The following is a 56995-nucleotide window of genomic DNA, read 5'->3' on the forward strand; positions in this document are numbered from 1 at the left end:
CAGCCGCCTGTCCCTGTTGCGTGAAGGCGCGCCATCAGAGGCCCTGTTTCCGGCAGACCCTATCCTGTTTTCAATCTGGGCCGACGGGTATCTGACAGCCTGGGAAGCCCACAAACCTCAATGGTCCGCAAAATCTCTCGGAAAAGACAGCAAAGCCATGCGTACGCTCCTCGAAGAGGCGGCGGATTGCAAAACCAAAACCGACCAAGCGCCAAAGCTACGCAAATGGTTGATCGCGAGCGCCGAAAAACAGAAATGATGCTGCTTATCTGTTGACTGTCAGGATAAGTCGCCGAGATCGGCGCGTGCTTTCTGGGCGTGCAGCTTGGTGTTGCACCACAATTTGATCAAAGCGCGGCCTATATCGAAGGCTGGCTAAACGCCTTGAAAGCCGACAAAGACGTGATTTTCAAGGCCGCTGCAGAGGCGCAAAAGGCCGTCGATTACATCAACAATCGAACGACACAGGAAAAGGCCGCATAGGCTCATACACTTTGCTTCTGGTGTTCCACGCGTCAAAGCGTGGGACTTCATAGAATGGCTTAAATTGACGCCTGGCCGAGACAGGCTGGCGCCTATCGCCGCCACCCGCCCGGCGCTTCGCGCCGAGGCCCATCGGGGCCGGTTAGGTGCATGAGAACATCATTGGGTCACCAAGAGTGACGTCGTAGCTGCCCGATGCGTCTTCAATCACAACCGCTCCAGACGCGCGGAACCCATCAAGCAGAGATTGCCAGACGACGGTTTCGATCAGCGCCTTTGCAACCCGGCCCTTTTCCAATTTTGTTTGGACCGCCATGCCGTCGCCGAAACGAAAGGTCATATCCTTTGTTTCAAACGGGTCAGATCCGACCTGTACCAAAAGTGCACTCTCGGACGAGCCGTAGACGCTGTTTGGGTCGCAAACCAATGAAAGGGACACGATCTGATTGGGTGCTGTGTATAGATCGAGACCCCTCAGCATCTGGTGTTCCCAGGCGAACGTTGCTGATCCAATAGCCGACACGAAAGCGGCGAAAGCGAGTGTTCGACGAGGTTGCATGCTCTGCCTCCAAATTTGGGGCGATCTTAGGAAATTCTACCTGCCGATGGAAGTTCAGCCGATGTTTCCGTCGGCATCTTTCCATTCGTCGGTCCAGACATCAAAGGATGCCACCACATTGCCGCGTGGATCGCACAAGGTTGCCATGCCTGTAGTTGTCTTGTCGCGTGTGAAGGCCGCACCAACTATGCGCAGCAATGTTTCGCTCGTCGCAAAAATCGATCCAAGGGTGCGACTGCCATCCATTATTCGTAGCTCGGACATGCACGCCTCAGGCATGATCACATTCGATCTTGGGCCGTCTTTCCAGCATGGCATCTGGGTGCCGTCATTCCATTCATAGAGCCACCCCACAAGTTCTCTGGTTTCGGCGTCGAGGATGCGGTTAATGGCCCTAGCGTGTTCTCGTGTTGACGGTTGCATATCTTGATCCTCTGACTTTACCGAACGCAAAGCTCAATTGGCCTGATCCACGACATTGTGGACGCAGGTTTCAGCTCAGCCTGAAACCTTGCTGAGCGGCGAGCGTGAGAGGATGGGGGTGAAGCGAAATCGACAGGGGTGGTGCGGCCCGCAGGGCTGCAGGCCCGAGGACACGGCCCTGTCTATTTTGCTTCAGGGGGAAGGAAGCCTAAACTCCTTCCCCCTTCTCAGAAAGATTGAGGATCGGTTTGCCGATCCACCTAACCGTATTTTGCATTTAGTTCGGTTATGACTTCGTCCATGCAACTCCAAAAGAGAGGCTCAAATTGCCCTCGGAGCATGGCTCCATCTGATAGCAATTTGAGTGGATCGTGCTTTTCTCTCAAATCATCTATCAACATTGCATCAACTGCCTTGGTGGTTTTGTAGCCCTGCCGCATGGGCATACGATCTCCGTCAGGCTTTTCGACAAATTTCGGTTCTGGGTTAAATCGTTCGATTGCGCGGCGACCAGCAAGCGACATGACATCTTTTGTTGCAATTCCGTGTGTGCTCAAGGCCTCAAGTTTTGCTTGATGGGAGGGCGTGATTGACGACATCAAGGCAACTTGTCGTTTGCTCCCCTCCCCTACTGGTTCGGCCTTGGGTTTCGGTGCAATTTTTGTGGTTTTTTGTTTGGGTTTGCGCACGGGCTTTGCTGCAGGCGCAATTTCGGCCGATGGTTTCACCTTGGGTTCTGATGGAGCTTCCGTTTTTGCCGCAGGCTTCGCTGTCTGTTCAGCTTTGACCGGATTTCTCCGTTCGACCGGATCAACTTCGTCGGGCATATTGGTTGGCAGCTTCGCTGTGAAGTCCGAGGTGTATTCAGGGTCACTTCCAGCGATTTGAGGTCTGCGTTTACGTACCATCAGCTTGCCTCCAGAATGTCGTTGAGGATCGATGCAGCCTCTTCAACGGCTTCGTCGAAGTGTTTGGCATGTACGCGAACGAGCCCGTATCTGCTCTGTCGTCGTTCCTCCGCTATTTTGTGCAAGAAACCATAGCTTGACGCGTCCTTGTGCTGTTTTCTGGACATAAAGTACTCAGGGATAACAGGAAAACTCTTAACTGCGCGTTCCTCAACTTCTGTCTCCGCAACGCTTTGTTTTGCCGGTACTCCAGAGAGTACGACTCGAAACGATGGAAGCGCCTTGGGATCATCAGTTCGGTCCTTGAGCCCAACATACCAATTGAATGTGTCTTTCGTGATTTCCATGTCGTCATCGCTCAACATCATTGGGACGACGAGAGCATCGCTGGCAGCGGCGAGATCATCTGCCCAGGAACCTGCTGCGCCAATTGTGTCGACAAATATGAAGTCTGTTGAACCTTCTTCCCACGCTTCATCTGTCTTTGCCGCCAGCTCGTCCGCTACTGTCAGATGCTCTATCGTGAAGAGTGGATCGTCGATTTCGAGCTTCCTTGCCCATCTTGCAAGCGCTTGTTGCGGATCGGAGTCGTAGACGATGCATTTTTTGCCCTGAGACATTGCGGCACTGACGAGCGCTCTTGTTAGCGTCGTTTTTCCTGCCCCGCCTTTTCTGGTCATTATTGTAATGACCTTCATGTTGTCGTTGCCCATTGTTCAGTGTTTCCTGTCTCGTGTTGCTCGTTCTGTGTTCGGCGTTGATTGTTCTTTGTTTGGTGCCGATTGTTATGCGGGTATTGTTCACTGTGTCTTGTTCTGCGTCAAGCGTCCTGTGTCCTGTGTCCTGTGTCCTGTGTGCGTTGTATGGCGTGCGGTGTCGCGTGTTTGTTGTTCGGTGGCGACTGCAATGTTGCGGGTGCGGTAAGCGTTCGTTGTTGCTTGATCGGTGTGGATTGTTCGCCGTATGGTGTCGATTGTTCGGTGTGCGTTGTCCCTTGCATGGGCTTTAAGATCAGGTGCTAGGTTCAAAACCGACTGACTCCCGTAGATTGTTCGGTGTGTGGTGTTCGGTGTTTCTTGTTCGTTGCTGATCTAAGCACATGACGGAGTATTTCGACATGCTGGGGAAGGGGAGGGGGCAAAAAAGAGTCTGGGAGCGCCTGTAGGGGCCGAGAAGTAGCCTTCTCCACAAATTACGAGGGTAGGGGAGGGAAACGGGGTTCGGGCCGCTCAGCGGGCGCTGTACGACTGCGCGCACTAGCGACACTCTTCTTTGGTCTGACCTTTGGCCAGACGAGCGATCCTTCTGATCGCCTGAAACGGAATACACTCAGTTATAAGAAAACGATTTCTTATAAGATATACAGTAACCTATAATTACTGTATACCGGGCTGAGTGTATGAAAGTGGCAGGAAATAGGGAGTCTTTGTTCAGTATGGTGAAGCGCAAGCGCCTCAGCCGTGATGAACGATTGGCAATCGTTCGAGAACGTAAGCAGGGTAAGACCCATAAGGTGTTGGCGGAGGAATTCGGCGTCACCGAGCGGGCGATCTATTATACGTTGCGCACTGAAAAAGAGCGCCGACGAGAATCAAGCGCCCGTTCCAAGACCATTTCAGTGACATTGACACCGGAAGAACTAGCAGAGTTTGATGCCTTCTTAGGACGACAGGGCATCAAAAACCGGTCGGAAGCACTCCGTCGATTGATCCAAAGTGCCAATGGCATCTTTCAACCCGACGAGCATTTGGCGGGCGAGCTGCAAAGCTTTAGGGCCGCTTTGAACCGCGTCGGGAACAACGTAACGCAAATTGCCAAGCGGCTGAACGAGGCAAAGAACCGAGGCACAGCGCCGATTTTCGGCGTTCAAAGTCTTGAACAGATCCGGTCGTTGTCTGGCTTCACATTAGATTTCGCTGACCAGATCGACATTTTGGTACGGCGCCATGCCCATCATATGACGCTCGAAGCACATCAAACGCTCAAGGAGTTTGCTGATGGCGCGGAGTAATGCAGTCCAGGTCGTCTCAGGTGAACTCTTCCAGGAAGGCTGGAGCCGCGTGCGTGGATCCATGCAAGGCTTGGGTCAGAAGCGGCAGCAGATGGTGCGTGCCGCGTTTGGGCACCGCGCGGCAGTCTTCAAAGCGATCCGGCACGGTGGCACCCACACCAAAGGACAGCTTTCTAACCAGCTGAACTACCTGACCACTAAGTCCTCCCACATCATCGATAGCCGGGGCATTCATGATGGGAAGAAGACATTGAACCAGGATGAGATCAAATCTCTGGTTCAGCAGTTCACAAACCGATGGGACAAGGGGTTCAACCCAAAGCTAGGTCATACGTCGCATATGCTCATGTCGTTCCCACGCGGCACGACAGGAGAGCATGTTAGAGACATCGCGGCAGGGGTGTGTGAACGGTTTTTCCAGAATGACGAGCGGAATTTTGACTACATTATCGCCGTGCATCAGGACCGCGACCATCCTCACGCGCATGTCGTCCTCAACAGGCGTTCGCAAGAAGGCGAGTTGTTCTATTTGGGGCGCGATCATCACTTCAACTACGATGATCTTCGCTTGGCGATGGTCGAGGAGGCTGAACGGCATGGCGTGCGGCTTGAGGCAACACGTCGTGTACATCGCGGTGTCGCTGATTACGCACCCCGAACACGTGAAGTGTATGAGGCCAACGCCGAGGGAAGAGAAGCTGTTCAGCGGGAACGGATTGGTTCTGATCTCGATCGAGCATTGGCGGACATAGCATCCAACGCAATGATTTACCGTTCTCTGGCCGTCGAGGCGTCGGGTGAGAACAGAGAAGACATTGAGAACGCCTTGCTGAAGGCCAGCGAAATCCTCGCTCGCAACGGGCACCTCAAACAAAACGGAGACGTATACATGGCAACTGAGCTGAGCTTTGACGACCTGAATTCAAAATTCTCGCAAGAACTCCAGCGCGTTTCTGCGATGATCAGTGAGGCACCGGACGGTCAACGTGCCGCGATGCAAAAGCAGTTGTCGTCTGCTTTGCAGCCCGTGGCTCACATGCAGCCGCTCGGCCTGCGGTCATCGACGCTCAATCAGGCTCCAACCGCGACAGGTGTCTATTCCGAAACGAACATAAATACCGATCTGGTCGGAAAGTTGCGTGAAAATGAAACCCGAGCACATGTCGAGACCGCCCTTCGTGGTACCGGTATCTCGTCGGAGGCCGTCATCGACAGGATTGAGCAGGGGGCCAACAGTGCTGCTTTGGAGCGTCAATGGTACGCCGATGACCTGCAAAAGATTGCCGAAAACTACGATCTCAATCTGGAACGCCAAGAAGATCTTCGTGTCGCGGCCGACAAGCTCGATCAGGCGCATGTTGCTCTGGGATCGGCTTTAGAACGCGCCGAGGTGATACGTCGAGATGGCGTGGTCGATCAAGAAAGAGACGCTGTATTCCACAACGACGGAGATAGTGTTGACGAGATGAGCCGTGAGGTCCGGCAGGATCTGAGAGGGCAGGGGCTTTCTGAAGCCGAAATAGAGCAACGTGTGGACGAAATCACCATTCGAGCCGAAGTGCGTCTCGAACAGGAACAAAGTGCGTATATTGAACGCCATCCTGAGCTATTGGCGCGTCCCGGTGATGTGATTGATACATCGGACCCCACAAATACTCGCATCGTTGATCAAGACAGGGCTGATGCTATCGACCGCGAAATTGACGAAATCATTGATCGAGCTGACTCGACGTCCACACTAAGTGACGCCATCTCAGCCGACATGAAGCAGCGCTATCCTGATATGCCAGATCATTTGGCGCGTGGCATTGCTGTAACTTACGTCGCATCGTTCGAGACGAACAATCGGGATGAGATTATTGAGGCAGAGCGGTTGTCGGCCCGAGATGAGGTGGGTCGACATGAGCTAGCGGAACGTCTTGCAAATGCTGCTGGGGTTGAGCGGACAGAGCGAGAAGGCATCGCCGCGAGCGAACGGTCTCTTATTTCTGAGGTTGAGCGCGGTGTTGCGGATCAATTTGACGGGCGTGCCAACGAGTTCACCAAATTTGAGCCGTTGATCGTACATCGAGGTTCAGTCAATGGCGACAATACTAATACAGCGGTGAGCGCTCTTCAGCTGGCGGCTGATCGAAGGGAAGGGCGGCTTGATGCCCTAGACGAGCAGCGTGCCGATGCGCTGTTGCGTGATACGATGCGTGACTATGATCACCACTTTCGCGGCGCAGATCTAAATGACGAACAGCGCGCAAATCTTGAGGCATTGCGATTAGAATATGTGCCCGTGGGCGTCAACAACACCGAAATCGCGCGGGTTGTCGAGCACGAGAGAGTAGACAAGATCAATTCACCATTTGCGGATGCACAATCTCGGGAATCGTACCGTTCGGAAATCGAGCGTGAGCTCGATGATGCACAGATCGAAGCATTACGGGATGGAGATGCGGACGCCCTTGGCGATGTCATCGATAACAGACTGGATCGTCTCTATGCGGCAAAGGCTTATCTGCAATCTGATGAAGCGACGGCGAATAGTGACGCTGTCCGAGAGGTGGTCTCAGAGATCAATGAAGAGGAGTTCGACGCTCATCGACTAAAAGCGGTACCGAGCCACAACGAGAAAGGCCAGACACATGGATAAGGGCAAGATGGCTGTTGGCATCCTTCTTCTTACTCTGGTCGGCCTGGCGTTTGGATACGTCATCGCATCGGCTTGGATGTCTTTTCGTGATTATGGCCTGAGTGCCGAAATCGACTTCTTCTACATTGCTCAGAACTATTTTGGCCTACGTGATTACCGGCCCGATGACTTTCGTCTTATCAACCTGATTGTTGTTGGTTTCGGGTTGGCCGGGTTGCTGTTGAGTGCAGTATTGTCTGGCTCTGCGCTTACGAAGTTTGGCCGCACACACTGGCAGCGCGCGGCTGAGATGAAGCGCAACGGATTTTTCGCAAAACCCGGTGCCGGTTTCATCCTGGGCAAGATGGGAAAGCCAAAAAGCGGCGCGAAGTTCATATCATCAAGCGTATTTCCCCATGCTTTGATTGTCGCGCCGACGGGACGGGGCAAAACAACGGGGTTCGTTATCCCAAATCTTCTTACGTTCAGCGGGAGTGCGGTTGTCCTGGATGTAAAGGGAGAGAATTTTGAGGCGACGGCTCGGCATCGGTCGTCGCATGGGGATGATGTCTATCGGTTTGCACCCACCGATTGGAAAGACAAGCGTACGCACCGGTACAATCCATTGCTGCGCATCGCACAACTGAAAGATCCAAACCAGCAGCAGATGGAATTGCAGTTGCTCGCGACGTTGTTTCTGCAGTCCGACAGTGATCGAACAGCAGGTCTTCTTAAAGGCGGTATCGACCTGTTCGTTGCTGCTGGTTTGCTGGCGTTTGAGCGCAAGCGTCCGACCTTGGGAGAGATTTATCAAATCACAGCATCTGGCGGGGACAAACGGAAAGAATGCATGAATCTGCGCGATGAGGTTCAGAATAGGGCCGCGAAGCTCATATTCGAACGCATGGCGTCGATGAACAATGATACATTGACGTCATATATTTCACTATTGATGACTTCCGGCTTGGACCAATGGAGCAATCCGGCCATCGATGCGGCCACCCGCGTGTCCGATTTTGACTTCAGAACTATTCGCAAGAAGCCTTTCACTGTCTATCTGGTTGTCGCGCCAAATATGGTTCGCCCCATGGCGGCTTTGATCAGGTTGTTTTTCTCGGACTTGATTTCGTCGCTTCAAGATAACGAGCCAGGCAAAGATGAGCCTTGGCCGGTGATGATCATGTTGGACGAATTCAATCGCTTGGGAAAGATGCCGATCGTCGTCGAAAGCATAGAGACGCTTCGGGCCTATCGAGGACATTTGGCCGTTGTTACACAGACGATTCCGGCGCTTGATGAGATTTACGGCGAGAACACGCGAAAAGCACTACAGGGCAACGCTGGTGTGAAACTCTACCTTACCCCATCGGATGAAAAGACAGTTGAAGAATTGAGCAGCGCTGTCGGCATGACAACAAAACGGGTCGTCACAAGATCTCGGGCCATAGGTAGAAATCCGTTCGAAGGCCGCAGTATGTCTGAACGTACCGAGGAAACTTCGCTGCTTCCAAAAGACGAGGCGCGGAGAATGCCCTTGGATGAGATTGTCATGATCGTTGACGCCCAGATGCCGATAAGAGCGAAGCGCATCCAGTACTTTGATGATCCCTACTTCAAGAAGATCCATGCCACCCAAAAAGGTGCACTGCCGTTTCCAAAGCCCGCCGTGGCAACCAAGGCAAGACATGTTCCGACAGTGGTTGCAACAAGTGCTAATCTGGTGGCTGAAAAGCTTGATACGGCAGAGACGGAGAAGGAGGCGCCTGGAACGCCTCCCTCCGCTCGCAGTGTTGCGATTGCGATGGCAACAGAGAGTTCCGGCGGCCAGCTCAAACTTCCATCTCGTAAAAAGCAACGCTCGGCAGCTCTAGAGACTGAGGATGGAACGGTGGCGCAGGGGGCACTCGAATTACAAGTCCAACAGAGACTTCAGTTCGGAGGAACCGGCTCACTCAGCAATGACGATTCAGAGGCAATGCAAAAAGCGCTGAAAAGCCTTTCTGAAATTGGTGAAGTAGGGCAGGGCGGTGAAGTGTCGTATAGCCCATCTGGCAGCTCCGAAGTTTCGAAAACTGCCAATGAATCCGCCGACAGACAGCCTGAAATTCTCGTCAGCGATGAGGCTGGGCATGGAGGGGGCACCGTTGGTGATAGCGATGATACCCAAGTTCATCGTATTCGCGACGGAGAAGACATTGACGCAGCTTTCCTCGAGGAAGCTTCAGTGCACAAGGCCTAGTAGGAAGAGCGAAAGAACGAATGTAGGGCTCGCTATCGCGAGCCCATTTCATTTTTTGCCAGCATCTCGGATGCGTTGCGCGCGTGCAATTTGTCCTTCCATCTTCGCGCCGGTGCCGGTCGGCTGCGGAGGGGCAGGATTAGCTGGTGCGGAATTGTTAGCAGGCTGAAAAGTCGAGGCTCTTGACTGTGCCGGTTGCTGGATTCCAAGGAGCTGTCTTCCTCGAATTGCAGCATATTCTGCACCAGATGCCGTACCTACCTGATATCGATTATAAGCTTGTTGGCTACCGGCAGCGGCTCTTCCAAATGCGTAGGCTCCCCCGAGGCCCCCGGACAGGGCGGGCATAACGATATTTCCGGATATTGCTCTTACTAGGAATGGTGTGGCCAGAATAAACCCCTTCGCCATGAAGATCATCATGAAAAATGGCACCACAGCTCCTATCGTCGTTGCGCCATCGGGGTCGCCGAGTTCAGCAATGAGCGCATTCGAGACACCAATAATGGTGGCAAAGACCCCGGCAATAATGACTGGATAGATGCCGAATGATATCAACGCTGAAAGCCACCTTGCGAAGTAGTCTTTGGTTACGTCGAAGAGTGTAAGAAAAATCATGATAGGCGCGAGACCCAGTAGCAGAGCAATCATCAATCTTGCCGCGATCAGGAAAAACGCCGCGAGCCCACCCAAAAGTGACAAGAGAACAGTTCCGACGACGCCCATCACGGCGCCAGCCATCCAGTGCATGCCGTCGCCAATGGTGTTCATGTATTCCGAAAACTCCGCGATTATTGCGTCAAATGCCTCCGCAAATGTGCCTGAGGGTCCCGGTGTGCCGCCACCAACGGATGAGACGAGCGCTCCGGCAATGCTATCGATTCCGCTCAATACAGCAGTTGAGAATGAATTGAACTGCACCCAGTTGGTGGCAAATATTCCAATAAGGACAAGTTTGACCGCCAACCAAAAGGCAGAACGACCATCCATAGATCGGACCTGAAAGACCATATTGATGAAAACAAGTATGATCAGCAGTGTAATTGCTACCAACAATATGCTGCCGGTCGTTGCCGCTACAGCCCCAAACTGAGTTTCAGCAGCGTCTTCAAGGTAGCCGTCGGCAGTCTCTACGAAAAATGTGACGATGCTCATTTTTCAACTCCCTACTTCCAGTTGTTTTTAGCGATACAAATATCTCTGGCAGCTGGACGGTTTTTGTTGATGGAGTCCCGGTAGACCTTCGTGGTTTCTTGTATCTCCCATTGGTCTTCAAGCCGCGCATAGTTTTCCAGATAGTAGTTCACTGTGATATCCCATGCAGGGAATCTGGCGTCACATGAGCAGTCACCGGTTTCGACGATGGTTTGAAACGATGCAGCCCGATACATTCTCTGGACCAAGATTTTCTTTAGAGAATCTCGAACGTCCATATTTTCCAGAAAAGGCGGCTCTGACGGACGATCAGGGCATATTTCAGGCTGTGTCTCTGGAGTTGCTACCAGTTGGGCGGTTGCCTGCGATGGCAAACAGCCCAAAATGGATAGGGCGAGCATTCTAAGCAAATCAGACATTTTGTTCGCCCTCGTTGTCAGCATTGTTGTTGACCTCACGTTTGAGAAAGACCGTAAAGTCTGAGCCATTCATCGAAGTCCCAACAACTGAAACGATCTCAAAACCAGATTCTCCCCACTCACGGAGGGTAGCTTGCATAGCCGCATATTCTTTTTTGCCGTTTGCATCGAATGACAGTACTTCATGCTCGAATTTCTTCATTTTGTTTCTCCTTCCGTCTGACCGGGCAGGAAAAATTCCGTAATGCCACGATCACCATCGTGCCGAGCGGCTTGGATGATAACATCTATTGATTTTTCAATGTATTGTACCATGTCGCCATAGGTCATTGGGACGTCTGTTTTTAGTGCAGCGATGGCTAGGCGCTGAACCGCCAATTGGGGCGTTTCAGCATGCAGCGTTGTCATCGAACCGCCGTGACCAGTGTTGATCGCCTCGAGAAATGTCATTGCTTCCGCCCCACGCACTTCGCCAAGTACGATGCGATCGGGCCGCATACGTAGCGTGGAAGTAAGAAGGGCACCCGCCGAGCGCTGCTTGTTTTCGCGGTCGGCAAGTAGCGTGACCGTGTTAGGCTGCGATGGGATCAGCTCTGCGGCCTCTTCAATTGTGACAATCCGCTCTTCAGGCGGCACGTAAGAGAGGATTTTGCGGGCCGCGACAGTCTTGCCAGTAGATGTTCCACCCGAAACGATCATGTTGAGCTTGTGGTTCACTGAAAATCTGATCGCTTCGTAAATATCGCCGTCTTGAACCACATCCCTAAGTTCGCGGTTGCGCTGCAAGCGCTCGGCTTCCAGACTCTTTTCGGCACCAAACAGGAATTTCAGATCGATAGACTCCAACGGAAGAGTCGAAAAGAAGCGTAGCGAAATCGAAACGCCGTCGGCGACAGCCGGTGGCATTATGACTTGAGCTCTGACAGGGCGATCCCGGTACTTAATGCTGACAGACACAATCGGTTTGTCTTTGCTGATAGTTGTCTTGGCAGCTGAGGCGATCTGATTGCCGAGATCGTGAATGTCGGTATGCGACATGGTGTCTTTGAGGCACCTCATAAAGTGATCCCCTTGGAATTCACCCCAAATGGAACCGTCTGGGTTTATGCAGATTTCAATGACATCCTCACGCTTGGCATCAGCAAGCTTATCCAGGGACGCTTCTAGGTAAGCTCCGGACATTCAGAAGATCTCCAAGTCACGATCAACCATGACAGTAATTCTAGCGCCCTGATCGACGTAGATTACGGGCCCAATTGACAGATATTCATCGATCACGCCTTCGGTGCTGTCAGCAAAATCGTCTCCGACATCTTCGAGAATCTCGGCAGAAGTTTCGTCTTGCACTTGTGCGGCAGCCGCGCCGGGAAGGGCTGAAATCAAAGATATCAAAGCGGCGGAGCCGAACCTTTCTCCAAAACGGGTATCGACGAAGCCTGTAACACCGGAACGCCCCAGTTCATCCCCGCCGAAAGAGCTGATTTTGACGGTTTGGTTGTTGGGGAGGATGATCCTGTCCCATGCGACAGTGATACGGCTTTGGGCGATATCAGCACCCGCTCGATATCGCCCAATGAGCTTTGAGCCGCGAGGGATCAAAATTCGGGAACCATCGTATGAGTGAACGTCTTCGGAGATTACAGCGCGCACCTGGCCAGGCAATTCACTGGAAATCGCCGTTTCCATTGCAGCTTGGATCATTGTCCCTTGAACGACGGTATTGGCGGGGTTCGCGATGACTTCTGCCTGAGTGACGGTAGTTGGAAGCGCGCCATTCAATACAAAATCGGTGACATCACCAAACGTGCGTTCATCAAGAGCAGAGTCTGATCCACCCGAAGTTCCACCAAACGCAATAGTGGGCGAGTCGATTCGTGCTTGCTGGAAGGCTTGCTCATCGGCACGCCTCCGTTCCAATTCGGCCAATCTTCGGGCTTCTTCTTCGCGTTCGAGACGAAGCCGCTCGGCATCAAGCAGATCTTCTTGAGAAGGCCCTGGGGCAGGAGTCTGTTTTTGCAATTGCGCAAGCTCGAGATCCATTCTTAGTTGTTGAAGTTCGCGGTCTCGGGCAGCGAGTTCCTGAGCGAAACTATCTTGAGCATTTTGAGAAGATTCCTGCAGTGCCGCTATCTGTTCGGTGAGCGCATCGATTGCATCGGCTGCCGCTGAGTCTTCATCAACGACCGGTTCAGGTGCGTTTTGCAGTGCACTAATTTGTCTCTGCAATTCAGCCAGTTGTGCAAGTAATTCTGCGTTTGGTTCGGGGTCGCGTTCCACAACCACCACTTCTGGTTCTGGCGTTAGCGTCGGAGGAGGGACGAATGGAGCAATTTCGCCAAATCCATCTCCGCTGGTCTGAAATTCTTCGGGCTGTGCCGTAGGTAATGCGGCCTCTGGTTTTGGTTGAAGCGACAGATAAGCGAATGACCCCAAAGCGATTATGGCGGTGCAACCTAACAAGGCAAACAGCAGGGAAGGTCGTCGGTTTTGTGTGTCTCTTCCTCCGGGCTGTGAACCTTCCAGCACCGCAAGCCTTTCTCTTAGCTCATCGACTTCACTCATGAGCTTGCCCCCGGTGCCGAGACTTGAATGCAAACAATTTCATCGCCTAGGCGCAGAACCCATTGGCCACTCACGCCGGATACGCGCAAGACGCCGTCCTCGGTCTGAGTGCTGTTGACCGAGCGTTCCCGACCATTGCTGTATTGGAAAATAGCGGGGACCGGAGCGTTTCTTGGGAACTTGAAATAGGTGAACGTGCCGTCATCTGATACCGACGTGGGAGTGAAAGCAGTCCGATTGCTTGCGGCATAATTGAAGTTAGGTGCCTGCCTAGCGACAGCGTTCACGACGCGACGGTTCTCGTTTGGATATCGAAATTGGACCACATAGTAGGTCGGTGAGGCGCTTTCTTTGACGTTGAAGTAGTAGCTCCGACGGTTTGTGTAGACCGTGATGTTCGTATGAACACCACGCGCATTCGGTTTCACCGCAAACGCGCGCCCTCCAGGGACACCATCGAGTTGGAAGCCTTCAGTGTCACCAGCGACAATTGAGCGGATGGTCTCGCCCTGTCCGAATTCTACGGTGGTAACGTGTGTTAGGCTGACCTGAAGCCGGTAAACTTGCCCGTCTTGATAAGTTGCAAGTCTTACGCGTGCATCGTTTGGACCTGATCTAGGAATGGATTCCGAGAAAACGGGTGCCGCTGCTATGACCAACGAGAGCGACAAGGCGCTTGCGCGAAGAATATTCATGTTCAGTTCTCCAATCTGTCGGATCGAATGGCGTATTCTGTTACGGTAAAGCCGAACGGATTGGTCCAAACATCGTCAATGGAGCGGCGCTCTTCTGGCCGAAACTCGAACAGTAGCGTCGCGGTAAATAGTCCCGCTTGAATGCCCTGAGGCGATGTGAGGCGCTTGCGAATACGGACAGTTGCACGGTTTTCACCGATGCGATTGATGCTCAAGATTTCGACATCCAATCGAGCATTTGGTCCATAGACTTCTGGCGGATACACATCACTGTTGGCACTATTCCAGATGGATCGCATTGATGCACTGGCGGCACCGTCAGAGCGCTCAAGAATACTGCGAACGCGCACGTCATTGTCGAGTTGATTGTAGATCTCGCGATCGCTGACATAGCGAAATACGGCACTTTCGATAATTGCTTGATTTTGGGTGACTTGGACTGCCACGACAGAAGCATTGGGTAGTGCCATCCCGGTTTCTGGGTCGTAGGGGACAACGACAGGAGCTGGGTCGACGTCCAGTATTGCGACTGCCGCAGCGGCTAAGCATCCGGAGACGCCAAACAGAAGACCAACAAAAGCTAGTTTCTGCCATAGCTGCTCGCGACGGCGGGCACCGTAGATAAGCTCTTCTTCAATGATTTCTGCTTCGCTCGCCACGTTTTTCTCTTTCTTAGTCGGCTTCAAGCTCAGGTAGCGTGAAGTCCATGTATCGTTGTTCCTCGGCAATGGTCGCGGCGTCGATGACACCTGCTTGGCCCGACCCCACAGTCTGGACCGCTTCCAGTTGCCACATCGCGACCATCGCAATTGCTAGCTCTGCAGTTACGCGTGTATTGAGGTCCAAGCTGTCTTTGAGTTCTTCCATGTCGCCAATCATGTTCACCAACCGGTCGACACGCTGCAGGGACTGCCCGGCTTCTTCATATGAAGTTTGAGCGGCAGCGGACATGACTGCACCGGTCGTGGCTTGGGTTGCCGTCCGGGCGGCACCGTTGTTACCGCTAGTTGCCATTTCACGGAGTGTGTCTTCGTCGAAGCCTGCTTCTGCCAAGACGCGCGACATTTGGGTTTCAATGCGACCTGCATTGTTCCCTGCGAGACGTGAGAAGTCTCCCTCTCGGATTGCATCAATTGTCGCAAGAATGTCACCAAATTCCTGATCAAGTAGGCCATTCAGCTCATCTTCCATCTGAGTGCGAATGATCTCGGGCAGTTCCATTAGGCCGGTCAGCGCATTGTACGTCGCTTGCAATTCGGCAAGCTGCTCGGTCAGGGTTTCGTATTGTTCCCGCAACTGCAGAAGCTGTTCGTTCTGAAGAATCTCGTCCTCGATCATCTGCCGTAGTTGTTGGATTTCTTGGGCAATGTTGCGCGTATCCACTGTTGGAACGCCTTGTGCCATGGCCGCGTCACCGCTCCACAGTAGGGGTGCAGAAAGCGCACCAACCGTGAGCAAGGTTGCGATCGCCGTCGAGCGTCCGAAAGCCCCAATTGTGCTCAAGAAGACATTTGTCATTCCAATTCCTCCAGTGTGAAATCCATGAATTGTTGTTCGTTAAGTTGAGACGCAGCCATTGCCAATTCTTCGGCGCTGAGTGGTCGGGTTCTCGTCGCTTGCAATCTTGTTCGAGCTGCAATTAGGCGAACGAGTTCGGCCCGAGCGTATGCATTCAGCGCCATTGATTCCTGCAGGTCCTGAGTTTCGCCAATCCGTTGCACGATGTTCGCAACCCTCTGGGCCGCAGCCTGGATCGATGCCATCGAGTGGTTGCCGTAAGTCGCGGCACCGGCGCTCGCTAGCGACAGATTGGAGTTTGCAAGAAGTGCAGGGTCGATGGTGCCAAGCGCTTCAACGCCACCCATACTGGCAAGGTAGGCATTGTACTTTTGCGGAATTACAGTGACGTAATGCTGGGTTTCTTGGAAAGGTGGAACGCCGCTGTATTCGATCACGCGCCCGGGACCAGCATTATAGGCGGCCAAAGCATAGATGATGTTTCCATCAAACCGCGCAAGTTGGGCGGCGAGATAACGAGCGCCGCCTTCGACCTGAAGATATGGGCTGTCGTAATACTCTGGGTAGATGCCAAGATCTCCGGCGGTGCCTGGCATGATTTGGGTAAGGCCAAATGCCCCGACGTGGGATCTAGCGCCGATTGTGAAACGGCTTTCTTGCCATATCAAGGCCTGGAGCAGCGCACGCCATTGGCGGACTGATAGCCCTGCCTCACCGACGCCACCAAGAGAATGTGTTTCTTGTGCAACCTGGATTATCAATTGCTCGATGTTGAGCGCAGCGTCTCCGAACATTTGATCGCTGGCCGGGTTCGGATCTGCCTCACCATAAAGGAGATCCGCTGATTGTTCTGGCGTCGATCCTGTCTCCAACGAGGCCACCATCTCGGGGATGCCTTGCCCGCCAAAACTTGACTGAGTGTCGAGAATTTGCTGCAGCACGCGAAGTTGCTCACGCTCGATTTCGGTAAGCTCCTCTTCCACAGTTAGCGTTTCCCGCTGCACAGCGAGATCACTTTCCCGTTGAGCGTTTGCGGCCTGATTTCGGATCGCGAGGCCTGCGTCCACCGTCGGGACACCTTGAGCGACCGCAACGGTTGACCACATCAACCCAAAAGCAGTGGATGTCAGCAGTTTGCTCATTGAACGTCCGTCAACTCATACAGGTCTTCACCCTCGAGTGGCAGGAAGTCGCAGTTGAGATTGGTTGCACCGCGCGAAACGAAGCTAAAGCAGTTCGCTTCCGATGGTTGGTATTCTGTGCAAGCTCCCAAAGCTATCAGGAGCAAAATAGTTGCTTTCGTTCTCATGAAACTCTCCAAAAATCTGGTGATTGCCGATAATTCTCGCCAACCAACTGTTCGCCTTTTTCCATCCCCCCAAGGATTGTAAGAAGGGGGCCTAAGGCGGATAGGTCAGTGTCAATTACGACCGAGCCTTGATCATCTCTAACAAGCCCCAAGCGAGAGTTGCTGCCGGTGTTCAGCAACACGTCGAGTTCCTTATCGTGAAGGTTCAGCATCGCGTAGTCGGATGCATTCGCTCGAATGTTGGGAAGCAAAATCTGTGTTGGAACAGCTTCTATGATGGTCTTGCCGGTTCGGGTCTGCTCCAATTGGCTTGCATATTGGGTCATCATCACAACAACGGCGTTCTGTTTTCGAGCCGTGACCAACCAATTTGACAGCCGTTCTGCGAAGTAGGGATTGTCGAGCGCCTTCCATGCCTCGTCTATGACAATAACGGTCGGTTTGCGGTCTTCGATTTTCCTTTCAACGCGTCGGAATAGGTAAGAAAGAACGGCCATCCGTTCCTTTTCACTTTCGCTGTCTAGGATTCCGGTTAGGTCAAAACCGACGACGTCACCCTCAAGTGAAAATGTGTCCTCGTTGTTTTGCCCAAAGATCCAACCATAACGACCATTCTTCGTCCATTCTTGAAGCCGCTCGTGTAGGTCACCACCGTCATCGGTTGAAGCAAACAATGACGCGACATCCGTCCAGTTTCGCAATTCTACGTTTGGAGCGGTTGCATTTTGTCTGACAACTTCTTGGATGCGATTGGTTTGCGCAGGTGAAAGTGGCTTGTCAGAGCGGTGGATTAATGCCGCCAGCCAATCGGACAGCCAGGATTGTCCGCGTTCATCGATCTCCGTTCGCAGCGGATTGAGTCCGGTCGGCTCTCCCGCCTTTACGGATGAGAAACTACCGCCGTTGGCCCTTACGGCCATTTCCATACCCTGACGGTAATCGAAAACGAATACTCGTGCACCGACGCGGCGGGCTTGCGTTAGAAGAAATGCGGACAGAACGGATTTGCCTGAGCCTGGACGCCCGAGGATGAGAGTGTGGCCGCCTGTTGGCTCTTTGTTAGGCGAGCCTTGCTCATGGTAGTTGAACCAAAAGCCAGACTGCTCTGGCGTTGGAAACATAGTTATTGGTTCGCCCCAAGGGACTTGATCCCCGCGTTTGCCAAGTTGGGTGCGGTGGAAGGCCGCGAAATCAGCGAAGTTGCGGTTTGTTATTGCCGCTTTGCGGCTGCGGGCCGAAGTGTTGCCTGGGTGCTGGCCAAAGAAATGGGTTTTTCCTGCAAACCCCTCGTTGATCATGTTGACGCCCTCAGTGGCACCAATATTGCGAACTTCGCCAGCTATTGCGTCCAATTCTTCCGGTGAATCCGCGAATACTGTGACTGTCATGTGATGATCGCCAAAACTCAGACGTTTAGATTCCAAGTCATCCAATGCATCGGCGAGTTGTGCTTCAAGAGACAGCGCGCCGTCGTCGGCCGCTCGCATCAGCCGTTGTTGGCGCTTGATGCGGGCAGACATGATGTTCGAATTGATTGGAGTGAACGAGTGCGTGACGACCATATCGACCGGCAAATTGAGATCATCGAACATCGTGCAGGAAGTTTTTGCAGGGTAAGTTTTGACGGCAAATGTGGTGCCGCAGCGTGCGCCAACTGACCCACCGTCGACGAGGAATGATGTCCCCTTGAATGTCACACGGCAGTTCGAGATATCGTGAGACAGAAAGCCGTATTTTGACGACTGAAAAAGAGGCAGTTCTTGGCCGGTGTTCAGCCCACCAAGAAAACCCAACAGTTCGCCTGACGAAGCCGTGAGAAGCCGTGGGGTCATGTTCGAAAACGTCGACTTCAAGAATCCGACGACTTCGCCGAGTCGCCGCATTCGCTTTTGGGTTTGATCATGTAGCTGCAACATCGATTTTTTGCTCGAAAACGGCAACTTCGACGACAGCGGGGGTCGATGCATTACGGTCAGGGTTAGCGTCTTGTCGCGCAGTCCTTTTTGCGAGAGCGATGCTCTCCATTGGGCATCTACGCTAGCTGCGAAGCCGTCACCTTCGATTGCCCTGAGATCGGCTGATACGCCTTTCGAGACCTTGTGGACGTAGAACCCAAATTCGGGGCCAATCTGTGCGATGATCTGAGCAAAGAGGGCGCGCGTTTTGTCAAGGTATTCGTCGTCGGTCGTATTGCTGTTGTTTCCCTGTAAACGAATGCACTGAAAGAGTTCATTGCCTCGGGTACGGACCGACACGTCATCAACCAGGCTTACGTATGGAAGCATGTGAGCAAGTTGCTTTTCTTTTCTCGCCCACTCAGGAAGCAGTAGAACAGGATCGAAATGATCGTCACGGGGCATAGCTGTCACCTCCGTGTATCTTGCGGTTCGGAGTTGGTGGCGTTTCTTGCAAAGTCACAGCAACTACGTCGAGGAAGTGAGGGTCCCAATCGGCAGCCTTCCACAGGGCGGGGTAGGCAATCGCCGCAAATACAGCGATCGCCCAATGCTGGATCCAGAGGAACAGCAGAACAGAGCCGAACAACCAAACCATTGCGTACAGGATTGGCAGTCCCAAAAGCTTGGGAGGTCGTACAAGACCAATAAAGAGAGGCGATTGTTCTGCCATTGTCTCGAACCTCAAGAACCCCAAATTGCAGAAACGATGAGCGGCGCACCTGCAATGCCCGCGATGCCAACTAAGACCCACATTGCTTGACGGAAATCCACGAAGCCAAAGAGCCAGCCAAGGAAGACGCCGATGAGCGCGAGCGTTCCAATTACAATGCCCAAGGGACCAGTTATGGCATCCACGATGCCTTGAAGGAGGTTCTGAACGGGAGAGAGATCAATGCTCTGAGCGAGTGCCGGAGACGCTGCAAATAGCAGTATCGTTCCCAATGTGACGATGACGTTAGAGTTTGGCCTCATGAGTTTTCTCCTTCAAGTCTGTTGAAGACAGCCAGAACGCGGCTGACGTGATTTTGGGTTTCTCGGTAGGGGGGAATGCCGCCGTAACGGGATACGGCAGCAGGGCCAGCGTTGTATGCTGCCAAAGCCAGCCTTACATCGCCGAACTTCACCATCATTTGCGCAAGGTATCGGGCAGAACCGTCTAGGTTTTGCCGCCAGTCATGTGGATCGACGTTAAGGACGCGCGCTGTTTCCGGCATGAGTTGTCCAAGGCCAATGGCTCCAACGGTACTGCGTGCCCGGGGATCGTATGCGCTTTCAATCTCGATGTTTGAGCGAAATACAAGGCGCCACTCTGATACAGAAATTCCAGCGCGACGAAGGCCCGGGTGTGTTGCGTAGCGATGTGCGACCGCATCGATTTCGGACAGGATCTCAGGGCGCGGTGCTGAACGGTTCGGGGCAACAGTTGCTACGCGAAAGCTCTCGCTTTCATCGTCAGAGTCCAAATCCTTTTGGCCGAACAACTTAAGTTCGTCAGCAGCGGTCCCTTGACCGATGCCGTCGTTGTAGTTCCGGGAAAAGTTGTCTTGTGGGGTTGATGCTTCCAGCGACCCGTCGCCTTGCATCACAAGCACCATGCCTTGAGATAGGGCAGGGGTGCAGAATAGGATTAACGCAAAGGCGCTACTCCACGACGGTATCCTCGGAGCCTGAAGGGTCGGCGGCATCTGCAGGCAAGACTTGTATGCGTGCGTCGCCTTCGTTGAACGGAATATCTGCTGAATTATACCCGGCCGCATGAAGGAATGAGATAAGGCCGTTTGCGGTTTTGAATGTCCTAAATCTAATCTCTTCGATTCCGTCAGTTGGGATCGTAGTTGACGCAAGCATTCTGAATGCTGATTTGTCCGGTGAGAGAATCCGAATGAACCATTCTGCGTACCAGACATTGGCTTTTTTGAAGGCTGTGCTCTTACACACAACCTCTGCATGAAAACCTTCCCTGATGAGTTTTTGGAAGAACTGCGTGGTGACCACATTCGGCGCTTCTTTTTGTAAATCTATCGCCATGTTCACGCACTTTCTTCCGCATACGAACAAGGCACCCTCCTCGGGTACCCTGTTTCTAACTTCTTATAAGAAACCTGACAAGTTATAAGTTTTTTGCTTGCGCAGATTTCTTGCTTGTCGCACCATTACGCACGAAAGCCGTTGTTTCCAAGGGAATATGGGAGATGTTTGACGTGCAAAAAAGATTTTTGAGCATCAAGTGTCTTATTTTCTTAGGAGTTTTGTTCGCAACGACAGCAAGGGCAGAAACCTGTTTATCGCCAGCTAGACCGTTTGTTCCAAGTGACCCGCAGGCAACCAAAGAGTACAGCGACATCATCAAATCAGATTTCGAGACCTATATCAGCGAGATACAAAGCTACTTTCGGTGCTTAGATCAAGAGCGATCCCGAGCGTTCGAGGAGGCTCGTGAGGTTTCAAAAGAGTATGGTTCTTTTCTTACAACCGTTGGCGAAGTCAGACGTTGAATAGCAGTTTTTCGGGAACCAACTTGCCCGAATGGGGGTTTTCCCCAGACCAATACCGTCGTTGTAGTTTCGGGCGAAACTGCCCCGCGAACGCGAGGCTGCTAGTGTGCCGTCGCTTTCCTTCGTGAAGATCATTTGAGTGGGAGTCGTCGTGAGGAGGAAGGCTAGGAAACTAGCCTTCGATAACGTCGTCGTCCGATTGTGATAACGAGTAGCTCCAACGCTGCCCTTCGTTAACTGGGAAGGCAATAAGCGAGAAGCCGAGGTCGATAAGGAACGACATCAGGCCTATGACCGTCTTGAACGTTCTGATCCGAATGTGGTCGCCTTCGCTTCTGGCACGAGCAGTGACAAGCTGCTTTTCAACACCCTCTTCGCTGACAGCACGCAGAACCCAGAGTCCATGCCAGACCGAGTTCTTCCGGAAGGCAGCGGTCTTGCATACAACTTCGACGTGATATCCGGATTCAATTAGAACTTTGAAGCCGGCTTCTGTAACCACATTCGGCTCTTCTTTTGCTAAGCTCATCTCCATGGTCGCGCTCATTCGTTTGCTGGGTACACCGACACATTTGCATCGATGAACCAATACTACAATAATAGGGTTGTGTACACAAGGTACGGTTTTGTCTTTCGGAATTTGATTAGCAACGATTTCGAAACATACATTGGAGACATACAAAGCTACTTTCGATGCCTTGAAGAAGAGCGAACGCGCGCTTTCGAAGAGGCCCGAGAGGTGAGTTATAACTACGGAAGGTTCCTGCAAGTTACTGAAGAATAGGGCAGGGGCGGCCCTTACCAGACATTCATTCGCGGATCGGTATGCCGCGCTGCTGCGCGTCATTCCTGATGGGGTGGATGGCTCCTGCTTCAACCGGCGTCGCGATGCGCCATAATGCAGGTGTCAAAAACTGCTTATGAGAGGAGCCACCCCATGCAAGCTACCACAATCGGCATTGATCTTGCCAAGAACGTTTTTCAAATCCACGGCATTACCACCAATGCGGAAGTTGTGTTCAACAAGCCGCTGCGCCGGGCACAGTTTCTGCCATTCTTTACAAAGTTAGAGCCCTGTCTCGTAGGTATGGAATCCTGCAGTAGTGCCCATCATTGGGCCCGTGAATTGACAGCTTTGGGGCACGAAGTTCGGCTGATCCCACCAATGTATGTGAAGCCCTACGTTAAACGCGGGAAGTCCGACGCCATTGATGCCGAGGCGATCTGCGAGGCTGTGACCCGACCGACGATGCGGTTTGTGGCGGTCAAAACGATCGAGCAACAAGCCCTGCTGTCGTTGCATCGGGCACGCGATCTTTTGGTTCGTCAAAGGACGCAGTTGATTAATGGCTTACGCGGCTTGGTGGCTGAGTTTGGCATTTTCATTCCAAGAGGCCTGGCCCGTGTAATCGGCTTTGCCGAAGACATCACTCTGGGTGAGGTTTTTGATTTACCCGACATCGCCAATGAGGTGATCCTAAATCTGTCTGAACAGCTCATAGCGCTGCATAAACGGATCCGCTGGTACGAAGATCGTCTGAAGCAAGTTGCCAAAGAAGATGAACGGGTACGGCTACTTCGCACCATCCCAGGTATTGGCGCTGTCACTGCCTCAGCGATCATTGCCACCATCGGAGACGGACATCAGTTCCGAAACGGCCGGGAATTCGCGGCGTGGCTGGGCCTTACACCAGCAAACAAGTCCAGTGGCGGCAAAGAGAAATTCGGTCGAATTACAAAAATGGGTGATCAATACTTACGATCGTTGCTGGTGGTCGGGATGACCTCGTTGGTTCGGCAAACCCGATCCCACCCTGAGCGTGCCAGCAAATGGCTGACCGGATTACTAGAGCGCAAACCAGCCCGCGTCGCAACCGTCGCCATGGCCAATAAGACTGCCCGGATCGTCTGGGCGGTGCTTACCCGCAATGAACCTTACAGCCCACGCGCTGTGGCCTGAGAAGAGAAAGGAACAACGAGTTAGCAAGACCCGCGAGATGATGGTGCATAAGTCTGCCGCCAAAACCAAGACACTCCGCCGAATGTCCGGGGCGTAATTGCCCGAATTCCTGTAAGGAACTTGGTTTGCGGAACCCATCAGGGCCAGCGGTCAAATCCGCGCAAACAGGCCGGACACATGACTGCTTCTGACAAATGCACAAATCGGATCAAAAATGTCTTGCTATGCAGGAGCCATCCACACAGGCCATTCGCTGCATAGGCGAAAAAACTTGCAGATGATCTCATGCTGGTTGTCATCTCTGGGCAATGACCCTCCGCACGGCGCGCGAGAATTGGTTGAGAAGGTTGGGTTCGGAAAGCAGATCGCCACGGAGAGACTTCGGAATTTCAAGTTGCACACCCATTGAACGGCGGCCTCGATTGCAGATGTTGTTCTTATGCTCTCCAGCAAGCTCACCGCACCCAACTGCAGCATCGAAACCGTCCGACGAAAGCTCGTTAACTATGGCGTCTCTGGTAGCCGCATCCAGCCCTCCAACATGAACAGTCGCGGGATCATCGCGGTCTCTGCGACCATGGAAAGCTACTACGATAGCATGCTCGCTGACAATCTTGATTGCTTCCTCATCGTCGTATTTATGAGACGTCACATGCAAATCACTGTGAGGTCTTTTTCGAATACCCTCGAACAGGTACAGCGAATGGTCTTCGCTCGCCACGGCTTTAGCCAACTCGGACGTCCCCGGCTCAATTTTGCCTCCATGAGGGGCCATGATCAAACAATCCGAAGTTCTACTCTCGGCTTGCTTCTGATAGTCGGTCCCATCTTTCTCGACATCGTAGAGCTCCTTAAAGCTAGAATATCTATCTTTCGCCATTGTCCACCTATCGATATCCATCCAGTTCACATGGTAATTCCAACAAACGTCCTAGAGTGTTCGAAGCTGATATTGAAGATTGCACTGCATTCATCCGCGCAGCGGTCGGTTGAATGCCTGCGGCCCAAGCCTGCTGTTCTCCCACACTCGACGACGCTACCTTGCTGCGCGTCATACCGGACATGCCTAGTGGCGGACGCGACCCCATAGTTTTACTGTGGGAAATCTGGGGCAGCCTTAATCGTCTTTCTCGATCACCAATGCCTCAACGCTCTCGATTTCGGGCATCGACCGCCCTGCGATCCCTTGTAAGTCGCCATGCATTCCAACCGTCGATGCGATCACCAGATCAATCTGTTTTGCCCGAAGCGCCCATTGTTTTTCGATGAAAACGCGTTCCTTGCGAAGGTTATCTTGCATGTCCTCAAACCGCTCGACAATTGCATCAACGCGTTGCTTAAACTGTGTTCCGGTCAGATAGTCATAGACCATCTCCATCTTGGTTTCCTGCCCCATGGCGCGTCCCTTGGCACTCGCCACATCAATCAAACCCTGCCGCAATGATGTCGCCAAAGGTACTGCATAACGCGGTGCGCAGACCCAAATGCCGTCAACTATGCCAAAACTTTCGACTCCCTCCGGCAAGGCGTGGGAGGTGATAACCGCGACTTCGCACCCTGACGCCCTTTGATCATCGCGCAACTTGGCAAGCCACCCCGCGGTCCAGTTTTTCGTTCGCTTGCTTTCCCAAAGAATACTGCCTGCAATACCGTTGGGGCCAGTGACATCTTGACGTACATCAGCACCGCTGACCCCTTTGGCTATAGGCAGAAATTCATCAATCGGGAAAGCTACGGCCAAGGTTTCCTCAAGAACGATCTCAGCTGCCTCTCCCTGGGTCTGCATCGACCCCTGTTCTGACTTCTGCTTAAGCGCTTCAATTTGGCGTTTCATGCCTTCCATGACCTGCGCTTGTTCGGCCAGCTTTAGCCCGGCTTTTTCATCTGCCTCACGGGATAGTTTTTCAGCCAAAGCCGGGCGTTCCGCTGCAAGCATTTTTTGGAGCGTCAGCTCCATTTCAGCTTCTTTGTCTTTCAGCTCCTGCTCGCGTTTCAGTGCGGCGGTTTGTGCAGCCTGCGCGTCAGAGAGCTTTTCATCCTGTGCCTTGATCCGATCAATTAAAGCTGATTGCTCAGCAGCAACCTCGGCTTTGGCGGCTTCCTTAGCTTGTGCTTGTGCCGCGGCTAAGGCGTCGGCCGCCTGCGTCTCTCGTTTTACCAGCTCATCATTGAATGAAGCCCGCAGATCGGCCAACATTGGGCCCGCTAACTGTTCGGTCAGCTCAATCTCGTTGGAACAATTCGGGCACTTGATCTTCAACTCGGACATGCGTTTACCTTGGCAATCTAGAAGAGGTTTCATCTACCATGTATCTGAACACGTCTCCAGCGCAGGTATTGTTGGAATCCTTAGCCTATAGACACAGTTAAATCCGATGATAATTGAGGCAACCAAATACACGCAGCCCAATGCAGCGCTAAATGGACTCCAAGCGGACGACCATAGCGAGCACCATTTCGATCACTAGTTAGTCCATACCGTCGATCCCAAAATCTAGCATCTAATCCGTGAAGATCATAGATTACGCTCTGCTTTTTTGACGGGCTAGTTTGTGCTCGCAGAGCACAATAAACTAAGGATATACAATGCGGGGGAAAGCAAGGCAGCTGATCCGCGAAGCTATTGCTTTGGTTTGTCTTCCAGATCGCATCTGGTCTGAGGTCAGCATTGAGCCCATGGAGAACGCATGCACATTTCGCGATTGCAACTAGTCAACTACCGCAACTTCTCACGGGCAACAGTAAAATTTCAGAAAGGCGTGAACACGATCATCGGCGAGAACGGTTCGGGAAAAACAAACCTGTTTCGCGCCATACGTTTGTTACTGGATGATAACCTCATGCGTATGGCTTATCGGCTAGATGAACGTGACTTCCATCGTGGTCTAGGAGAGTGGCGCGGCCATTGGATCATTATCAGTTTAGAATTCACTGACGTCTCGCAAGATGAAGCGATTCAGTCTCTCTTTCTTCATGGCGTTGGCAATATCGCGGGCGCTGCGGTGGATCGGGCCACCTACAATTTGGTCTTTCGCCCCAACGTTTCGATCCGGCAAAAGTTATCGGAGCTAGCGGCGGGAGACGAGACTGCCTTGGCTGCGCTTCGTCAGGAAATCAGCCTTGCCGACTATGAGACGGTATTCACTGGAAAGAGTAGCGCGGACTTTGCGGACCCGGCTGTCTATCGATCTCTAGTGGGCGACTTCGAGGCAGTCATGTTCCCGAACGAGCTAACGCCACCCGAAATTGGCGGAATCGTCCCTGGTATGTTCTCAATTTCGAACGAGATCGGCTTCACGTTTATCCAAGCGCTGCGCGACGTGGTCGCCGAATTCCAGAACAATCGCACCAATCCCCTTTTGACGCTGTTAAAGGGTAAGAGCGGCGAAATCGACGAAGCGGCTTTTGCGCCGATCACCAAATTGGTCCTCGATCTCAATAGCTCGATAGAAGAACTCGACGATGTGAGCGCTATCCGGCACGACATTCGCGATACCATTACCGATGCAGCGGGCGAGACATATTCCCCCAAATCGCTTTCAATCCGTTCCGATTTGTCGGACGAGCCCGATCGTCTCTTCCAGTCGCTGAAGTTGTTCGTTGGAGAGGCCGAGGCCGACTATGAAGGAGGCATCCACGAGCTCAGCCTTGGCGGAGCCAACCTGATTTATTTGACCTTGAAACTTCTGGAATTCAAATACCAGAAGGTTAAGCAGACCTTCGCCAACTTCCTCATCGTTGAAGAGCCAGAGGCGCACATCCATACCCATATCCAGAAGACTCTATTCGACCGCATGAACTATGACGAAACGCAGATAATCTACTCTACCCACTCGACGCACATTTCCGAAGCCAGCAATGTAGAAAATATCAACATCCTCGGACGCAATGGCAGTGTTTGCGAGGTTTATCAGCCTTCTACCGGTCTCGACCCAAACGAGATCGGCAATATCCAGCGTTACCTCGACGCGGTGCGCAGCAACTTGCTATTCGCGAAAAGCGTTCTGCTGGTCGAGGGTGATGCAGAGGAAATTCTTATCCCCATTCTCATAAAGCAAGTATTTGGCATCAGTCTCGACGAGCTTGGGGTCAGCCTCATCAACATTCGCAGCACTGGCTTCAGCAACGTCGCCATTTTGTTTCATGATCAACGTATCCGGAAGAATTGCGCGATCATTACAGACCTCGACAAGGCCTTCATCGATCTTACGCCCGACCCACTCGATGGCGATGATCTAAAGAAATCCAAAAAACGCGCGTTTGCATCCCAGAAGGCTGGACAAGGTCGGGCCAGTGCACTGGCCAGTTTATGTCAGGGTAACAACTGGCTGAGCGCACATTTTGCAGATCACACATTCGAGGTCGACTTCATTCTCGCCGGCAACAGTGCCGCCGTCGTTTCCATCGTGGGTGACGTCTATAGTGATCCTGCAACTATCACGCTGGCTAAAGCAGACCTCGTGTCGGGAGACATAGCTAGATCTGGGACGCGCGTGCTCACCATGGCGCGTCACGTTGGCAAAGGTTGGTTCGCGATCATTCTCGGCAAAGCCATTACTCCCGAAGTCTACATTCCAGGCTACATCGTTAAGGCCTTATTCAACGCGCATCGCCCGATCTCTGACGAAATTTTGGCCTGCATCATCGACTATCGCCTTAAAGTCCAACTTGAGGCAAATGACGCTCTACGTGCGCAATTTGAGACGATGCACATTTACCTTGAACGGTTTCGCACCGGCGATATCGATTTTGCCGATGTCCGAGACGAGATGCTGACAGCCTTTCCTGGCGACCGCATCAACACCATTCTCGCGACACTTTGATGTTCGTCTGGAACGCCGATGATCTAGATGCGGATCAGGTCGAGGCGATCAAGCAGCCGGGAAGCGTATTTCTCTCAGCCTGCCCAGGAAGCGGCAAAACGCGGACGCTTACCTACAAGATCGCGTTGGAACTGTCTCTGCTGACCACTGACAAACAGCGGGTGGTCGCGATCACGTATACTCACCGAGCGGCGGATGAAATTCGGGAACGGATTGAGCAACTGGGCGTTGATACAGGACAACTATGGATTGGAACGATCCATTCTTTCTGCCTCGAATGGATCTTGCGTCCTTATGCGATCTATCACCCTGCCTTGAAGAACGGCTTCGGAGTGATAAACGCGCACGATAGCGAGCGAGCGCATGAGGCACTGTGCCTTCAGCACGGAGGCGGTCTTCGAAGTTTTGACTGCGGCCATTATTTTACTCCGACGGGCTATGTCATTAGCTGTGCTGATTGGAAACGGCCGAAAGTTGATGCGTTGCTCCAGCGGTATTGGCAAGAGTTGCGTGCCAATCGGCAAATTGATTTTGAAATGATCTTGGCCTACGCGCATCAATTGATCTCCGACGTACCTTCGATCAGCATACTGTTGGGCTCGATCTTCACGATTGTGCTTGTCGACGAATTTCAAGACACCAAGGAAATACAGTACGGGATTCTTGGCGCAATCCTCAAGGCATCCAAAGGACAGGCAAGGGCGTTTATCGTCGGCGATCCAAACCAGGCAATTTATGGTTCACTCGGTGGTTATGCGATCACGTCTGCCGAACTTTCCAGACTAAGCGGCGTAGCGTTCAAAGAGCTGAACCTGTCGAAAAACTACCGGTCGGCCGATCGGATCGTTAGCTTTTTTGAGAATTTCAATCAGCTCGCCTCCAATATCACCGCAGAAGGCGAACTCAAGGATTTTGCCAGCGTCATTTCTTATGACTGTTCGACCAATCGCAATGCCCTCGAAGCCGAAATCGTCCGGCTTATCCGTTACAATATCGAGATGGTCGGAATTCCGCCGAGCGAGGTTTGTATCGTGGGACCGCAGTGGCCGCTCCTTGCGAGCATGACGCGTCACCTCGTTACGGCGCTCCCAGAATACAGTTTCTCTGGCCCTGGCATGGTGCCGTTCGCGCGCGACATCGACAATTTTTGGTACAAACTCGCGCGTATTATTCTGACAGAAGCTTCGCCACAACTATACATCCGGCGAAATCGTTGGGCTGGGGAGGTCATCGCAGCTTTCGACCTGGCAGGCGTCAACACCGATGCCATCACGCGGAAATCGCTGTTGCGCGTTTCGAACGGCATCACCTCCAACGTGACCGACGGTCTCGCAAATCTGGTCGAATGTTTCAACGCAATGCTTCCAGCGCTCGGCATCGATTATACGACCTATCCGATGCTAACTGAACACTATGATGCGTTCGTCGAAAGCTCCCAGAAGCGGATTGATCGGCTGACCGCAGACGGAGTCGACGCTATCGCCGATATCGCAACGTTCCGAAAAGTGTTCGACCTGAAATCCGGGATCACTGTGTCAACAATCCATGGAGTCAAAGGCGCTGAGTTTGAAGCTGTGATTGCCTTCGGCCTGCTAGAAGGCATGGTTCCTCACTTCAACGAAAGCGACAAGGTCGCTGCCGCAAGTAAACTCCTGTACGTCATCGGGTCTCGTGCAAAAAAGAACCTTCACCTCATATCTGAAACAGGCCGGAGACGACGCGGAAGCGAGCTTTACATGCCGACAGATACCCTACTCGCCTGCAGCTTTACTTACGATCTGGTGACTTAAAATACCTTGCTCATCAAGCTTCTTCTCCTGAGTTTGAACAATGGTGCTAACCAAATTGTCCGAAGTATTTAGTATATGTGCGCGCTGCCCTCGGCGATATCCGCGCGGCCTGCGGCGACGACGATGTTCGGGCAGGTGCCGGTAGAACTGCTCATCACGACCATCTTTGGAGTAGGCCTAGCTGGCCCGAAGCTGCATATTTGGGTTTTTTGGAGAACACGGCGTGAACAAAACCCAACGCTATTCTACAAGATCAAAGTCATCATCTTCAATGATTTCAAGTTTCAGAATGGTTGCTTCTGTCTCCACTAAGAACCGATCAAGGCTACCCAGCTCCGCCTCAGCGGCTTGACGATTAAACCGCTTAGACTTTCGGGTAATAAACTGCGCCCTAACAAATTGGCCTTCCTTGCTGGCTTCTCCAGATACGATCATCGCCTTCAGTTCGGCCTCTCTGGTCTTGAGCGCCTTGACCTGCTCCCTAATTTTCTGAATCTCATCGACGGGGCGCAAGTTGGACGACATGGAATTTTCTCCCTTTCCATGTCATCAAATCATAACCATGGGCGCTGTCACAATGTGGTCATTTAGGATATACCCAAAACGACATGGCGCATGAACACTGAGACGTACCGTTTTTGTGTTCACTTTGGGCCTATTTATCGATAATGAACACATTATGTCGAAGGCACACCCAAAATGAACACTTATCAGGCCAAAATCGGATATGCGCGCACCTCAACCACGGATCAGAACCTCGATGCGCAGATTGCTGCCTTGAAAACAGCCGGGTGCGGCATGGTCCGCACCGAGCAAAAGAGCGGTGCCAGTCTTGAGGGGCGGCCCGAACTCAGGACGATCCTCGACTTCATCCACTCAGGTGAGACGCTGGTTGTCACGCGTATTGATCGATTGGCGCGCAGCCTCAGTGACCTACAGACTATCGTCGTCCAGCTGAATTCCAAGGGTGCACATCTGGCTGCAACCGAGCAGCCGGTGGACACATCAAACGCCACGGGAAAGGCTTTCTTCGACATGCTCGGTGTCTTTGCCGAGTTCGAGACAAACCTGCGGCGTGAGCGGCAGGCCGAGGGCATTCTCGCTGCCAAGCAACGTGGCGTGTATCGCGGCCGCCTCCCGAAAATCGATATGGCCATCATTCAGGCGAAGCTGTCAGAGGGCATGTCGCCAACGGAAATTGCACGCGACATGGGAATATCGCGGGGCACGGTCTATAAAGCAAAGGCCTTGATGTGAAAAAGAACAAGAAAAAGCAGCGGTCGCCAACCGCCAAACCGCCCGCCAAAACAAACACAAAAGTACCGCCGCCGCGCAACCTTACGCCCCCGCTCTGTGAGAAATTGCGCCGCGACATGATGCAAGCGTGTCTCAAGGTAGCGGAGACACACGGGTTGACGGTTGAAGGCGGGGAGTTGAGCGACATCGATCTGCGTCACGGCTTCGACATCAGCTTCCGCGTCGGTATTCCGATGCCCGACGGTGCGATCTATTCGCCGGACAAAGCCATGTTCGAAGTCCTCGCTCCACATTTTGGCCTTGAGCCATCTGACTATGGACGGACCTTCAAGTCGCGGGGAGACCTCTACCGGATCGTGGCGATCAACCCCAACAGACCAAAGTACCCGATTAGCACTGAGCGTGTCTCCGATGGGCGCGGGTTCAAGATGCCGGCCGAAAACGTCGTGATGTATCTACAGAAGTCAGGAGCCTGAAAGTTCATGAATTGTTCCCGAAGAAGCCCAAATATGCAGCTTCGGGCCAGCTAGGCCAGTTTAGAATGTGCCCCGGCTACAGTTCCAATTCGCATAATAGTAGTTATGTTAAATAAGTCAGCATTACTGACCTAAACTCTCTGAATCACTCTTATGTTAATTATTAATAAGTGTAGAGCATGATCCCCAATGGGTTCATCGCGCTTTGTAGTATAATTTTTGGTTGGTCGCGCAATATGATTGGATATCCATTGGCTCAATTCATCTGTTTTTCTACTTACGAACCAAAGGAGAGTTCCAAGATTAACTCCTGAAGATCACCGAGCAGGACTTGGTCGGCATCGTGCGTCAGAAGAATTACGTCCCTTAGAATGTCTGGTTTTGACCTTTCTGGTTCCAACAGTTTTGTCGTCGATAAACCCACACTGATGTGAATTGCTGATGTCCATTGTTGGTATTGGACTTCTTGAGGTGGTCGATAGCGGGCAGAAACATTGCGAGTGTCACCGCATCGGAAGTGATATCACATTACCTGCGAGCGGGTGGTCTCAGAGTAAATCGCTATGTACTCGGATACGAGCAGAGGTGGCGATCACGTCTGCCGCAACGGCAGTCCGAACAGCAGTTTCATTGTCAAGAAGGTCTGAGATTCAGCGTCGCAGGAACTCTTTTAAGGACCACGTTTGCTACTGGGAGGTGGCACTCAATCCATCTCTGGATCAAACCAGATCGACAGCGACCCACGCTGCTTCAAGCTGTTATTGTAAGACGACCGGTTTGTGATCTTGCGCATCATTGCAGGTCAATCGTTCATGCCTTCCAGCTATCCTGCTGGCGTCGCAACATGAATTCCCTCGACCGATTTGTGCAACAATGCCAAACCGCCACTACAACATCCCCTCAGTGGTTGGACGGCAGCCTTGAACGGATCCGGATCACGGCATGAGGTTTGGGTTTGGGAATACTCCACCTTGCATTCGATCGAGTGCCTCTGTTGGCAGGCTGGGATCTCTTCATCATCTCAATGCTTTTGCGTCTGCTTGCCCGGTCTCAACTCCGGTCAAGAGGCGAACTTCTCTTTGATCCAGCCTTCAAATATCTTAACGGCAGAGTCGTGCGGCTTTGACTTCTGGCCTCTAACAATAAAGTGGCTTTCCTCGATAGGGATGCGGTCTCCGACTATGGCGATGGTTCTGCCTGTATCTATGGCACTCTTAGCGAACCTTTCCAAAACCACTGCATATCCGCCGCCAGCAGCGACGACATCCACTGCTGCTATGGTTGTATCCACTGCGACAGGTGAGGATGCGGTGGCATACTCTACATCGAGCGCCGCTAGATACCTCAGCCACATGTCTTGAAAGCCCAATATCTGGATCTGTGGTCCTTGCAGAAGTTCTTTGCCAGAGAGTGTTGTCGCTCCGTTTTTGCTGCATGCAATTGGAACGATGTGCTCATCTGAGATCTTTTCGAAAGGCGCATCGTTCCAGTCTCCTGTTCCCAGACGCAGCTCGAAATCGACTTGTTCACGACCTGCGGACTCGGCCCAAATGCTTGAAATAAGCCGGATAGAGACATTGGGGTGATTGCAAGAGAACTCGGGCAATCGGTGTGCAAGGAACATCGTCGCGGTGGAAATCGGGACCCTAACGATCAGGTCCTGCGTCTGACTGGTTCCAAAGAGGCTAGTTGTCGACAGGTCAATATCACCCAACGCGCGGCGAATTGAGAACGCATAGGCTTGCCCGACTTCCGTCAGACTGAGATGGCGGGCTGCGCGAAAAAATAGGGGGCAACCTAGATGAGCCTCTAGGGAACGCACATGCAGACTTAGCGCCGATTGGGTAATGCCAAGCTCTTGTGCGGCGACAGTAAAACTCAGATGCCGAGCAGCACATTCAAAAGAGCGCAGCCAGATGAGGTTGGGGGAGTTCTGCATATCTAGCACCGAAAAATTTCGCTAATAAGCGCAATTATTATTCGTTTTACAGAGGGTAAACAACACTTATACGCTCTACGAAATTTCAACAAACTGGTCATCGGATTGGTTTCAGCAAAGGATACGCGCAAGTGAAAGTTGGATTTATCGGCCTTGGAAACGTGGGCGGCAAGCTTAGTGGATCGCTGCTGCGCAATGGCATTGATCTTACAGTGCATGACCTGAACCCGGATCTGGTTGCAGACTTCGTTAGCCGAGGTGCCAAACCGGCAGAAAGTCCAAGCCAACTGATGCGCGATTGTGACGCGGTGATCACCTGTCTGCCGTCGCCTGCGGCCTCGGATGCGGTGATGCAGCAGATGCTGCCCGAAGTAACCGACGGCAAGATCTGGATGGAGATGTCCACCACCGACGAAGAAGAGGTCAAGCGTCTCGGTGCGATGGTGATGAACGCGGGTGGTTCGGCTGTGGATTGCCCCGTGTCGGGCGGATGTCACCGGGCTGCGACTGGCAATATCTCGATCTTTGCCGGATGTGACCGCGCCACTTTCGAACAGATCGCGCCGTTCCTGAAAACCATGGGCCGCCGCATTCTGCACACTGGGGAGCTGGGGTCTGCCTCCGTTCTGAAGGTTGTCACCAATTATCTGGCCACGGCTAATTTGGTGACCTGTTGCGAGGCGCTAGTGACGGCCAAGGCCGCGGGTATGGACCTGAACACCACTTATGAGGCGATGAAGATCAGCTCGGGCACCTCTTTCGTGCATGAAACTGAAAGCCAGGTGATCTTGAACGGGTCGCGCGATATCTCATTTACTATGGATCTGGTGAAGAAGGACGCAGGCCTCTTTCAACAGGTGGCCGACCGTCACAACGTGCCGCTGGAAATCTCACCCATGCTGGTACAGATCTTTGAAGACGGCATCGAGCGCTACGGCGAACGTTGCTATTCGCCCAACATCATCAAGCGTCTGGAAGAAGCCACCGGCCTCGATATACTTGCGCCCGGTTTCCCGGCGGAAATGCTCGATGATGAGCCAGAAGAACCCGGTTACGAGGTGATCCCGAAGGGGTCGCAATTGAAAGCAACGCAATAGGATCGGGACGCGACCGCCAATAACCGGATCTAGGCCGCAATCGCCCAAACCGTTGGCATCGACCATGATCTTGCCGGGGTGCGCGCAGGCGCTCCCAATATCTTTACCATCGCCGCCCGTTTCATGAGTAACCCGGTGTTTTCCAAAACGTCACGAAAACATCCAAACGTACCTCCACTCCGTCTGATCTGAGCCGGAAATCTTCTCGGGAAGGAACAGAGCATGACCGCAACCGATACTCGAAACGAGCCCCCAAAAAAACCTGATCCCGGCCCGATGAGCCGCGAATGGTACTGGCATCCCGATTTGCCGTTGAAATTCGCTCCTTACTGGCAGTGGCCCCTTGAACCTGCCGCGCTGGCAAAATGGGTATGGCAAAACTGGCTGCAATTCTCGGATCGTTCGATGTACGTGGCGCTGGCCTTTGTCGTGGCTTTCTGGCTGCAACCAGTTGGGTCGGAACAGGCCACGCTAGCTTTTCACTGGGTGTCTTGGGTGTTCATCCGCAACTGGGTGTTTTTGTTGATCGTGGCGGGCGGGCTGCACCATTGGTTTTACGGCATCGATGCGCAAGGCAAACTGCTGAAATACGATCCTCGCCCCTATATGAAGCGCAAAAACGCACTGTACAAATTTGGCTATCAGACTTGGGACAACATCTATTATTCGATGGTCTTCGGCGCGACTTCCCTGTCGGTTTTCGAAGTCATCTTACGGCTTGCCTTCGCCAGTGAATTCGCCAGAACTCTGAGTTTCACGGCGCATCCAGTGTGGTTCGTGGTGCTTTTCCCGGTGCTCGCGCTCTGGCAAAGTTTCCACTTTTATGTCGTCCATCTTTTTCTGCATCAGCCCTTCATCTACAAGCATGTCCATGCCGTACATCACCGCAACGTAAATCCCGGGCCGTGGTCAGGAATGGCGATGCATCCGGTCGAAGCTCTTGGGTATACCTCTGCGATGCTTGTCCTGCTAATCCTGCCCGCGCACCCTGTTCATATGCTGTTTCTGGCCTATTGGCTGATGCTTGGCGCAGCCTCATCACATTCTGGCTATGAAGCACTTTGGGCCAAAGATCGTCAGGCTTTGCTATTGGGAGCGTTCTTTCATCAGCTGCACCACCGATATTACGAATGCAATTATGGCAATGCGGAAATGCCCTGGGACAAGTGGTTCGGCACGTATCACGATGGATCCGAAGCGGCGACACGCATCACCCGTGACCGCAAACGCCAGATGCACGCGCAGGGCCAGGCGCGCAAATCAAAACAATGATGAGCAAGTTGGATTGCAGTTTCTAACGGAAAGAAGACCACGTTGAAATGGAAGCTTTTCTACGAAACAACACTGCGCATGTTATCGTTTGATCTGCACACACGATATATGTGTTCGACCAACTTCTTCTCGAACAGCTCTGCCACTTTCCTGGGTCGCTGATGCTTTGGAATTAGCAATCCGAATGTCATCCACCTTTCGGGTTCTATTGGAACGCCAACCACTCGATCTCCGAACGAGTTGGCGACCATTTCATCGGCGATTGTGACACCAGCTCCTTCCGCTACCAAGGCACAGGCGAGTTCGGAAGATGAAACCTCATGCGTCACCTCGGGCATGACGCCAGCCGAATTAAACGTATCATCAAGCTGATCCCGCAGCAGCAAACCCTGCATCAGACGAATGATCGTTTCGTGGGAGAGTTGACCAGCGGTAATCGATGTTTCGTGCGCAAGCGGATGACCGGCGGGCAAGATCGCGAGCGCACGCACACGCACAAGCGGGATCGTTTTGATGTCAGGATGACTAACTGGTAAGGCGGCAATCCCGATATCGTATTCTCTCCCGGCCAACCATTTCCCGGCCTCCCGTCGTGCTCGAACGTCCAAGGTTACGCTCACTTCAGAGTTCTCTTGTGTAAACAGCGCCACAGCGGGTGCGGAAAGAAATTGGGCGATCCGAGGCATGGTCACAATCCGAAGGCTCTCAGTACGTCCTGCGCGAATTTCAGAGGTAATGCGCGGAATTTCGTCTAGATTATCCAGAATGCGCCCCGCTTCGCGATAGAAAGCCACACCTTCTGTGGTTGGTGTCAGGCTTCGCCCAGATCGATCGAACAATTGAAGCCTAATCTCGGCTTCTAGGCCGCTGATTAATCTGCTGATGGCTGGTTGGCTCAGATGCATCACTTCTGATGCCGCGGCCACAGAACCTTCGGAAAACACTAATCTGAATGCCTTCAGCGCCTTGATGTTCACAATATGACTCTTTCGAATTTGGCATGATTAAATGCTATGTTTGCAGTTTTGACAAGTCATTCAGATGCTATGAATAGGACAGAAAATCAACGGAGGAGCAAAAAATGAAACGCAGAACATTTATTGGAACAGCTGCTGCGGCGCTCGCCGCCAGCACAACCGCAACCTTTGCAGCAGAATGGCCGAGGCGCCCAATCAACTTAGTGGTGCCTTACAAGGCTGGTGGAGGCACGGACGCCTATGCGCGGGCGATCTCTGCAGCAGCAGAAGGCATTCTAGACGTGCCAGTGGTCGTTGTGAACAGACCAGGTTCCGGTGGCCTGAACGGCGCAAACTCAGTGGTCGGGGCACGGCCCGACGGCTACACCATGATGATGACATCAGGTGGGTCGTTCCTGCTGTCCACAATGACACGGGACACAGACATCGACGCGCTTGAGAGCTTTGAGGTTGTCGCCCAAGTCGGCCAACTTCGCACGTCGCTTATGGTACCGAAGAACAGCCCCTATCAATCGGTTCAGGATGTCATCGATGCAGCCAAGGCAAACCCCGGTTCGCTTCGCTGGGCGCATTCCGGGCGCGGTGGGTTCCATCACGTCGGCGGCCTGGGCTTTCTGGCCAACAATGACATCCAAGCGCAGGACGTTCCGTTCAAAGGCGGCGGCCCAACCCGTGCAGCCCTGATTGGAGAACAGGCCGATTTCGGGTTCCTCGGCGTACAACAGCTGCGCGGCTTTGAAGAGCAGTTGCGCGCACTAGCGGTTAACAGTGCTGATCGCGACACGATCATGGCAGACGTCCCATCGTTTGGCGAATTGGGCATTCCCTTTGCGGCTGTTTCGTCACCTGTGATCGTCTTTGCCCCAAAAGGAACGCCGGCCGAAGTGGTTTCCGGCATGGAAGCCGCGCTGTCAGAGATTGCTGCCAAACCTGAATTTGCAGAACTTTTGGCAGAACGCGGTACCGGTCCGGTTTATGCCTCTGGCGCAGATGCAATGGCTGGTCTTGCGGCAATGAAGGCGGATGCGGCACCCTTGGTTCAGAGTTTGACCAACTAATATGAACGTCGTCCGGGTCAGCGAGAACTCTGACCCGGACAACCTTTTAAGCGAATTCGAAAGGGAGACTGGCATGGAAAGGCAAGCAGAAGGCATCGTTCTTGCCATATTAGCCATTTTGGCGATTTGGGGCGCGTGGCAGGTTCCGGGCGCGAGTCCGGGAGACACCTGGGCGGGTATCGTTCCATTTTCCACTTCGGTTGCATTGCTTGTGCTGTCGAGCTTGATGATCTTGTCGTCGATACGTGCATCCTCGACGGGACGCGAGATGGCGGGGTCGGAAAGCCATGGCACTGTTGATATACTGATCCTTTTCGCAATAGCGATGATCTATCAGCAATCATTCCGGTGGTTCGGCTACGTCCTGCCTACCGCAATCGTCGCGCCTGTCGTCCTCTACATATTTGGCGTTCGCAGCTGGGTCGGGCTGGCAGTGTCCGTCGTCCTTTGCCCACTCATCTTTCACATTCTCTTTTTCGTGCTTCTCGGCGTCTTTCCTCCTTATGGCGAAGTGTTCGATCTGCTCGACTGGCTTCAGGGGTAACTCAAATGGAAATCTTTCCCGCTCTGCTATCTGTCATCACTGACCCAACACTTTTGTTCGCAATCGTTCTGGCCGCCGCTGTCGGCATGATTGTCGGCGCAACGCCGGGGCTGACCGCCTCTGCGGCAATTGCGATGTTGCTGCCGATCACCTTCTACATGCCGCCTCTTTTTGCTCTCGCCTTTCTCTACGTCATTGGAAAGTCGGGGCGTTATGGTGGATCAGTGGCGGCCATCCTGTTCAATACACCCGGCACGGCAGCAAGTGCGGCGACCCAAATTGACGGCTATCCGTTGGCACGCGCCGGCAAAGCCGGAAAAGCAATGAAGGTTGCAACGATCTCGTCCGTAATCGGTGACTTGATGGGTGACATCATGTTGGTGGTCGGCGTTGGGTTCATCGCGTCCATTGCGTTGAAGCTTGGACCGCCCGAGACATTCGCGATCTATTTTGCTGCGTTTGTGGTGATTGGGTCGGTGATTGGGAAGTCCATTGTCAAAGGTTTGGCCTCAGCCTTGCTAGGCATTCTTGTAGCGATGGTAGGCCTTGATCCGATTTCAAGCGAAGAACGCTACACGTTCGGTTCGTTCGATCTATCCAACGGCATTGGTTTGGTGCCGCTTATGATCGGTGTTTTTGTGCTGGGCGAAGTGTTTGCGCAGCTTGAGGAACGTAAAAAGACAAAGGGTGAAATCAAGGAGAATGCCATCGATCCGACTGGGCACTCATTGACCTATGAAGAATACAAACCCTGTATTCCTCATGCTGTCCGTGGCGGGTTTATCGGTGCCGGGATCGGTGTATTGCCCGGCCTTGGGTCAGCAATCGCCGCGTTCATATCCTACGGTGAAGGCAAGCGACGCGCAAAAAATCCCGAACAATGGGGCAAAGGCGCACTTGAAGGTGTTGCCGCACCTGAGGCCGCAAACAACGCTGTATCGGGGCCTTCGATGGCGCCACTTCTTACGCTGGGTATTCCGGGCTCCACCATTGGTGCAATCCTGCTGGGCGTGTTTCTGATCCACGGCATTCAGGTCGGTCCGACCTTGTTTCTGACGGACAAGGAACTGGTCTATCAACTGTTTGCATGCGGCATGCTGGGCATCGTGGCTTATGGCGTCATTGGTTACTTCGGCGCCACTCAAGTCGCCCGACTGATCCTGAAAGTACCGGTCAATGTGCTTTATCCGTTGATCTTCCTGACGGCTTTTATTGCGTCATACTCCGCCAGAGGATCCATGTTCGATGTGACCGTGATGACCGTCGCCGGGTTCGTAGGATGGCTGATGCGCAAGTATGACTTCAATGTTGCGGCTTTCGTAATTTCCTTCGTGCTTGCAAAGGGGGCAGAAGAAACGTTCCGCCAATCACTGCTGATGTCTGACGGCGGCGCCCTGATATTTGTCGAACGTCCTATTGCAGCTTCCTTCATTCTGCTTGGGTTGGCAGCCATGGGCTTCCGTATCCGATCGATCATGAAAGAGCGCCGCCTCGCCGAAGGAGGATTGGGGGATGCTTAATTCTCACGTCTATCGCGACTGTTACTCCTCTTCCGAGATGCGAACCGTCTGGTCAGAGCAAGCGACGATTTCGGCATGGCTTAAGGTCGAACAAGTTCTCGCCCGATGTCAGGCCGACCTTGGTCTGATACCAAAAGAGGCAGCTTCGATGATCGAAGCAATCAGCATTGCGGATCTGGACGTTGACGGGCTGGCATCAGAGATGGCTCTCGTCGGACGCCCGATTGTTGGGTTGGTCAAACAGCTTCGATCTCTTGTTCCGGAGCATGGGTGCCACGTGCATCACAACTCAACTACGCAAGACATTATGGACACTGCAGTTGCCATGCAGATGAAACATAGCGTCGATTGCATCCGGGCCGGAACGGATCGGCTGATAACTCAATTGAAGGCGCACATCGCGTTCCATTCATCAACGACAATGATGGGCAGAACCAACGGCCAACACGCTTTCCCAATTCGGCTGGCTACGAAATTGCAGGTTTGGCAATCAGAGCTGGAGCGGCGTAGCGACGCTTTGGACTTTTCTGCGTCCAGAGGCCTGAATGTCCAGATCGGGGGGCCGTTAGGTGATTTTCGTGGTTACGAAGAGGGCGTGGGCGAGACTGTTAGGGCTGCTGTTGCAACGAGGATTGGACTGGGAGTCATCGAGCCGCATTGGCAAAGCGCACGCGATGGTGTCGCCGAAATCCTGACCTCGCTGGGCCTGCTTTGTGCGACCCTTTGTAAGATTGGCCACAACGTGAACCTCTTGTCGTCGTCGGACATTGCCGAGGTGTCCGAAGGGCATATGAACGGAAAAGGCGCGTCATCTTCGATGCACCACAAGCGCAATCAAAGAGCGTCCGAGTTTTTGGAAGCAGTTGCACGACTTGGGCGTCAACGGTCTGAACAAATCGGTGAATTTACTCTGCATCAACATGAGCGTTCAGGAGGCGCGTGGATCGGTGAATGGGTCGTCGTGCCCGAAGCCTTCTTGCTGACATCCGGTGCCGTAAATTGGGCAGAGGCCCTTTTTGCAGACATCACATTTCAAACCGACCAAATGCAGGGTCGCGCGAAGAAAATTACGGGGTTGAGTGGTGCAAAGGCTGCAGCAATCAGCCCGAGCACAGCAGTGGTGAAATAATTGATTGTCATTATTGACAGTAAAGCAGCTCCACCCTATTTACTGTCAACTTCGACGGTAAATTTGGATCGTGCTTTTTTGAGCACATGAAGGCAGACAACATGGCAGGACGCCCAACAAATCGAGACGAACGGTATCTGCAGGTGATGCAGGCCCTTGTGCGCTGTGTCGCGCGTTTCGGACTGGAGGGTGCGACTTTGACCCAGATCGCAAAGGAGGCGGGGCTGACCCGCCCCTTGATCCGGCATCATCTGGGCAACCGCGAGGAAATGATCGGGTACCTGACAGAATTCGTGATCTCTCGCTTTTCGGAACAAAACACCACCATGATAAGTGCCCTGCCAAAGCAGGAGCGGTCAACAGCACTTGTCCAGATGCTGTTTTCAGAGAGTGCCGTGTCAGCCCCTGACATGGTGCTAGCCTTTGCATCACTTACGGCGCGCGCCACAGATGATGCGGACCTCCGAGCAAAATGCAGAACATCGCTTTTGTCATTTGAAGATGCCATCGCAAAGATCCTGCGAGACGACCACCCTTCCGTCGACGATATCAGGATAGACGCGACAGCACATGGGATCGCGGCACTCTATTTTAACGTCACCTCACTCGCACCGCTTGCTATGCCTGAGAACAGGAAATCTCTGGCCAGTCTTGTTGCGCACAACCTCCTTGAAGATTTGAAAGATTAAACATGAACCAGTCACGGATTCTAAACTACATCACCTTCGCCGCCCTGATGATCGCCACAGCGCTTGGCTATCAAGCTCTGTGGGGACTTTTGTTCCTCTATTGGACGATCCCGAACTTTTATTCCGGCCACGCATTCCTTGTGTCCGATGTCACACGTGATGACGATCCAATCCTGTTTTGGTTGATCCAGGTCGCTTGGGTGGTTCTAGGACTGATGCTGGTGGCGATCGATTTCATTCCCGTAGGAGGTTAAATCATGACACGCAAACTGCACTTGTTGCCTGTTGAGGCTTACACTTCGCGAGACTGGTTTGACCGCGAAATGCGCGACATCTTTTCGAAGACTTGGCGCTATGCGGGGTTCATGGAAGATGTTAGCGAACCGGGTCAGTACATCACCGTTCAAGCCGGGCTGAACAACATCTTTATCGTCATGGGCCGTGACCGCCGCTTGCGCGCCTTTCACAACATTTGTCGCCATCGGGGTACGCAATTGATCCGCGCCGTCGGCAAGACGCAAAAGGCGCTGACCTGTCCCTACCATGACTGGACTTACGATCTGGAAGGCAATCTAATCTCCATCCCGGAAGAAGAGGAAGAATTTGGCAAAGTCGACAAATCTTGTTTGGGTCTGAAACCGGCGCGTGTCGATATCTGGAAGTCGATGATCTTTGTGCATCCAGATCCGGATGCACCTTCCATCGCCGAATGGTTTGGACCCGTTGAGCCGCATATCGGCCCGCATGTACCCGAGGAACTGGTTGAGTATGAAGACCTGAACACCAGCTACGAGATCAAGGCGAATTGGAAGATCGTCGTCGAAAACTACATTGACGTCTATCACCTGAGCCACCTGCATTCGAGCACCCTGCAGATGTATGATCACAAGGCGGGGAAATTCCACTGGGAAGGTCCCCACTACATGTTTTGGGAGCCGCCGGTTGACGCGTTTCTGAAAGATCAGGAAAGCAAGCTGATCGCACCACGCGTCATTCCCAAGGACATGAATGGTGCTTGGGTACCGATGCTGTTCCCCGGTATCGGACTGGCAGGATCTGAGGAAGGTTGGAACATATTTATTATTGAGCCTTTGGGTCCTGAATTGACACGGGTTTCAAATCGCGGACGGGTGTCAAACAGCTCCGGTTGGGAATTCACCAAGCAATCGATGAAATCCTCGATGTTCTGGACCAAGTTCGGCCTCAGCGGAAAATACGAGGCCCATGATGCCATGAGCGAAGACGACCCGATGGTCGCGGGCGATTTCACGGGAGAAGACATCTACGCCTGCGAACAACAGCAGAAGTCTCTGAAATCCCCATACTTCGAAACCGGACCTGCCGCCGTTGGGGAAAGTCAGGTCGTTGAGCACCAGAGGGTTATTCTTGAATGGTTGGGAGATGATGAATGAGCCAGCGCAATTTCCACCCCCTTACTATTCTGGGCACCCGCGAAGAGATCGGCGGCATGGCCAAGACGGTCATGTTTGACGTGCCTGACGCCTTGCGCGAGACCTTTGCTTGGCGCGCGGGGCAACACCTCTCTTTCCGCTTTCTGATCAACGGCGAGGAGCAACGCCGGAGCTATTCGATTTCGTCCTCTCCCTTCACGGGTGATCCACTGCGGATCACCGTGAAGCGGGTTAAGGGTGGCGTGGTCAGCAACCACATCAATGACACAGGACAAAAAGGCGACGTGATCGACGTGATGCCCCCTTTCGGCAGTTTCTGCCTTGATCCGGGCGAAAATACGCGGCGGACGCACTACTTCTTTGGCGCGGGTTCGGGCATAACACCACTTTACGCGATGCTCAGCTCGGTCATGGCGGCAGAGCCGAATTCGTTTGCCCATTTGGCTTATGGCAACAACAACGAAAAATCCGTTCTGCTGCTGGATGAGTTGAACACCGTCTGGGAAACAAATCCCGAACGAATGTCGATCCATCACGTGTTCTCTAAACCAGGCTTTTGGTCCAGCGCCGATTATTGGCGTAAGGGCATTGTGGACAAACCGGTCATCGAAGCACTGATCGCCGAAAATCCCCCCTATGCGCAGGATGCTCAATACTACGTCTGCGGTCCCGGCGGGATGAATGCTGCGGTCAAGGCAGTCTTGATGTCACTCGATGTCCCTGCAGGGCGTATCCACATGGAAAGCTATGGCGGCGTTGGCGAAGTGGACACGAGTGTCGAGGGGATCGCCGCGACGGCCTCCGTCACATTGGGCGGCAAACAACATGTGGTCGACATAGCAAAGGGGCAGACCGTACTGGAAGCGGCAAAGGTTGCAGGATTGAAACCACCGTTTTCCTGTCAATCCGGTGTCTGCGGGGCTTGCCGCGCAACTTTGGCAGACGGCACTGTACACATGCTCGCTCGAATGGCGTTGGAGGACCGCGACATTTCCAAGGGCGCGATCCTTACATGCCAGTCTTTAGCCACGAGCGAGAAATTGACTGTTAAATATGACTAGTTCGTTCAATGGTAAAGAGGCAGGTGCATTCTTTGTGGTCACTATCGCGCTTGCGCTTGGATCTTGGCCCGTCAGCTTTGCCTTGGGCGCCTACGGAGAAGTCTTTTACACGAGCGTTCTGACCATTTGGGTTGCCTCACTTGCCGCGCTCTTCGCGGGCGCCGTGATCGGGAAAACGACAGAAGGCGAAGCCTATTTCACATGGTGGGGGTTGCTATTGCTGCTGATCCCTACCCTTTCTCTTAGCAGCGGATACTGGTCACAAAGCGCGCCCGTTATTGCTAGTTTGGCGGAATGGGGAATTCTGCTTTCCTTGCCCTATATCGCTTACATTCTTCTGACTGTTTCGACCCAGGAAGCCTTTGATATCCAGGACAAACGTCTAATCTTTTGGGTGGTTGTTGGGTTTTTAGGATTGAATACGCTGTCCTACGCTGCTGGAGTGTTCAACTACACCTTTCTGACCTGCGATGATTTCATCGTTGCTGGCGATCAGGCTCCAAACAACTGTTGGAGCCTTGAGCCCAAGACTGAGTAAGTAATATCCGATCACTGCCGGTCAGTCGACTTGCAGTCTCTAACATTTTGAGCTCAACGCTGCTGTAGAAAGTGTTAGATGACACCGGAAGCTGCGAGAAGATGAACGACATCAACCAACCCCCAATTTTCGTGTACGTCGATTCACTCGAAGATTCTCCGCGCGAATTCGAGTCCAACACACAAGATAGTCGTCGCTAAAAGCCGCACCAGTCTGCGGTTCCTAAACCTCCACAGCGCCAACAGCGGCACGGGAAGTTGGGACCAAATCAACAATTTTCTTGATCAGGAAGTCATAGGTCACGCCAATCACCTCGCCCGGACGGCCAGTTTCAACTCGTGATTAAGTCTGACTGCGAGCGCCCCCGAATAGATCAGTGACCACCAGGTAAACGGTCGCTCCCGATGCTAAATGCGGAAAGACCCGCCCACCAAGTGAGCCGTCGGCATACTGGCGTTGATCTGAAATGGTGCCGCAAAGGCCGCAAGTCCAAAAAATCACGAGTAAGACGCCAACAGCAGCTGATGAATTCAGACGGCCTGCAATGATCGCCCGTGACGTTTGTTCCTTTGACCTTCCGTTCATCTGGTCGCTTTAAACCGTACCTTGATCTTTCAGCTTGGCAATGTCCTCTGGGGACAGACCTATCGATCCAAGGATATCTTCGGTATGTTGCCCTTTGTCAGGTGCCGACTGTCGCAGTTCGCCAAGACCTTCTGAGAACAGAACCGGATAACGCACCTGGAATGAGGTACCATCGCCTGTCTGGTCGGGCAGATCATGGAACATATCCCGAGCCTGCATATGTGGGTCTTCGAACAGGCGCAGGTCCTCGATCACGGGTGCCCAAGGCAGATCGGTCGGGTCAAAAATCAGTTCCCATTCGGCCAGGGTCTTTGATGCAAAGACCCGGCACAGCAGCGCGTGGGTTTCCTGTTTGGCAGCGTTTCGCTTTCGGTTTGTCGCAAAGCGCTCGTCAGACAATTCGGGAAATTCGTCTTTTAACAATTCCGCAAGGGAGATCCAAAACTTGTTCTCGAACAGGCCGATGGCAATGTTTTGGCCGTCTTTGGTCGGATAAGTATCATTGTCTGGCATTACAAACGGCATCTTGTCAGGATCGCCGCCACAGACTTCATGCGCGATGCGCACCAAGGGCGCGGTCCAAGCCGTAATCGCATCCAGAATGGCGACGTCCAGATACTGGCCCTTCCCGCTTTGTTTTGAACTGGCAATCGCAATGCTCATCGATAAAGCTGCGTACATGGCCCCAGCATAATCGCTGAGACGAACGTTCGGGCGCGAAATCCGGGCATTCACCTGAGATGGAACGCCAAAATATCCTGAAAGCGCAAGGAAATCGATGTCGTGGCCGGCGCGTTTGGCATAAGGACCGGTTTGGCCGAACCCGCTGAGCGAGCAATAGACGATGTTGGGGTTGATCTCGCGCACCTGTTCCCACGAAAACCCCAGCCGTTCCATCACTCCGGGTCGGAAGCTTTCGACGATTGCGTCGGCGCTTTTGATCAATGTGGTGAAGAGTGCTTTGCCTTCGTCAGATTTGAGGTTCAGGGTCAGGGATTTCTTGTTGCGATTGAGGCGGGCGAACATGTCCTTGCCCAAATGTCGCCCAGTGTCACCCTCGACCGGTTCTTCGATCTTGATAACTTCCGCGCCAAGATCGGCGAGAAGTTGCGTTGCCATCGGACCAGGCAAAAGCCGGGACAGATCCAAAATTCGTACATCGTTCAGAAAAGACCAAGTATTTGCCATGTGTACCCCCATCGTCAGCACAACCTATACTGCGACCTCAATCAATCGTAAAATATGACTTTGTTGTCTTAGCGATAGGAAAACTATATGAGTTGGGCATCTGGGTAACTGCACTGAGGAGCAGCCATGAATTCAAGGCAACTCCAGTACTTTGCCGCAATCGTTGAGTGCGCCAGTATCACCAAGGCGGCGCGAAAGCTGCGTATCGCCCAGCCAGCGTTGAGCCAGCACATTTCGAATTTGGAACATGAATTGGGCACCGATCTTTTGATCCGGTCGGCCAAGGGTGTCACGCCAACACGCTCAGGCGATGTTCTGTATCAGCATGCGCTCAAAATCCTGTCTCAGCTTCAACATGCGGCTATTGAGGTCAGCAACGAGGCGATCACACCGCATGGTCGGGTTTCGATTGTGCTTCCTCCGATGTTGGGCGAGCATATTGCGCCCCTGCTAATGTTGGAGGTGGAGCGGGACTACCCCGATATTCAATTGGATGTGAACGAGGCGCTGAGCCTGGACGGCATTCAATTCGTTCAAAGTGGGCGTGCCGATTTGGGGATTTTGTCAGGCAATTCATTTCCGCCAAAGTTGGGAACCTGGGAGCTCTATCAAGAACCGCTTTTTCTTGTGGATTCCAAAGGAAAACACATTGAAGATGAAACTGTGACGATGGTCGACGTCCTCAAAGCACCACTTGTCCTGAGCCGGCAGCGGCATGCTATTCGCCTAATGCTGGATTCAATTGCCGAAGAACAAGGCGTTGAATTCAATATCAAAATCCAATCTGATGCGTTTCGTCTTTACCGGGGGTACGTTCGGCGAGGACTGGCGGCAGCCGTCTGGCCCTGGCCCACGTTTTATGAGATGTGGCGCAGTGGCGATGTCCGGGCACGTCGTATAGTTGAACCAGACTTGGAGCGACAGATCTCGATCGCGTGGTCCAATGATTTACCAATGAGTGCTGCAACAGAAGTCGTGCGGGGGATGGTGGTTCGGTTGACTGGCGACCTGCATCGCATGGGCATCATCACAGGCGAATTGTCGGATTTGTTCACGCAAACCAGTGACGCGTAAAGTCAAAAAAACCCACGTGCTTCTTAGGGCACATGGGTTTCAGGTTTCGGTGGGTAAGAACGCGCGTTAGTTCGACAGGGAATTCAACAGCGGTTCCGCATCCTTCTTAAGCCCGGACAGGGCAGCTTCTGCTCCATTCGCATCCGCGAACACTGGTGCCAGACCACGGGATTTCATAACTTCTGCAAAGCCGTCTTTCGCGGTCACGCCTTCCAGAACGCTTTGGAGATACGCAACAGCCTCGACCGGCGTTCCGGCGGGCGCCATCATCACCACAGGGGATGACACGTCGGCGGACCCAATACCCAATTCAGCAAGTGTTGGCACGTCAGGATGCACTGGGTCTCTCTGGGCCGATGTCACGGCAAGAACACGTAGATCGTCAAATCCATCTGCCTGTTGAATGCCGATAATCCCGAAATCGACTTGTGATCCCAGCAATGCGGTACGGGCTTTTGCGCCACCTTTGAAGGGGACGTCCTGTGCTGCCAATCCATTCTTATCCAGGAAACTCAGGCCCGCGACATGGAACGAGCCCCCGCGTCCGGAATGTGCCCAACGCAAGCTATCGGGCTGGCTCCGGATAGCCTCAACCAGTTGCTCGGCAGTTTCGTAAGGACTTGATGCGGGCACGATCACGGCGGATCTCAGAAGGCCAACCTGACCGATATAAGTAAAGTCGGCGAACGGATCGATATCGGTGTCTCGGGTCATTGTGGACAATATCAATGCCCCACCTGATGTGAGCATCACTGTATAGCCATCCGGGCGTGCAGATTTGACCGTTTGCGCACCGTTCAGACCACCCGAACCACCTACGTTAGCGACGGTGATCGGAACCGGAACAGTGTCGCTTGCAGCATCTGCAACGGCACGGGCGATCGTATCGATACCGCCACCGGCACTGTAAGGCACGACAATGGCGACAGGCTTTCTGGGAAAGTCCTGAGCGAATGCAGCTGTCGCGCCGAGCGCCATCGCAACCCCAGCGATCAGCGATAGAGATGTTTTATAAAGTCCCATTTATTCCTCCCAAAGTGGTTTGGATAACTCAACGAAGTTTGATGTCCTTCGATACATCTTGCGTGCGTCACAAGGAAATACGATGATTATATCGCCCTCATAACATTTTCGGATAACTCAATCTCAAACACGCTCCAGCGCAATTGCGATGCCCTGACCGACGCCAATGCACATGGTACACAGCGCGATTTTGCCACCCGAAAAGTGCAATTGCTGCGTTGCGGTTTGGACAAGCCGGGCCCCGGACATACCCAGAGGGTGACCAAGAGCAATCGCGCCGCCGTTCGGATTTACATGCTCTGCGTCATCTGCCAACCCAAGTGCACGGGTCACGGCAAGCCCTTGGGCTGCGAAGGCTTCGTTCAGCTCGATCACATCAACCTGCCCGATATTCAAACCCAGTCGCGCCAACAGCTTTTCGGTGGCCGGGGCCGGACCAAAGCCCATGATGCGTGGGGCGACGCCTGCAGCGGCCACACCAAGCACACGCGCGCGTGGTGTCAGCCCGTGCCTTTTCACTGCAGCCTCGCTGGCCACGATGATTGCTGCCGCACCATCATTTACGCCTGATGCATTGCCGGCTGTCACACTGCCGCCTTCCCGGAACGGCGCGACTAATTTGCCCAATGCCTCGGCGGTCGTTTGTGGACGCAGATGTTCATCTTGATCCAATCGCATCGGGTCGCCGCGCCGCTGCGGCACGGAAACCGCAACGATTTCCTCCGCAAAAATCTCGCCGGATTGTGCAGCCGCCGCCCGTTGCTGTGAGCGCAAAGCAAAGGCATCCTGATCTTCCCGCGAGATACCGAAATCCTCAGCCACGTTTTCTGCGGTTTCAGGCATTGAATCTACGCCGTATTGCGCCTTCATCAACTTGTTGACGAACCGCCAGCCAATTGTGGTGTCAAAGATCTCGGCCGATCTTGAAAAGGCCTTTTCTGCTTTGGGCATCACAAAGGGTGATCGGCTCATACTTTCGACACCGCCCGCAATCATCAGATCGCAGTCGCCGGACTTGATTGCCCGTGCCGCAGTTCCTACGGCATCGATGCCGGATCCACACAACCGGTTAACTGTGCTGCCAGATACCCGGTCAGGCAATCCCGCCAGCAAGGCCGACATGCGCGCTACGTTGCGGTTGTCTTCGCCTGCTTGATTGGCACAGCCGAAAATCACATCGTCCACAGCATCCCAATCGACATCAGGGTTTCGTTCCATAAGCGCCCTGAGGGGCAAGGCGCCGAGATCATCGGTACGAATCGACGAAAGCGCGCCGCCATAGCGGCCGATTGGCGTGCGGATGGCGTCGCAGATATAGGCTTCGGTCACTGCTGGCCCTCCACTTGGTCCGGATTAGCTTTGCGCCAGTTCTTGCTGATGCCTTTGCCGATGGTGTTCCGCTGGATTTCAGATGATCCGGTCAGAATTCGGAACATGCGTAGGCGTCGGAACACCCACTCGACCGGGTGGCTTTGGGTCATGCCGATCGAGCCGTGGATCTGGATCGCCTTATCGGCCACTTGAAAGCTATTTTCGGCAATGAACACCTTGCACATTGAGGCTTCAGAGCGAATGTCTTCGCCTCGGTCTGCCTTGGCCGCGGCCTCGTGGATCATCGCATGAGCCGCGTAATTCGCTGTCTTCATGTCGGCCAGCATATGTTGAATTGCCTGAAATTCGGCAATCGGTTTACCAAATTGCACCCGGCGATGCGCATAGTCGATCGCCTGATCCAGAGCGAATTCTGCGTGACCCAACATGGTCGGGCATTGCAGCAATCGGTTGATGTTGATGCGCTCCATTCCCAACTTGAAGCCGTTGCCAAGCCCGCCAAGGATGTTGCGCGCCGGAACCCTGACATTGGTTAGGTGAATGTCGTTGTCGATATGCTGACCCGACATCGGAAGATAATGCCCACGGATTTCGTAGCCCTCAGACGCGGCATCAACCAGAAAGGCCGTGACGCCATTTGCACCGGCGTCGGGATCAGTGACGGTTAGAATAATCGCGAAGTCGGCAGTGCGCGATGCAGTGATGAACTGCTTGTGACCATTAATAATATAGTCGTCGCCATCCTTGACGGCGCTGGTCTTGATACGCATCGCATCCGAGCCTGCCTGAGGTTCCGTCATCGCGAAACAACCGGCACGCTCCCCGCGCGCCACGGGTCGGAAAAACTCCTCCATCTGTTCGGCAGTGGCGGAATTTACGATGTAGCCGATCCGCATCGGGCCGCCATTTTCACCCAACACACACCCATACAAAGCCGCGTTCGAACGCGTGCAGTCCGTTTTCAGCGTGCAAAGCTGATCGATCGAAAGGCCCATCCCCCCATGTTCTAGCGGTAGGTTCGCGCCGTAAATTCCCAACTCATATGAGCGCCTCCACCCTTGCTCCAGCTGTGCCCTTTCAAAGCGGGTCTCGTGGGTAAGGCCCTGTTCCTTTTCCATCGGAATCAGTTCGTCGTAGAGATAGTCATGAACTTTCTTGCGCAGCGTGCTGAAAGCTTCGGGTGCAATGCCATCATTTGCTTTGAGTAGAGCCATTATCAATCAGACCTTGCGATCCGCCTCCTTCCAGTATCCATCACGTAAGACACGACGCAAAACCTTGCCTGCGTCGTTTTTTGGCAGTTCATCGACAAAACTCACGATCCCCGGTTTCTTGAATTTTCCAAGGACTGTCGCGCAATGGTTTGCCAGTTCCTCTTCCGTGACGGACGCGCCGGGACGACGCACGACGACAGCGGCAACCATCTCGCCCATATCCGGGTCCGGCGCACCAACAACGCAGGCTTCAAAAACACCGGGGTGCTCATAAAGCGCGTGCTCGACCTCGTTGGGGTAAACATTGAAGCCACCCGAAACGATCATGTCCTTCTTGCGATCAACGATAAAAATATAACCTTCGTCATCGGCGTAGGCGATGTCACCGGTATGATAGACGCTATCTTTTATTGCTTCCGCAGTCAGGTCTGGTGCGTTCCAATAGCCCGCCATGACATCGGGGCCCGAAATCACCAGCTCGCCGCGCTCGCCAATCGGGGTTTCGACACCATTGTCGTCGACAATTCTCACAATAGTGTCGAACATCGGACGCCCACAGGACGACAGCAGCTCCGGCTTATCGCCAACAGCCCGTTTGTGATCTGCTTCAGTCAACATGGTGACGGAAGAGCACGTCTCGCCACCGCCATAACCTTGGTTGAGAATGGGACCGAAGAAATCGATCGCTTCTTTTAGCCGGGTCGGCGAGATTGGGGCGGCACCGTATCGCACCATACGCAGGCTGGACAGATCGTAATCGTGGCGGGTGTCGGTCGAGACGATCCGGTTGATCATTGTCGGCACCAGATAGGTTTGCGTGGCCTTTTCAGTCTCGACGGCGGTCAGATAGCTATCCACGTCAAATCTGCTCAGAAGAATGTTCGAATGTCCCATCGACAAGAGCGCCAAAATAGACATGCCCGAGGCATGGGTGATCGGCCCCACATGCAGAAAGATTTCATGCTGATCAGGGCTAAGTCGTGAACGGAACGCCATTTTGCGCATCAATGCGTGGCGGTTGCCGACAGTCTGCATGGCAGCCTTCAGAACCCCCGAAGACCCGGATGTATAGTGATGGACAGCTACATCGGACAGTGCGACATCCACACAGACCGGTGTGTCTGATGCCGCCGCCAACGCAGTTTCATAGCTAGTTTCGCTATCATCTGAGCCGAAAATCAAAATCTCAAGGTTGGGGTCCTCGGCGCTGGCTTGATTTGCTGCTGTGCCATGCGCTGCATCTGCCAGCAAGATCTTTACACCAGAATCCTTGCAAATATGCGTGACTTCAGATGCTGAAAGCCGCGCGTTGATCGGGACACGGGTAAAACCACCTTTCAGCAAGGCCACCTGTACCTCGACCAGCTCATTACGGTTCCAAGCAAGGACCGCGACACGATCGCCCTTTGTCAGCCCTTTTGCAGACAACAAGTTGGCAAGGCGATTGCTTCGCTCATCCAGCTCCGAATAGGTTTTCACGCCGTTCTCGTCTTTAAGCGCAATACGATCGCGCCAATAGCGCGCACTGCGTGCTACCAGATATCCTAGGTTCATCTTGGTCTAGCCTCGCTGCTTGAACATTCTCGAACCCAGTTTAGTCATAGCAAGTATGCAAAAGAAAATACGATTTAACTCTGCTTTTCATCGCTTTTTAATATCGGATGGTCATGAGCCATGTGATAGAAAAAAGTGATGAATGATATTCATTATTCGTATTTTATTATCGCTGAGATCAAGTCTACTGTTTGACATCTTCCACAACAAATGACGGGCGGTTTTGCGATGACTGAAGTTCGCTTTGAAACACAAGGTGCAATTGCGATCATAAGGATCTGCAACCCGCCTGTTAATGCGATATCACAGGCGGTTCGTCAGGGAATGCTTGAGGCCGTCCAGACATTTGCAGACACGCCAGAATGCAAGGCTGCTGTCCTGATTTGCGAAGGGCGTACGTTTATGGCGGGCGCGGATGTGAAGGAATTCGGTGCCCCACCAATCCCGCCGCATCTACCTGAATTAATTTCTGAAATAGAAACCTGCCCCAAACCTATTGTCGCTGCCATTCATGGTCAGGCACTTGGCGGAGGTCTGGAAATCGCGTTGGGCTGTGCATGGCGGATCGCCGTTGAGCGGGCACGGTTCGGCCTGCCAGAAGTTACGCTTGGCGTTATTCCGGGTGCCGGGGGGACGCAGCGGTTGCCGCGCTTGGTTGGTGTCCAGTCGGCGCTGGACATTGCAGTCGGGGGACGTCCGGTGAATGCGGCGAAAGCACTGAAAATCGGCCTTATCGACAAAATCATCGGCGATCTGGAAACCGAGGCGATAGCCTTTGCTACCGAAATTGCGGGCACTGACCCTGCATCTCGCAGGCTCGACATGGCAATGCCGGGATCAGAAAGCGCATCGATATTTGAGACCACTCGCACAATGCTCGGGAAACGCAAACCGGGTCAGAACGCACCGCTTGCGGCTGTGACTGCAATCGAGGCCGCCACTCAATTGCCGTTCGACGAAGGCATGGCGATCGAGCGCAAACTGTTTCTTGAATTGCGCGGCAGCCCGCAGGCCGCTGCGCTCCGCCACATCTTCTTTGCCGAACGCGCCAGCACCAAGGTCGCCGGTATCGATTTGAAATCTGCCGGCCGGATCGAACGGGTTGCAGTGATTGGGGCCGGAACCATGGGGGCTGGGATCGCCTTGTTTTTTGCAGGCAGGAATATCCCGGTCACATTGGTCGAAATCACAAAAGAAGCCGCCGAAGCCGGGCTTGGGCGTATCAAAGATAATATCGCCCAAAGTGTTCTGCGTGGTAAACTTTCGGATGCGGACGCAGAGGCCATTCTGGAACGAATTTTCCTGACGACGGACTACGATGACTTGGCCGACACCGATTTGGTAATTGAGGCAGCAGTCGAAAACCTGTCGATCAAGAAAAAGATATTTGCGCAACTGGATGATGTTTGCCGATCAGACGCAATTCTAGCGACCAATACATCGTATCTAGACATCAACGACCTGGCCGCTTCGACCAAATGCCCCAACCGGATTGTCGGATTGCATTTCTTCAGCCCGGCACATGTGATGAAACTGGTCGAGATTGTACGCACCGACAAAAGCGACGATCAGGTTATTGCCACCCTGACATCTGAGATGAAAAAGCTTGGTAAGACAGCCGTCATTGCGGGTGTTTGTCACGGATTTATCGGCAACCGAATGTATCAGTCCTACCAGCGCGAAGCCGGGCTGCTGCTTTTGGAAACCGGCAAGCCGGAGATTGTAGATTCTGCACTGCGGCAATTCGGGATGGCGATGGGTCCATTTCAGACCCTTGATCTGTCGGGCATCGACATCGGATATCTGATGCGCAAATCACTACCCGTCGACGCCATCCATCCATACGCCTTTCAGGTGCATGATCGTCTTGTTGAAATGGATCGCAAGGGGCGTAAGTCCAAGACGGGTTTCTATCGCTACGTTGCTTCGAAGCCTGAGACCGACGATCTGGTGTCTAAGTTGGTTGCGCAGGTTGCCTCTGAATTCGACATAACGCAGCGCGATATCCCCCCAGAAGAGATCGCTCGGCGTTGCATGCAGGCGTTGTCGATTGAGGGGCAAAAAATTCTGCAAGAAGGTATCGCCGACAAACCAGGTGACATCGATGTCGTATTCGTGAACGGATACGGTTTCCCCCGGCATCTGGGTGGACCGATGTATTTTGCAAGGAATTGACAATTCTTACAAACGGGTCAAAGCGCTAATGGAATGTGACTTGTCCGCGAAGCGCGAGCTCACCGATCAAGTTTCGCTGTTGAAAACTCGAATGTCCGGTTCTTCCGGTGCATGGCAGCACAGATCGAGTCGTGCTTGCAGCTTGGAAACCGGATTCACACAATGGGCTCGGAGCAGTTATCCACTGCATATTTCACGACTGGCCAAATTGAGAGTGATCAGCCTCCTGCCCTTTGAGATCAAACTAGAGGCGAGAGCATTAAACTTCACATAAGCGCGCTTACGCGAATCCGAGGTAAGCATTCCCCCCTGCCCTATCATGAAGGCCATTTGCGGACCTTCGCGCTTTGTGCGGCGAATGCCAGCAACGAGCCCATATTGACCAATGCTGCAACTTGTATGAATGGCTGCTTCGCTTGGCGAAGACGGAAAGTTCGGTTTCGCAAAAGTTAGAAGAAAAGCGGCGATGCCAAAACTGACACCGCCGTTTTTTGCTCGCATTGCTACATCTAGTTCGTGATGATTTCTGGCCCCATGAACGTATTTGGCAGTATGGTCGAAATCCACGGCACATAGGTCACCAGGATCAAGAAAACAAAGAGCACCGCGAGGAATGGTAGTGCCGCACGCACTACGCTCATCATTGGCATACCGGCGACACCGGAGGTAACAAAGAGGTTCAGTCCAACCGGAGGTGTAATCATACCGATCTCCATATTGACGACCATGATGATGCCGAGATGGATCGGATCAATGCCAAGCTCGATCGCGATTGGGAACACCAGTGGCGCTACGATCACCAGCAGTCCCGACGGTTCCATGAACTGGCCGCCGATCAACAGGATGATGTTGACGACTATCAAGAACATAACCGGCCCGAAGCCCGCAGAAAGCATCGCATTGGCGATATGTTGTGGGATTTGTTCGTCTGTTAGAACGTGCTTCAAGATAAGCGCGTTTGCGATCACGAACAGCAACGTGACTGTCAGCTTGCCGGCATCGAACAAAGTGCGTTGTGTATCTGGATGGAAAAACGCGGTCACGATGGCCCATGGGCGGCTCCGCAACGGAATGCTGCCGGGGGTTTCGTTCACCGCTGCAGCGGAAAGACTACGTGGCTGTCTATCTGCGAGTGGCCCCATATCCTTGTAGACGAACGTCGCGATGAAGAACGCATAGACTGCGGCGACTGCGGCCGCTTCGGTTGGGGTAAAAATGCCCCCGTAGATGCCGCCAAGGATGATGACGATCAGGAAAAGTCCCCAGCCCGCCTCACGGCCAGAGGCAACGATTTCGCCCCAACCCTGCCACTCACCCTTGGGCAAATTCTTAATTCTTGCGATGACATAAATGGTCGTCATCAGCATGAAACCGGCTAGCAATCCGGGGATGACCCCAGCCAGAAACATACGACCGACTGAAACCTCAACCGACGCAGCATAGACCACCATCACGATGGACGGTGGGATCAAGATACCCAATGTCCCTGCTGTACAGATGACGCCTGCGGCAAAGTCTTTGGTATACCCGACCTGTCGCATACCTCCGATCACGATGGTTCCGATTGCCACAACAGTCGCAGGCGAAGATCCTGAAAGAGCCGCAAACAGCATACAGGCGAAAACGCCAGCAATTGCCAGCCCACCGGGCAGGTGCCCGACACAGGCAATTGAGAACCGAATGATCCGTTGGGCAACGCCGCCTGTCGTCATGAAGGAAGACGCTAATATAAAGAACGGGATAGCGAGCAGGGTATAGTGCCCCTCAAACGCGCTGAATAGGGTTTGTGCCACTGATGCCAGTGAGCTGTCTGAATAGACCAACAGAAAAAGAACCGATGACATGCCAAGCGAAATGGCAATCGGAACACCGATCAGCATGAGGCCGATGACCATTGAAAAGAGAAGTGCGACTTCCATTAGCTTTCTCCCTGCCTCTGTTCGCGGATTTCTTG

55 protein-coding genes and 1 pseudogene (1 of these 56 cut by a window edge) are annotated in these 56995 nt (G+C 53.2%); 24 read left to right on the plus strand and 32 right to left on the minus strand.

Translation table 11 applies throughout. From position 1 onward, the window contains the following. Window positions 1-259, plus strand: a 259-nt coding sequence (locus tag DHN10_RS18405) for a hypothetical protein (protein WP_159087077.1), incomplete at its 5' end; no start/stop codon positions are given. A gap of 38 nt (window positions 260-297) precedes the next feature. Then, the gene (locus tag DHN10_RS18410; RefSeq protein ID WP_267895728.1) at window positions 298-483 is read left to right on the plus strand and encodes a zincin-like metallopeptidase domain-containing protein; all 186 of its coding nucleotides are present in this window, start codon (window positions 298-300) and stop codon (window positions 481-483) included. A 142-nt stretch (window positions 484-625) separates the two neighbouring features. Here DHN10_RS18410 and DHN10_RS20060 read toward each other — a convergent pair whose 3' ends face one another. The 4 genes from DHN10_RS20060 to DHN10_RS18430 form a co-directional block, all read right to left on the minus strand. Next, window positions 626-1042 carry a hypothetical protein gene (locus DHN10_RS20060; protein ID WP_234417191.1) on the minus strand — a complete coding sequence of 139 codons (417 nt, stop codon included), beginning with the start codon at window positions 1040-1042 and terminating at the stop codon, window positions 626-628. A 54-nt stretch (window positions 1043-1096) separates the two neighbouring features. Next, a complete protein-coding gene (locus DHN10_RS19815) occupies window positions 1097-1465 on the minus strand; it encodes a hypothetical protein (protein WP_159087079.1) in 369 nt (122 codons plus the stop codon). 260 nt (window positions 1466-1725) lie between these two features. Beyond that, window positions 1726-2373, minus strand: coding sequence for a hypothetical protein (locus DHN10_RS18425; RefSeq protein WP_108816825.1), 648 nt, complete (start codon window positions 2371-2373; stop codon window positions 1726-1728). After that, window positions 2373-3086 (minus strand): AAA family ATPase, encoded by a 714-nt coding sequence (locus DHN10_RS18430; protein ID WP_108816826.1) that lies wholly within the window; start codon window positions 3084-3086, stop codon window positions 2373-2375. The genes DHN10_RS18425 and DHN10_RS18430 overlap by 1 nt, the downstream gene beginning before the upstream one ends. A 722-nt stretch (window positions 3087-3808) precedes the next feature. Here DHN10_RS18430 and DHN10_RS18435 point away from each other — a divergent pair. The 3 genes from DHN10_RS18435 to DHN10_RS18445 are packed head-to-tail and all read left to right on the plus strand — an operon-like array spanning window position 3809 to window position 9243. Beyond that, on the plus strand, window positions 3809-4384 hold the full coding sequence (locus DHN10_RS18435) for a helix-turn-helix domain-containing protein (RefSeq protein ID WP_108816827.1): 576 nt from the start codon (window positions 3809-3811) through the stop codon (window positions 4382-4384). Continuing rightward, window positions 4371-7025: a relaxase/mobilization nuclease domain-containing protein gene (locus tag DHN10_RS18440; RefSeq protein ID WP_108816828.1), complete on the plus strand. Its 2655-nt coding sequence runs from the start codon at window positions 4371-4373 to the stop codon at window positions 7023-7025. Before DHN10_RS18435 ends, DHN10_RS18440 begins: the two co-directional genes overlap by 14 nt. Next, window positions 7018-9243, plus strand: coding sequence for a type IV secretory system conjugative DNA transfer family protein (locus DHN10_RS18445; protein ID WP_108816829.1), 2226 nt, complete (start codon window positions 7018-7020; stop codon window positions 9241-9243). Before DHN10_RS18440 ends, DHN10_RS18445 begins: the two co-directional genes overlap by 8 nt. A 48-nt stretch (window positions 9244-9291) precedes the next feature. On the opposite strand, the gene DHN10_RS18450 is transcribed toward DHN10_RS18445, so the two are convergent. The 14 genes from DHN10_RS18450 to DHN10_RS18515 form a co-directional block, all read right to left on the minus strand. Further along, the gene (locus tag DHN10_RS18450; protein WP_108816830.1) at window positions 9292-10398 is read right to left on the minus strand and encodes a type IV secretion system protein; all 1107 of its coding nucleotides are present in this window, start codon (window positions 10396-10398) and stop codon (window positions 9292-9294) included. Between the two features lie 11 nt (window positions 10399-10409). Beyond that, a complete protein-coding gene (locus DHN10_RS19820; RefSeq protein ID WP_159087080.1) occupies window positions 10410-10817 on the minus strand; it encodes a hypothetical protein in 408 nt (135 codons plus the stop codon). Further along, entirely contained in the window at window positions 10810-11019 is a 210-nt protein-coding gene (locus tag DHN10_RS18460; protein ID WP_108816832.1) for a hypothetical protein, read from the minus strand. Before DHN10_RS18460 ends, DHN10_RS19820 begins: the two co-directional genes overlap by 8 nt. Next, on the minus strand, window positions 11016-11999 hold the full coding sequence (locus tag DHN10_RS18465) for an ATPase, T2SS/T4P/T4SS family (protein ID WP_108816833.1): 984 nt from the start codon (window positions 11997-11999) through the stop codon (window positions 11016-11018). Before DHN10_RS18465 ends, DHN10_RS18460 begins: the two co-directional genes overlap by 4 nt. Then, window positions 12000-13379, minus strand: coding sequence for a TrbI/VirB10 family protein (locus DHN10_RS18470; RefSeq protein ID WP_108816834.1), 1380 nt, complete (start codon window positions 13377-13379; stop codon window positions 12000-12002). It lies immediately after the preceding gene. Further along, on the minus strand, window positions 13376-14074 hold the full coding sequence (locus DHN10_RS18475) for a TrbG/VirB9 family P-type conjugative transfer protein (protein WP_108816835.1): 699 nt from the start codon (window positions 14072-14074) through the stop codon (window positions 13376-13378). The genes DHN10_RS18470 and DHN10_RS18475 overlap by 4 nt, the downstream gene beginning before the upstream one ends. Before the next feature lie 2 nt (window positions 14075-14076). After that, the gene (locus tag DHN10_RS18480) at window positions 14077-14733 is read right to left on the minus strand and encodes a virB8 family protein (RefSeq protein WP_108816836.1); all 657 of its coding nucleotides are present in this window, start codon (window positions 14731-14733) and stop codon (window positions 14077-14079) included. A 13-nt stretch (window positions 14734-14746) separates the two neighbouring features. After that, complete coding sequence (locus DHN10_RS18485; protein ID WP_108816837.1) at window positions 14747-15592, minus strand: type IV secretion system protein; 846 nt, start codon at window positions 15590-15592, stop codon at window positions 14747-14749. Beyond that, complete coding sequence (locus DHN10_RS18490; RefSeq protein ID WP_306419277.1) at window positions 15589-16698, minus strand: lytic transglycosylase domain-containing protein; 1110 nt, start codon at window positions 16696-16698, stop codon at window positions 15589-15591. The genes DHN10_RS18485 and DHN10_RS18490 overlap by 4 nt, the downstream gene beginning before the upstream one ends. A 199-nt stretch (window positions 16699-16897) precedes the next feature. Further along, on the minus strand, window positions 16898-19261 hold the full coding sequence (locus DHN10_RS18495) for a VirB4 family type IV secretion system protein (protein WP_108816839.1): 2364 nt from the start codon (window positions 19259-19261) through the stop codon (window positions 16898-16900). Then, on the minus strand, window positions 19251-19529 hold the full coding sequence (locus tag DHN10_RS18500; protein WP_108816898.1) for a type IV secretion system protein VirB3: 279 nt from the start codon (window positions 19527-19529) through the stop codon (window positions 19251-19253). The genes DHN10_RS18495 and DHN10_RS18500 overlap by 11 nt, the downstream gene beginning before the upstream one ends. A gap of 11 nt (window positions 19530-19540) precedes the next feature. Continuing rightward, window positions 19541-19831 carry a TrbC/VirB2 family protein gene (locus DHN10_RS18505; RefSeq protein WP_108816840.1) on the minus strand — a complete coding sequence of 97 codons (291 nt, stop codon included), beginning with the start codon at window positions 19829-19831 and terminating at the stop codon, window positions 19541-19543. Then, window positions 19828-20454 carry a lytic transglycosylase domain-containing protein gene (locus DHN10_RS18510; RefSeq protein WP_108816841.1) on the minus strand — a complete coding sequence of 209 codons (627 nt, stop codon included), beginning with the start codon at window positions 20452-20454 and terminating at the stop codon, window positions 19828-19830. The genes DHN10_RS18505 and DHN10_RS18510 overlap by 4 nt, the downstream gene beginning before the upstream one ends. 46 nt (window positions 20455-20500) lie before the next feature. Then, window positions 20501-20887: a hypothetical protein gene (locus DHN10_RS18515; RefSeq protein WP_108816842.1), complete on the minus strand. Its 387-nt coding sequence runs from the start codon at window positions 20885-20887 to the stop codon at window positions 20501-20503. Window positions 20888-21051: 164 nt separating this feature from the next. On the opposite strand from DHN10_RS18515, the gene DHN10_RS18520 reads away from it, so the two are divergent. Then, the gene (locus tag DHN10_RS18520) at window positions 21052-21354 is read left to right on the plus strand and encodes a hypothetical protein (protein WP_234417192.1); all 303 of its coding nucleotides are present in this window, start codon (window positions 21052-21054) and stop codon (window positions 21352-21354) included. 172 nt (window positions 21355-21526) lie between these two features. Here DHN10_RS18520 and DHN10_RS18525 read toward each other — a convergent pair whose 3' ends face one another. Beyond that, on the minus strand, window positions 21527-21889 hold the full coding sequence (locus tag DHN10_RS18525; RefSeq protein WP_234417193.1) for a hypothetical protein: 363 nt from the start codon (window positions 21887-21889) through the stop codon (window positions 21527-21529). A gap of 402 nt (window positions 21890-22291) precedes the next feature. On the opposite strand from DHN10_RS18525, the gene DHN10_RS18535 reads away from it, so the two are divergent. Beyond that, entirely contained in the window at window positions 22292-23314 is a 1023-nt protein-coding gene (locus DHN10_RS18535; RefSeq protein ID WP_108816844.1) for an IS110 family transposase, read from the plus strand. A gap of 295 nt (window positions 23315-23609) precedes the next feature. Here DHN10_RS18535 and DHN10_RS18545 read toward each other — a convergent pair whose 3' ends face one another. Further along, complete coding sequence (locus tag DHN10_RS18545; protein WP_108816901.1) at window positions 23610-24194, minus strand: poly-gamma-glutamate hydrolase family protein; 585 nt, start codon at window positions 24192-24194, stop codon at window positions 23610-23612. 237 nt (window positions 24195-24431) lie between these two features. Beyond that, window positions 24432-25583, minus strand: coding sequence for a DUF2130 domain-containing protein (locus tag DHN10_RS18550; RefSeq protein WP_108816845.1), 1152 nt, complete (start codon window positions 25581-25583; stop codon window positions 24432-24434). A 418-nt stretch (window positions 25584-26001) separates the two neighbouring features. On the opposite strand from DHN10_RS18550, the gene DHN10_RS18555 reads away from it, so the two are divergent. Together DHN10_RS18555 and DHN10_RS18560 are read left to right on the plus strand one after the other, a co-directional pair. Continuing rightward, the gene (locus DHN10_RS18555; protein WP_108816846.1) at window positions 26002-28137 is read left to right on the plus strand and encodes an ATP-dependent nuclease; all 2136 of its coding nucleotides are present in this window, start codon (window positions 26002-26004) and stop codon (window positions 28135-28137) included. After that, window positions 28137-29927 (plus strand): UvrD-helicase domain-containing protein, encoded by a 1791-nt coding sequence (locus DHN10_RS18560; protein ID WP_108816847.1) that lies wholly within the window; start codon window positions 28137-28139, stop codon window positions 29925-29927. The genes DHN10_RS18555 and DHN10_RS18560 overlap by 1 nt, the downstream gene beginning before the upstream one ends. A gap of 240 nt (window positions 29928-30167) precedes the next feature. Here the strand turns inward: DHN10_RS18560 and DHN10_RS18565 are convergent, their stop codons facing one another. Continuing rightward, window positions 30168-30452 (minus strand): hypothetical protein, encoded by a 285-nt coding sequence (locus tag DHN10_RS18565; protein ID WP_108816848.1) that lies wholly within the window; start codon window positions 30450-30452, stop codon window positions 30168-30170. A gap of 174 nt (window positions 30453-30626) precedes the next feature. On the opposite strand from DHN10_RS18565, the gene DHN10_RS18570 reads away from it, so the two are divergent. Together DHN10_RS18570 and DHN10_RS18575 are read left to right on the plus strand one after the other, a co-directional pair. Next, the gene (locus tag DHN10_RS18570; protein ID WP_108816849.1) at window positions 30627-31184 is read left to right on the plus strand and encodes a recombinase family protein; all 558 of its coding nucleotides are present in this window, start codon (window positions 30627-30629) and stop codon (window positions 31182-31184) included. Further along, window positions 31181-31660, plus strand: coding sequence for a hypothetical protein (locus tag DHN10_RS18575; protein WP_234417194.1), 480 nt, complete (start codon window positions 31181-31183; stop codon window positions 31658-31660). The genes DHN10_RS18570 and DHN10_RS18575 overlap by 4 nt, the downstream gene beginning before the upstream one ends. A 595-nt stretch (window positions 31661-32255) precedes the next feature. On the opposite strand, the pseudogene DHN10_RS20065 reads toward DHN10_RS18575, so the two are convergent. Then, a pseudogene (locus tag DHN10_RS20065) lies at window positions 32256-32456 on the minus strand (transposase); the annotation flags it as partial. Window positions 32457-32720: 264 nt separating this feature from the next. Continuing rightward, window positions 32721-33599 (minus strand): LysR family transcriptional regulator, encoded by an 879-nt coding sequence (locus DHN10_RS18580; protein ID WP_108816850.1) that lies wholly within the window; start codon window positions 33597-33599, stop codon window positions 32721-32723. 131 nt (window positions 33600-33730) lie between these two features. Between DHN10_RS18580 and DHN10_RS18585 the strand changes: the two genes are divergently transcribed. Beyond that, window positions 33731-34696 (plus strand): NAD(P)-dependent oxidoreductase, encoded by a 966-nt coding sequence (locus DHN10_RS18585; RefSeq protein ID WP_108816851.1) that lies wholly within the window; start codon window positions 33731-33733, stop codon window positions 34694-34696. A 222-nt stretch (window positions 34697-34918) separates the two neighbouring features. Continuing rightward, on the plus strand, window positions 34919-35968 hold the full coding sequence (locus tag DHN10_RS18590) for a sterol desaturase family protein (protein ID WP_108816852.1): 1050 nt from the start codon (window positions 34919-34921) through the stop codon (window positions 35966-35968). A gap of 59 nt (window positions 35969-36027) precedes the next feature. On the opposite strand, the gene DHN10_RS18595 is transcribed toward DHN10_RS18590, so the two are convergent. Next, complete coding sequence (locus DHN10_RS18595) at window positions 36028-36945, minus strand: LysR family transcriptional regulator (RefSeq protein WP_108816853.1); 918 nt, start codon at window positions 36943-36945, stop codon at window positions 36028-36030. Window positions 36946-37049: 104 nt separating this feature from the next. Between DHN10_RS18595 and DHN10_RS18600 the strand changes: the two genes are divergently transcribed. The 9 genes from DHN10_RS18600 (at window position 37050) to DHN10_RS18640 (ending at window position 44896) form a co-directional block, all read left to right on the plus strand. Further along, window positions 37050-38003 (plus strand): tripartite tricarboxylate transporter substrate binding protein, encoded by a 954-nt coding sequence (locus DHN10_RS18600; RefSeq protein WP_108816854.1) that lies wholly within the window; start codon window positions 37050-37052, stop codon window positions 38001-38003. 1 nt (window position 38004) lies between these two features. Continuing rightward, window positions 38005-38547 carry a tripartite tricarboxylate transporter TctB family protein gene (locus tag DHN10_RS18605; RefSeq protein WP_159087081.1) on the plus strand — a complete coding sequence of 181 codons (543 nt, stop codon included), beginning with the start codon at window positions 38005-38007 and terminating at the stop codon, window positions 38545-38547. Window positions 38548-38552: 5 nt separating this feature from the next. Further along, entirely contained in the window at window positions 38553-40067 is a 1515-nt protein-coding gene (locus DHN10_RS18610) for a tripartite tricarboxylate transporter permease (RefSeq protein WP_108816855.1), read from the plus strand. Then, window positions 40060-41196, plus strand: coding sequence for a lyase family protein (locus DHN10_RS18615; protein ID WP_108816856.1), 1137 nt, complete (start codon window positions 40060-40062; stop codon window positions 41194-41196). Before DHN10_RS18610 ends, DHN10_RS18615 begins: the two co-directional genes overlap by 8 nt. A gap of 101 nt (window positions 41197-41297) precedes the next feature. Further along, window positions 41298-41885: a TetR/AcrR family transcriptional regulator gene (locus DHN10_RS18620; RefSeq protein WP_159087082.1), complete on the plus strand. Its 588-nt coding sequence runs from the start codon at window positions 41298-41300 to the stop codon at window positions 41883-41885. A 2-nt stretch (window positions 41886-41887) separates the two neighbouring features. Next, window positions 41888-42139 (plus strand): hypothetical protein, encoded by a 252-nt coding sequence (locus tag DHN10_RS18625; RefSeq protein WP_108816858.1) that lies wholly within the window; start codon window positions 41888-41890, stop codon window positions 42137-42139. Between the two features lie 3 nt (window positions 42140-42142). Beyond that, window positions 42143-43297, plus strand: a complete 1155-nt coding sequence (locus DHN10_RS18630) for an aromatic ring-hydroxylating oxygenase subunit alpha (RefSeq protein ID WP_199910724.1) — start codon at window positions 42143-42145, stop codon at window positions 43295-43297. Further along, on the plus strand, window positions 43294-44358 hold the full coding sequence (locus tag DHN10_RS18635; protein WP_108816859.1) for a ferredoxin--NADP reductase: 1065 nt from the start codon (window positions 43294-43296) through the stop codon (window positions 44356-44358). The genes DHN10_RS18630 and DHN10_RS18635 overlap by 4 nt, the downstream gene beginning before the upstream one ends. Then, entirely contained in the window at window positions 44351-44896 is a 546-nt protein-coding gene (locus DHN10_RS18640) for a hypothetical protein (RefSeq protein ID WP_108816860.1), read from the plus strand. Before DHN10_RS18635 ends, DHN10_RS18640 begins: the two co-directional genes overlap by 8 nt. Window positions 44897-45490: 594 nt before the next feature. Here the strand turns inward: DHN10_RS18640 and DHN10_RS18645 are convergent. Beyond that, window positions 45491-46681, minus strand: coding sequence for a CaiB/BaiF CoA transferase family protein (locus tag DHN10_RS18645; RefSeq protein ID WP_306419276.1), 1191 nt, complete (start codon window positions 46679-46681; stop codon window positions 45491-45493). A gap of 114 nt (window positions 46682-46795) precedes the next feature. Between DHN10_RS18645 and DHN10_RS18650 the strand changes: the two genes are divergently transcribed. After that, window positions 46796-47743: a LysR family transcriptional regulator gene (locus DHN10_RS18650; RefSeq protein WP_108816862.1), complete on the plus strand. Its 948-nt coding sequence runs from the start codon at window positions 46796-46798 to the stop codon at window positions 47741-47743. Window positions 47744-47809: 66 nt separating this feature from the next. On the opposite strand, the gene DHN10_RS18655 is transcribed toward DHN10_RS18650, so the two are convergent. From DHN10_RS18655 to DHN10_RS18670, 4 genes are all read right to left on the minus strand, one after another. After that, window positions 47810-48766, minus strand: a complete 957-nt coding sequence (locus tag DHN10_RS18655; protein ID WP_108816863.1) for a Bug family tripartite tricarboxylate transporter substrate binding protein — start codon at window positions 48764-48766, stop codon at window positions 47810-47812. 123 nt (window positions 48767-48889) lie between these two features. Beyond that, complete coding sequence (pcaF, locus tag DHN10_RS18660; protein ID WP_108816864.1) at window positions 48890-50095, minus strand: 3-oxoadipyl-CoA thiolase; 1206 nt, start codon at window positions 50093-50095, stop codon at window positions 48890-48892. After that, entirely contained in the window at window positions 50092-51312 is a 1221-nt protein-coding gene (locus DHN10_RS18665) for an acyl-CoA dehydrogenase family protein (RefSeq protein ID WP_108816865.1), read from the minus strand. Before DHN10_RS18665 ends, pcaF begins: the two co-directional genes overlap by 4 nt. A gap of 6 nt (window positions 51313-51318) precedes the next feature. Continuing rightward, window positions 51319-52866 (minus strand): class I adenylate-forming enzyme family protein, encoded by a 1548-nt coding sequence (locus tag DHN10_RS18670; protein WP_108816866.1) that lies wholly within the window; start codon window positions 52864-52866, stop codon window positions 51319-51321. 228 nt (window positions 52867-53094) lie between these two features. On the opposite strand from DHN10_RS18670, the gene DHN10_RS18675 reads away from it, so the two are divergent. Beyond that, the gene (locus DHN10_RS18675; protein WP_159087083.1) at window positions 53095-55041 is read left to right on the plus strand and encodes a 3-hydroxyacyl-CoA dehydrogenase NAD-binding domain-containing protein; all 1947 of its coding nucleotides are present in this window, start codon (window positions 53095-53097) and stop codon (window positions 55039-55041) included. 509 nt (window positions 55042-55550) lie between these two features. Here the strand turns inward: DHN10_RS18675 and DHN10_RS18685 are convergent. Both DHN10_RS18685 and DHN10_RS18690 read right to left on the minus strand, forming a co-directional pair. Continuing rightward, the gene (locus tag DHN10_RS18685) at window positions 55551-56960 is read right to left on the minus strand and encodes a TRAP transporter large permease (RefSeq protein ID WP_108816869.1); all 1410 of its coding nucleotides are present in this window, start codon (window positions 56958-56960) and stop codon (window positions 55551-55553) included. Beyond that, window positions 56960-56995 carry the end of a TRAP transporter small permease gene (locus tag DHN10_RS18690; protein ID WP_108816870.1) on the minus strand. Its footprint extends 630 nt past the window's final position, so only the last 36 of its 666 coding nucleotides appear in the window; its start codon lies off the right edge, out of view; it ends in the stop codon at window positions 56960-56962. Before DHN10_RS18690 ends, DHN10_RS18685 begins: the two co-directional genes overlap by 1 nt.

It is taken from the genome of Loktanella sp. Alg231-35, assembly GCF_900143545.1.
Taxonomy (GTDB): domain Bacteria; phylum Pseudomonadota; class Alphaproteobacteria; order Rhodobacterales; family Rhodobacteraceae; genus Yoonia.

What these genes read in the sequence shown, in the direction of transcription:
- DHN10_RS20060 (WP_234417191.1), bottom strand. Translation starts at nt 1,042, where the DNA reads ATGCAACCTCGTCGAACACTCGCTTTCGCCGCTTTCGTGTCGGCTATT.
- DHN10_RS19815 (WP_159087079.1), bottom strand. Translation starts at nt 1,465, where the DNA reads ATGCAACCGTCAACACGAGAACACGCTAGGGCCATTAACCGCATCCTC.
- DHN10_RS18425 (WP_108816825.1), bottom strand. Translation starts at nt 2,373, where the DNA reads ATGGTACGTAAACGCAGACCTCAAATCGCTGGAAGTGACCCTGAATAC.
- DHN10_RS18430 (WP_108816826.1), bottom strand. Translation starts at nt 3,086, where the DNA reads ATGGGCAACGACAACATGAAGGTCATTACAATAATGACCAGAAAAGGC.
- DHN10_RS18435 (WP_108816827.1), top strand. Translation starts at nt 3,809, where the DNA reads ATGGTGAAGCGCAAGCGCCTCAGCCGTGATGAACGATTGGCAATCGTT.
- DHN10_RS18440 (WP_108816828.1), top strand. Translation starts at nt 4,371, where the DNA reads ATGGCGCGGAGTAATGCAGTCCAGGTCGTCTCAGGTGAACTCTTCCAG.
- DHN10_RS18445 (WP_108816829.1), top strand. Translation starts at nt 7,018, where the DNA reads ATGGATAAGGGCAAGATGGCTGTTGGCATCCTTCTTCTTACTCTGGTC.
- DHN10_RS18450 (WP_108816830.1), bottom strand. Translation starts at nt 10,398, where the DNA reads ATGAGCATCGTCACATTTTTCGTAGAGACTGCCGACGGCTACCTTGAA.
- DHN10_RS19820 (WP_159087080.1), bottom strand. Translation starts at nt 10,817, where the DNA reads ATGTCTGATTTGCTTAGAATGCTCGCCCTATCCATTTTGGGCTGTTTG.
- DHN10_RS18460 (WP_108816832.1), bottom strand. Translation starts at nt 11,019, where the DNA reads ATGAAGAAATTCGAGCATGAAGTACTGTCATTCGATGCAAACGGCAAA.
- DHN10_RS18465 (WP_108816833.1), bottom strand. Translation starts at nt 11,999, where the DNA reads ATGTCCGGAGCTTACCTAGAAGCGTCCCTGGATAAGCTTGCTGATGCC.
- DHN10_RS18470 (WP_108816834.1), bottom strand. Translation starts at nt 13,379, where the DNA reads ATGAGTGAAGTCGATGAGCTAAGAGAAAGGCTTGCGGTGCTGGAAGGT.
- DHN10_RS18475 (WP_108816835.1), bottom strand. Translation starts at nt 14,074, where the DNA reads ATGAATATTCTTCGCGCAAGCGCCTTGTCGCTCTCGTTGGTCATAGCA.
- DHN10_RS18485 (WP_108816837.1), bottom strand. Translation starts at nt 15,592, where the DNA reads ATGACAAATGTCTTCTTGAGCACAATTGGGGCTTTCGGACGCTCGACG.
- DHN10_RS18490 (WP_306419277.1), bottom strand. Translation starts at nt 16,698, where the DNA reads ATGTGGTCAACCGTTGCGGTCGCTCAAGGTGTCCCGACGGTGGACGCA.
- DHN10_RS18495 (WP_108816839.1), bottom strand. Translation starts at nt 19,261, where the DNA reads ATGCCCCGTGACGATCATTTCGATCCTGTTCTACTGCTTCCTGAGTGG.
- DHN10_RS18500 (WP_108816898.1), bottom strand. Translation starts at nt 19,529, where the DNA reads ATGGCAGAACAATCGCCTCTCTTTATTGGTCTTGTACGACCTCCCAAG.
- DHN10_RS18505 (WP_108816840.1), bottom strand. Translation starts at nt 19,831, where the DNA reads ATGAGGCCAAACTCTAACGTCATCGTCACATTGGGAACGATACTGCTA.
- DHN10_RS18510 (WP_108816841.1), bottom strand. Translation starts at nt 20,454, where the DNA reads ATGGTGCTTGTGATGCAAGGCGACGGGTCGCTGGAAGCATCAACCCCA.
- DHN10_RS18515 (WP_108816842.1), bottom strand. Translation starts at nt 20,887, where the DNA reads ATGGCGATAGATTTACAAAAAGAAGCGCCGAATGTGGTCACCACGCAG.
- DHN10_RS18520 (WP_234417192.1), top strand. Translation starts at nt 21,052, where the DNA reads ATGTTTGACGTGCAAAAAAGATTTTTGAGCATCAAGTGTCTTATTTTC.
- DHN10_RS18525 (WP_234417193.1), bottom strand. Translation starts at nt 21,889, where the DNA reads ATGGAGATGAGCTTAGCAAAAGAAGAGCCGAATGTGGTTACAGAAGCC.
- DHN10_RS18535 (WP_108816844.1), top strand. Translation starts at nt 22,292, where the DNA reads ATGCAAGCTACCACAATCGGCATTGATCTTGCCAAGAACGTTTTTCAA.
- DHN10_RS18545 (WP_108816901.1), bottom strand. Translation starts at nt 24,194, where the DNA reads ATGGCGAAAGATAGATATTCTAGCTTTAAGGAGCTCTACGATGTCGAG.
- DHN10_RS18550 (WP_108816845.1), bottom strand. Translation starts at nt 25,583, where the DNA reads ATGTCCGAGTTGAAGATCAAGTGCCCGAATTGTTCCAACGAGATTGAG.
- DHN10_RS18555 (WP_108816846.1), top strand. Translation starts at nt 26,002, where the DNA reads ATGCACATTTCGCGATTGCAACTAGTCAACTACCGCAACTTCTCACGG.
- DHN10_RS18560 (WP_108816847.1), top strand. Translation starts at nt 28,137, where the DNA reads ATGTTCGTCTGGAACGCCGATGATCTAGATGCGGATCAGGTCGAGGCG.
- DHN10_RS18565 (WP_108816848.1), bottom strand. Translation starts at nt 30,452, where the DNA reads ATGTCGTCCAACTTGCGCCCCGTCGATGAGATTCAGAAAATTAGGGAG.
- DHN10_RS18570 (WP_108816849.1), top strand. Translation starts at nt 30,627, where the DNA reads ATGAACACTTATCAGGCCAAAATCGGATATGCGCGCACCTCAACCACG.
- DHN10_RS18580 (WP_108816850.1), bottom strand. Translation starts at nt 33,599, where the DNA reads ATGCAGAACTCCCCCAACCTCATCTGGCTGCGCTCTTTTGAATGTGCT.
- DHN10_RS18590 (WP_108816852.1), top strand. Translation starts at nt 34,919, where the DNA reads ATGACCGCAACCGATACTCGAAACGAGCCCCCAAAAAAACCTGATCCC.
- DHN10_RS18600 (WP_108816854.1), top strand. Translation starts at nt 37,050, where the DNA reads ATGAAACGCAGAACATTTATTGGAACAGCTGCTGCGGCGCTCGCCGCC.
- DHN10_RS18605 (WP_159087081.1), top strand. Translation starts at nt 38,005, where the DNA reads ATGAACGTCGTCCGGGTCAGCGAGAACTCTGACCCGGACAACCTTTTA.
- DHN10_RS18610 (WP_108816855.1), top strand. Translation starts at nt 38,553, where the DNA reads ATGGAAATCTTTCCCGCTCTGCTATCTGTCATCACTGACCCAACACTT.
- DHN10_RS18615 (WP_108816856.1), top strand. Translation starts at nt 40,060, where the DNA reads ATGCTTAATTCTCACGTCTATCGCGACTGTTACTCCTCTTCCGAGATG.
- DHN10_RS18620 (WP_159087082.1), top strand. Translation starts at nt 41,298, where the DNA reads ATGGCAGGACGCCCAACAAATCGAGACGAACGGTATCTGCAGGTGATG.
- DHN10_RS18625 (WP_108816858.1), top strand. Translation starts at nt 41,888, where the DNA reads ATGAACCAGTCACGGATTCTAAACTACATCACCTTCGCCGCCCTGATG.
- DHN10_RS18630 (WP_199910724.1), top strand. Translation starts at nt 42,143, where the DNA reads ATGACACGCAAACTGCACTTGTTGCCTGTTGAGGCTTACACTTCGCGA.
- DHN10_RS18635 (WP_108816859.1), top strand. Translation starts at nt 43,294, where the DNA reads ATGAGCCAGCGCAATTTCCACCCCCTTACTATTCTGGGCACCCGCGAA.
- DHN10_RS18640 (WP_108816860.1), top strand. Translation starts at nt 44,351, where the DNA reads ATGACTAGTTCGTTCAATGGTAAAGAGGCAGGTGCATTCTTTGTGGTC.
- DHN10_RS18645 (WP_306419276.1), bottom strand. Translation starts at nt 46,681, where the DNA reads ATGGGGGTACACATGGCAAATACTTGGTCTTTTCTGAACGATGTACGA.
- DHN10_RS18650 (WP_108816862.1), top strand. Translation starts at nt 46,796, where the DNA reads ATGAATTCAAGGCAACTCCAGTACTTTGCCGCAATCGTTGAGTGCGCC.
- DHN10_RS18655 (WP_108816863.1), bottom strand. Translation starts at nt 48,766, where the DNA reads ATGGGACTTTATAAAACATCTCTATCGCTGATCGCTGGGGTTGCGATG.
- DHN10_RS18665 (WP_108816865.1), bottom strand. Translation starts at nt 51,312, where the DNA reads ATGGCTCTACTCAAAGCAAATGATGGCATTGCACCCGAAGCTTTCAGC.
- DHN10_RS18670 (WP_108816866.1), bottom strand. Translation starts at nt 52,866, where the DNA reads ATGAACCTAGGATATCTGGTAGCACGCAGTGCGCGCTATTGGCGCGAT.
- DHN10_RS18675 (WP_159087083.1), top strand. Translation starts at nt 53,095, where the DNA reads ATGACTGAAGTTCGCTTTGAAACACAAGGTGCAATTGCGATCATAAGG.
- DHN10_RS18685 (WP_108816869.1), bottom strand. Translation starts at nt 56,960, where the DNA reads ATGGAAGTCGCACTTCTCTTTTCAATGGTCATCGGCCTCATGCTGATC.